Source organism: Nocardia sienata NBRC 100364, from assembly GCF_001613205.1.
Taxonomy (GTDB): Bacteria; Actinomycetota; Actinomycetes; order Mycobacteriales; family Mycobacteriaceae; genus Nocardia; species Nocardia sienata.
This window is the reverse complement of record NZ_BDBX01000029.1, coordinates 112829-170499: the sequence shown is the minus strand read 5'-3', so window position 1 is coordinate 170499 and position 57671 is coordinate 112829. Positions and strand designations below refer to the sequence as shown.

Here is a 57671-nt window from a genome sequence, read left to right as displayed (position 1 = left end):
TGAGCATGCGCTGGGTGATGGTGGGCATGGCGCGGCGGAGTTCGCCGAAGCGCAGGGTTCCGTCGAAGAGATGGTTGACGATCGCCATCTTCCATTTGCCGCCGACCACTTCCATCGCGGCTTCGACGGTGCAGTATTCCGGTACGTCCTCGCGCATGTGACCTCCATAGGTATACGAAATGTGCCTACCGCACAGAAAAGACCGTACTTGTACCAAGGGCGGGTAGCGCGGAATCTGTTCCCGAAGCGGTTTCCGGCTAGTGCGAGGAGTTCCAGTGACCATCCATCCCGTTCTGTCCGAGGTGCGGATCGGCGCGCTGAGGTTGCGTAATCGGGCGGCCGTGGCGCCCATGTCGCGGGTGAGTACCGCGGGTGACGGCGTGCCCACGGACACCATGGCCGAGTACTACACGGAGTTCGCCGCGGGTGGGTTCGGGCTGATCACCACGGAGGGAACCTATATCGACGCGGAGTTCAGCCAGACCTACCCCGACCAGCCGGGAATCGTGACCGAGCGCCAGATCGAAGCGTGGCGGGTGGTCACCGACGCGGTACACGCGGCGGGTGGGGTGATCGCCCTGCAGTTGATGCACGCCGGTGCGCTCATGCAGGGCAATCGTCACAGTGACCGCAGTATCGCGCCATCGGCGGTGCAGCCGTTGGGAGCCAAGATGGCGGCGTACGGCGGTGAAGGTCCGTTCGCGATGCCCGAGGCGGCGACCCACGCGGATATCCGCCGGATCGTGGGTGGGTTCGGCGCGGCGGCCGGGCGTGCCCGGGAGGCCGGGTTCGACGCGGTGGAAATCCACGGCGCGAACGGGTATCTCATCGACCAGTTCCTCACTGCCTACGCCAATCAGCGGGATGACGAGTACGGCGGCGACGCGGCGGGCCGGGTGCGGTTCGCGGTGGAGGTGGTCCAGGCGGTACGGGCGGCGGTGGGACCGGAGTTCCCGGTGGGGCTGCGGCTCTCCCAGACCAAGGTCAACGATTTCGGCTACCGGTGGTCCGGGGCAGGGGAGGCCGAGACGATCTTCCGCGCGGTCGGTACGGCGGGGATCGACTATCTGCACCTCGCGAGTGAGGGCCGGGACTGGTACGACACCGCAGTCCTGGACTCCGGCGAGACCATTACCCGGCTGGCCCGGGCGATCACGGGGCTGCCCGTGATCGCCAACGGCGGTATGCACGGTCCCGAACTCGCGCGGACGGTACTCGAGGAAGGGCACGCGGATCTGGTGGCGCTCGGGCGCGGCGCGCTCGCGAACCCGGATTGGCCGCGGGTGATCGAGGCGGGGGACCGGCCGGCCGAGTTCGACCGCGCAATGCTCGATCCCGTGGTGACGCTCGCTGGTCAGCGCTCCTGGGCTCGAGCGCGGCGCGGACAGGTTTCTGTGGTCCGATAGCACAGTGGCGACGACCGACGGGACGGACACGTGGACGCAGGCCCGGCTGGCGGCCGGTGCGCTGTTCGTGCGCGCCGGCACCGGGAGCGACGAGGTGCTGCTGGTGCACAAGACGTACGGCATCGGCTGGGATATTCCGGGCGGTTATGTAGAACCGGGCGAGTCTCCGGCACAGGCCTGCCGGCGGGAGGTCGCCGAGGAACTCGGGATCGACCGAGCGCCCGGCCGGTTACTGGTGCACGATTGGGCGCCGAACCCCGGGGAGGGGGACAAGGTCCTCTATGTGTTCGACGGCGGCCGACTCGACGATCGAGACATCGTGTTGCAGACGGCGGAGCTCGACAGCTGGGAGTGGGTCCGGGCGGACCTGCTGGAAGAGCGTGTAGTGGCGCGGCTGAGCCGTCGGCTACGGTGTGCCCTCGTCGCTCGGGCGCGCGAAGTGAGCCTGTATCTGGAGCGGGGCGCGGTCGCGCCGGAGGCAGCCTTGCCGTCGAGGTGAGCGCTGTTCACCATGTGTGTTCCGACACCCGAAATGTGATATAGGGGAGGGCGGTTGACGTACCCGGGACCCCCAGCGCTACGGTGTACGAGCTATGAGGGACGCTGCGACAACGATTTCGGGGGCCTGGCGGATCGACGACGGTACAGCGGTGACCTTCCGCGATGCCGCGGTGGCCTGGGCGATGGCCGCGCACGAGGTGCTGGCCGAGACGGCGACGGAGTACGGATACTTCGTCACCGTGCAGGAACTCGCCGAGCGGGTGCAGGAGATGTCGGGGGTGCACACCGATGCGCCGACCCGCACCTGGATGGACGCGATCCTGCGCAAAGTCGCCCGCCGCTGCCACAACGCGGGCGAGCCGCCGCTCACGGCCCTGTGTGTGAAACGCAATCTGAAGGTCAGCGACAGTTACAAGTACGTGCTGGAGCTGGCGGCGCTACCGGTGCCGGCCGATATCGAGACCCACGCCGCGTACGCGCGCTGGGCCTGCTACGCGGCCCACGGTGCCGATGTGCCCGCCGACGGCGGTACCCCGCCGCTCATCCCGCGCGGTGGTAGCGCGCGGCGGACGGTGGCCACCACCACCCGGACCGCCACGGCCGCGCACAAACCGGAAACCGGGGCCCGCGCGGTGGTCTGCTCCAGCTGTTTCATCCAGCTTCCGGCCACCGGTATCTGCGAACACTGCTGACGGCGCGGCGGACTCACGCCAGGGTCGTATGCCAGAGGAGCGCGGCGGTCAGTGCGCCGGCGCCGTTGACCGCCCAGTGCAGGGCGATCGGTGCCAGCAGGCTGCCGCTGCGGTGCCGCAGCCAGGTGAACACCACCGCTGCGGCAGCGGTCGCGGCGACGGCGATCAGCACGCCGGCGATCTGGCCGAGCGGCCCGCCGCCGACCAGTTCGGCCAGGCCGCGGTTCCCGGCGGTCAGACCCAGGGACGAGGCGATATGCCAGAGCCCGAAGAGCAGCGACCCGGCCGCGAAGACGCCGCGGGCGCCCCACGCCCGATCGAGGGTGCCGTGCAGGACACCGCGGAAGGCGAGTTCCTCGGGGATGACGGTCTGCAACGGGATCACGATCATCGAGGCGATGAGCGCGCCGGAGATGGTGGCGTAGCGATCGGCCAGGAAGAACGGACGGGTCAGCGGAAGTGCGGCCCCGATGACCACCGCCGCCAGTACCACCCCGACCGCACCGAGCGCGTATTTGGTTCCCGTCCGCCAGTACCGGGGAGACAGACCCAGCTCCGACCAGTGCAGCCCGCGCCGGCGCATGAGTCCCAGCAGCACCAGGGCGGCGACCGGCACGCTCACGATGTTCGCCCACGCGGTGGTGAAATGGGCGATCAGATTGGTGCCGGTGAGCACCACCACGACGACCGCCACATCGGCATAGGCGTGGACTCTGGGGCGCGGAGCAGCTGTTTCCTCGGTAACCGGGTGGAGCATTCGGCCCAGTGTACGGACGGGCCTGCAGCACGCGACGCGGGCTCGAACACGGCGAGGCGGGGCCGGGCGAGATCGGGCGGTCGATGCCGTTCGGAGCGAGTGGGTGCCCCCGGTATGCCCGGATGTTCAGGATCCGGGGTAGGTCTGCGCGCCCTCGGCCCAGCCCTGTGGATCGGTCCAGGCCTGGAGGCCGCGTCCGCTGTCGAAGCGCCTGTTCTCGCCGGTCACCGGGTCGGTGAATGCGAGGGTGGCGGCCAGTAGCTGGAGTGGGCGGGTGAAGTCGTCGACGGATTTGTCGGTGATCGCCGGATAGAAATCGTCGCCGAGAATGGGGATACCCAGTGAGTTCATGTGCAGGCGCAACTGGTGGGTGCGTCCGGTCGCGGGGTGCAGCCGGTAGCGGGCGATATCGTCGCGCCGCTCGATGAGCTCGATCCGGGTGCGCGCGTTGGGCGGGCCGGCCACCTCCTGGGCGGCCAGGACGTGCTTCTCCTTGACGATGCGGCTTTCCAGGGACAGTGGGAAGGTCAGGTCGCTTCGGTATCCGGCCACGGCCTCGTACTCTTTGCGTACCCGCTGCCGCTGGAACAGCGTCTGGTAGGCGCCGCGGCGGGCGGGGTCCACGACGAACAGCACCAGACCGGCCGTGGCGCGGTCCAGACGATGCGCGGGGATCAGGTCGGGCAGGTCGAGTTCACGGCGCAAACGGACCAGGGCGGTCTGCAGGATATGACTGCCACGCGGAATGGTCGCCAGGAAATGCGGTTTGTCGGCGACCAGGATGGTGTCGTCGCGGTAGACGACCGGCAGGTCGAAGGGCACCGGTTTCTCGTCGGGCAGATCGCGATGGAACCAGACCGCGCCCCCGGGCACGTAGGGCGCGTCGGGCATGAGCGGCCCCGCCAGATCGACGATCTCACCGGCATGCAGCATTTCGTCGATGCGCCCGGGATCGACTCGGGGCAGCCGATGGACCAGATGGTCGCGCACGGTCGCCCAGTCGCCCTCCTCGGGCAGCCGCAACCGGGCAGGGTCCAGCCCGAATCGCTTGGGTAGCGGCGGCTGCTGCCTTCTTCTCACCGGTCGCAGCATAGTCCGCGTGGCCGGGGCGCCGGCCGGACCGCCCGCGGTGGGTGACGGCGGTTACTTCCAGTAGCCCTGGGCTTTGATCTGCGCTTTCGGCAGTGAGTGGGTGGTCCGCAGGCTCTTCACGATGGCGCGGGTGCTGGCCGTATCGCACGCGACCCAGGCGAAGGCGTCCCGGCCGACGGTGAGCTGTTCGGCCTGTTCGCGCATGGCGCGGCCGTCGTCGATGCGCTGCACCCAGGTGACCTCGTGATGGGGCTTGTTGCGGACCGGCAGGCCGGTATCCGATTCGTACTGCCATTCCAGCCAGACGCGGGCCGGTACGTCGCCGATCGATTCGAGCAGTGTGTTGATCGCCGGCAGGGAGGCGGAATCGCCGAAGATCACGTACTCGCCGGGCGCGGTCGCGGGCAGTTCGAATCTGGAACCGAGGACAGAGGTTTCGATGACATCGCCGACCTGCGCGCGTTCGGCCCACTGGCTGGCCGGTCCGCTGTGCACGGCGAACTCGATGTGGAAGTGGTCGTTGTCCGGGTCCTGGTCGATGAGGGTGTAACCGCGGTGGTGCAGTTTGTCGGTCTCGGCGTCGGGAATCCACAGCCGGATGAACTGCGTGGGATGCACGGGGTGATCGGCCAGTAGCCCCCCGGCGGTGAAACCGATGCGGATGTAGTTGTCGGTGATCCGCTCCGTGGAGGTGACGGTCAGCCGGTAGTCGTCGGCCCGCCAGACCTTCAGTATTACGCCATTACTGCCTCTTCCCATGGAGGTTAGCTTAACCTAAGTTTTCGGCGTGATCAGCGCTTCACGCAGCGTGCCGGGATGGGCGGTGGCCTACCGGCCGGCCGTCATCGCGCATGTCGATCGGATCCGCTGCCGGGGCGACGGCGGTCGCATTGGCGAAAACCGGTACCGATGTCGAACAGCTGGGGCTCGGCGCCGCTTACGCCCACTTCTGGAGTGGGCGATCCCGGGCCGGAGACCGGTGGCCGAAATGGACTGCCGGATAGGCGATTCGGGTGCGGGGGCGCGGGGCGGGCTCCTGGGCGTGTCCGTGCGAGCCGGCCCGGAATAGTGTGTTAGCTTAGCCTAAACAATTCTTTTTCCAATTACGGCAGTGCGTGGTCTGGAGAATCGCACTCTCGCACTGTAAGGTAACCCTAAGCTTATGCGTGACAGTGGTTCGGCCGAGGCCGTACCGAGCAGTACAGGAGGCCAGGTGACCGGACCGTTCGCAGTCGCCGCCTTCGCTGCCCGTAGCAGGAGGTGACTGATGACCGTCGTCGACGATATCAGGAGTGTCGTATCGCCGGCAGTGACCGGCCCGACGGGCGTCGAGCGCGAGCGAATTCTCGGGGAGTGGGCCGCGGGCGTCGAACCCTATGACGTATCCGCGCTGGTCACCGTGATCCGGCACGGTCATATGGTCCCCTCGGCCCGATCGGCGGCCCGCTGTGCGGACGAGCAGCTCACCTACGGCGATCTCTTCGACGGCCTCGATCGGTTCCGCGGTGTGCACCGCTGCTCTGCGGTACCCACCGCAACCGGCGTCGCCGCGCTACTGACCGAATTCGTCACCGCCGCCCGGGTCGGCGTCGGTCGCTTCGGCCGAGCCGGCCTGTTGCTGGGGGCCGATGCTCTCGCGGTAGCCGTCGCCGACCGTCGTTGTGTGGCCGCGGACCGACGGCTGCGCCGATTCGATCCGGCGGCCCGGCCCGCGGATGTGCGCCTGCTCGCGCTGCCGTGGGGCGATCCGCAGAACGCGGTGGACCTGCTGGCGGCATGGTCGGCCGGGGCGTCGGTGGTGGTGCCGACCGAGACCCAGCGTCGGGACCCGGCCCTGCTGGCCGGGCTGATCGAAACCCACGGGGTCACCCAGGTCGTCGCCGACGCCGAACTGCCGGTGCTGCTGATGGCCGAAGGGGTGGACCGGTTGCCGACCGTGGCCCGCTGGGATCTCGTCGGTACCTACGGCGGCTCGGCACTGGCCGAAGCGGTGCGCTGTCTGTCGCCGGAGGCCGTGGCCACCGTCGCGTTCCATTCGGTCGCCTATCTCGGGGCGGTCTCGCGAGGGCCGCTCGCGCCGACCGGCTGGACCCGGCCCGTACCGGGGGCGAAGGTGCTGCCGCTCGACGAGGGCCGGTTGGTGCCGCCCGGTGTGGTGGGCGATATCCATGTGGGTGGGCGCGCGCTCGCGGCCGAGCTGGCCGACGGCCGCGACCGCGAATGTTTCGTGGCCGATCCCTTCGATCCCGGGGCCCGGTTGTTCCGGACATCGCACCGCGGTTGGTGGACCCCGGAGGGTCGGCTGATCATCGAATCGTGATCGGTTCGGCTACTGCCGGATCGACTGCGCCACCGCGGGTGTCGCAGAGTGCGGGCCGATCGCGCCGGGTTGCGGCACAGAGTGTTTCGCCGGACCGGTCGGTTCCGCTCCTGGGCCGGCGGCGGTCCGGACTCTTCCGTTGCCTGTCGGACCGGATACGGTGCCAGGGAATGGGCGGTGCGCCGTGCCGGAGCCGTCCCGGTATTGCCCGGTGGAGCGCCTTTCTCGCGATTCCGGACGTGTTCCCGCTCGGTCGCAATGGTCCGATGCATGCGCCGATCTGCTCGGTGCCGGGTGCGGGATGGGCTTGACGCGATCACGGCGCGAGCCGGCGGCGTGAGCCCGGGTCGATCGGCGTGCACGGCAGGGGTGCCGGTCGGATACATGTGCCCGGACCTGCGGGTTCGCGAATTCCTGGACTTACCCGGCCGTTTCGCGGGCTGATCCATGTAAGGTAAGCCTATGCGAAGTCGGGTGGATCGGATCGTGTCCGCGCGCGATCGCCACCACGCCGGATGAGGCGCGACGCCATTGGGTTGTCGGGATAGTTGGGAGAACCAGTGGACAGACTTCTGGTCGTCGGTGCGGGTCCGAAAGCCATGGCGGTGGCAGCCAAAGCGTATGTGCTGCGGGAGCTGGGGTTGCCCGCGCCGCGGGTCACCGTCGTGGAACCGCATGCGGTGGGCGGGAACTGGCTGGCCGCGGGTGGCTGGACCGACGGCAGGCACCGATTGGGTACCAGTCCGGAGAAGGATATCGGTTTCCCCTACCACTCGACCTGGGCGCGCGGGCACAACCACGCGGTCAACGAGGCCATGATGGCGTTCGGGTGGACGGCTTTCCTGGTCGAGCGCGGGACCTATGCCGAATGGGTGGACCGGGGCCGGCCCAGCCCGGAACACAATCTGTGGGCGAAATATCTGCAGTGGGTGGCGCGCCGGTCCGGCGTCGAGATCGTGCGCGGCCGGGTGCGGACCGTTCGCGCCGACGGCGCGGTCTGGCGGGTCACGGTGTCCGATGCCGAGGGTGCCGCGGTGGAGACCGAAGCCGACCGGCTGATGATCACCGGCCCGGGTGACAGCCGGCGCGCACTGGCGCAGCATCCGAAAGTGCTGAGTATCGCCGATTTCTGGGATCTGGCCGGGCGGCGGCAGCTGCCGGTGTCCTCGCGGGCCGCGGTGATCGGCGGCGGCGAGACCGCCGGATCGGCCATGGACGAACTCGTCCGCCACGATGTACTGACCGTTTCGGTGATCTCGCCCGGGGCGACCATCTACACACGTGGCGAGAGTTATTTCGAGAATTCCTTGTTCAGCGACCCCGCGAAATGGCGGGCACTGAGTATCGCCGAACGCCGGGATGTGGTGCGGCGTACCGACCGCGGGGTGTTCTCGGTGCGGGTACAGGAATCGCTGCTCGCGGACAATCGGGTGCATCACCTGCAGGGCCGGGTGGTGCGGGTGGCCGATCAGGGTGACGGCGTCGCGCTGACGCTGCGCAACGAGTCCCGGCCCGATCAGCTGCACGCCTTCGATCTGGTCGTGGACGCGACGGGTGGGCAACCGCTGTGGTTCCTGGACCTTTTCGACGAGGAAGCCGCCGATCTGCTGGAGCTCGCCGTCGGGGGCCCGCTCACGCAGGCCAGGATCGAGGCGGCGATCGATCACGATCTGTCGGTGAACGGATTGCCGGCGAAGTTGTACCTGCCGAATCTGGCCGGTCTGGCGCAGGGGCCGGGCTTTCCGAATCTCAGCTGCCTGGGCGAGCTTTCGGACCGGATCCTGGCGAACTCGCCCGCGACGGTGTCCGTATCCGGTGTGCCGGGCGTGCGGGCGGGTAGCCAACCGGCGAGTCTCTGAAACTAGGCTAGGCTTGCCTTACTTTTTCGGCTATATGAGGATGAGGTTGGTTCATGCGTATCGTCTCGTTCGGGTTCCAGACCTGGGGGCGAAAGACTCTGCAGGCGCTGATCGACTCCGAGCACGAGGTCGTGCTCGCGGTCACCCACCCCGCCAGTGAAGACTCCTACAAGGGGATCTGGTCGGATTCGGTGGAAGAACTCGCCCGCGAACACGGTATCCCCGTACATCTGACCGAACGGGCCGACGCCGAGACCATCGACCTGGTCAAACGCGCCGAACCGGATGTCATCGTGGTGAACAGCTGGTACACCTGGATGCCGCCGGAGCTGTACAACATGCCCACCCACGGCACCCTCAACCTGCACGATTCGCTGCTACCGGAATTCACCGGTTTCTCGCCGGTGCTGTGGGCGCTGATCAGCGGCGCCTCCGAATTCGGTCTGACGGTGCACCGGATGGACGAGCAACTCGACACCGGCGATATCCTCGTGCAGCATTCGCTGCCCATCGGTCCCCGCGCCACGGGTACCGAGTTGGTGCTGGCCGGTATGGAACTCATCCCCGGCGCGGTGCACGAGGCGCTGGAAGCGCTCGCCTCCGGCACCGCGCAGTGGCGGCCGCAGGACAAAGCCGCGCGCACCTACTTCCACAAGCGCTCCGACCGCGACAGCCGTATCGATTGGGCTTGGTCCGCGGTGGATCTGGAGCGATTCGTCCGGGCCCTGTCGGCGCCGTATCCGCGGGCGTTCAGCCACTACCGGGGCGAGCGGATCGAGGTACTGGCGGCCGAGGTGTCCGCGGCCCGCTACGGCGGTACCCCGGGCCGGGTCATCGTGCAGGAGAACGGCGGTGTCGTGGTGTGCGGACCCGAGGCCCATCGCGGTGGCAACCACGGCCTGCTGATCACCCGGGTCCGTACCGCTGACGGAACCGAACACCGCGGCGCCGAATTCTTCCGGCGCGGTGGCTATCTGACCGACACACCGGAATGACCCGGTCCCGTCGGCGCACCCGCGCCGGCCGCACGGAAGCAAACCAGTTCACGGGCCGAAGGGAATCATGTCGATCATCACAGGCGACGCCGATCACGAGGCCCGTCAGGTCGAATCCGTCCCCGCCGGACCGGCGGCGCCGCGGCGGCCGCTGTCGGCCGGGCAACGCCGCGCCTGGTACCTGCAGGCTCGCGATCCCGAGGACAGCACGCTGAACGTCCCGGTGGTGTACCGGATGCGCGGCGCCCTCGACATCGAACGACTCTGCGCGGCACTGGAATCGATCGTCGAACGTCAGGACGTGCTGCGCACCACCTACGGGCTGGGCGCCGACGGTGAGCCTTACGGGGTGGTGCGCGCGGATCTGCCCTTCCAGTGGCAGGAACACGATCTGACCGTACTGGCCGAGGAAGCCGCCCGCCGCCGGGTCGAGGTGCTGACGCGGCGCGCGCTGGCCCGGCCCTTCGACCTGGCCGGTGAGGCGCCGCTGCGGATAACGCTGATCCGCAGGGGCGGACAGGATCACCTACTGCTGCTGGTGGCGCACACCATCGCCTGGGACGATGTGTCGGCATCCGTTTTCGCCGCCGAGCTGACCGCGGAGTACAACGGTGGCGCGCCGCCGGCCCGGCCCGCGCAGCGACCGGCCGGGACGGACGTGGACGGCGACGGTATGCAGTACTGGCGCCGGACGTTGCACCCGCTGCCCGAACCGCTGGAACTACCGGGTAAACCCGCCGTGCGGGCCACGGGTACGGATACCGTCGCGCACATCTCGGTTCCGCTGCCCCCCGACCTCATCGGCCGGGTACGGGCGACCGCGGCCGCACACGAGGTCGACGACAACGCGGTGCTGCTCGCCGCGTTCGCCGCACTGATCCATCGCTATACGGCCACCGACGATTTCCTGATCGCCGTCCCCGCCGATCTGCGCGGTCCGCGCGACACCGGCTCGATCGGATACTTCGGCAACACCGTGCTCGTCCGGGCCGTGCCGCGACCGGCGGATACCTTCGCCGAGTTCCTGCGCCGGATCGCCGGCACGGTGGCAGCGGGCCACGATCATCGGCATATCGGTATCGACCGAGTGGTCCACGCGCTCAACCCCGACCGCACCGGCGCACGGGACGGCTTGGAGCAGATGGCCCGGGTCGGTTTCGGGGTGCGCCCGCCGATCGCGCTCCCGGACCTCGACAGTGTCACCACCACACTGGAAACCTTCGGCTCGCCGGTCGCGCCGGTTCCGCTGCGAGTGACGGCGGTGCTCGATCCGCGGCAGCCGCGAGTGCAAGCCGATCACCGGGTCGCCCATCTGGACGGGCGACTGGCCGGACAGATGCTCGCGCACTACATCCAGTTGCTCGGCAGCGTCACGGAGAATCCGCGGGTCCGGCTGGGCGAGGTCGACATCTTCGGCCCGGAGGGCCGGACCCGGTTGCTCGCGCGATCACACGGTGAACTGGTCCCGGCCGCGGCCGCGACTCTGGTATCGCTGTTCGAGGACCGGGCCGCGCGCGCCGATACCGCCACCGCGGTGGTGGCGCCCGGCACGGACGGCGTCCCCGACCTCGAGCTGACCTATGCCGAGCTGAACATCCGCGCGAACCGCCTGGCCCGCTGGTTCGCCGGGCGGGGGATCGGGACCGAGGATCTGGTCGCCCTGCGTATCGCCAACTCCGCCGAATTCGTGGTGGCGGTGCTGGCGGTGCTGAAGGCGGGCGCCGCCTATCTCCCCATCGACCCGTCCTACCCGGACAAGCGCATCGACTTCCTCGATGCCGACGCCCGGCCGCGGCTGGTGCTCGGCCGGGAAGAGCTGGCGGCCGCGGAGGAGGATGCCGGGGAGCTGGCGGGCCACGACCTCGGCGACGCCGAACGCGTGCGGCCGTTGCGCCCCGGCAACCTGGCCTATGTCATCTACACCTCGGGTTCGACCGGGAACCCGAAGGGTGTCGAGGTCTCGCACGCCGCGATCGCCGACCATCTGATCGGGTTCGCCGCCGAATGGGATATGACCGCGGCCGACCGGCTGTTGCAGACCTCGTCGGTGAGTTTCGACGCCTCCCTGCTCGATATCTTCGTGACCCTGTCGCTCGGCGCCTGTCTGGTGGTGCCCGAACCCGACGCGCTACGCGATATCCCCTATGTGTCGGACCTGATCACCCGGCACGGGGTAACCGTCCTGCACATGGTGCCGTCGTTGCTGAGCACCTTCCTGATGTTGCCGGAGGTGACCGAATGGCGTGCGCTGCGCCGTGTCCCGGTCGGCGGTGAGGCGCTGCTCGGGGAGGTGGCCGACCGGTTCGCCGGCGTCTTCGACGCCGAACTGCGCAACCACTACGGGCCGACCGAGGGCGTGGTCTCGGCCACTCACCTCACGGTGCGGGGGCCGCAGGGCACCCGGATCGTGCCGGTCGGGGTGCCCAACCGCAATGTGTACGTCTACCTGCTCGACCACCGGCTGCAGCTGGTTCCCGACGGGGTCATCGGCGAGATCTACCTCGGCGGCGGGCAGCTGGCCCGCGGCTATCTGCACCGCTGCGCGCTGACCGCCGAGCGGTTCGTGGCCGATCCCTTCCTGCCCGGACAGCGGCTGTACCGGACCGGCGACCTGGCGCGGCGCAATACCGCCGGTGAGCTCGAATTCGTCGGTCGCGCCGACGAACAGGTCAAGGTGCGCGGCTACCGTATCGAATCGGGCGAGGTGCAGGCGGCATTGTCCGCGCATCCCGGTGTCGGCGCCTGCGCTGTGGTGGCCTACCAGGACCCGGCGACGGGTACCGCGTTGGCCGCCTACCTGGTACCCGCCGTGGGTGAACTGGACGTGTCCGAGGTCCGGGCGTACGCGGCGCGCTCGCTGCCCGACTACATGCTGCCCACCGCCTGGTCGGTGCTCGACGAGATCCCGTTGACCGAACACGGCAAACTCGACAAACGGGCCCTGCCCGCGCCGCGGCGTATCGGGACCGCGGAGGTACGGCCGCCGGGTACGCCCACCGAGGCCCGGCTGGCCGCCCTGTTCGAAGAGCTCTTCGGGTGCGAGGGGGTCGGCGCGCACGATTCGTTCTTCGAGCTGGGTGGGCATTCGCTGCTGGCGAACCGCCTGGTGCTGTGGCTGCGGCAGGAATTCGGTGTCGCGGTCGATGTCCGGGCGCTGTTCGACGCGCCGACCGTGGCCGGCCTGGCGGCTCTCGTGGATGCCACCCCGGTGCGCGGGACCGGCCGTCCCGGATTGGACCGCAGGCCCCGGCCCGAGCGGATCCCGCTGTCCTACAACCAGCGCGCGGCCGCCGGGCCCGGTGTGGTCCGGTGTGTGGTGCGCTTGGAGGGCCCACTGGACACTGCCGCGCTGACCGAGGCATTCGGTGATGTGTACGCCCGGTACGAGATCCTGCGCACTGTGGTCGCCGGTGCCGGTGCCGCGGGTTACCAGGTGGTGCTGCCGGAGCTGCCGGCCGAACTACCCGTCGCCGAACTCACCGAGACCGGCTTGGCCGATGTTCTCGCCGCACCGGTGGTATTCGATCGGGCGGTGGGTCCGCTGGTGCGGCCGCAGCTGTTCGCGCTCGGCGCCGACCGGCGGGTACTCGTGCTCACCGCCGACCGTCTGGTGGCCGACGACCGGTCGCTGCGCATCGTGCTGACCGATCTGGCCACGGCGTATCGCAGCCGGGTCGGAGCCGGGACGGCACCGCGATGGCAGGGGCCGGCGATCGATTACGCCGACTACACCCTGTGGCAGCTGGCCGTCGCCGAATCGGCCGGGCCGCAGCTGGAACAGTGGCGCGCCGCGCTCGCCGGGTTGCCCGCCGTGGTGGCTTCCGGCGCGCCGGAAGAGGTCCGGTCGGCCGAGTTCGAGGTACCCGCGGGGCTGCGCCGCCGTTTACGGGCCCACGCCGAAACGGTGGGGGCCTCGGAATACATGCTCTATCAGGCCGTGGTGGCCGCCCTGCTGTACGGCCAGGGCGCGGGAGTGGATATCGCACTGGGCGCGCCGCTGTCGGGCCGGGCCGACAGTACGGTGGCCGAAGTGGTCGGGCCGCTGTCCGCGGCGGTGGTGCTGCGTCACGATCTGTCGGGTGATCCGACCCTGCGCACGGTGCTCGACCGGGCGCGGGTGACCGCGCTCGGGATATACGGCAGTCACGACATGGTGGTCGACGGGATCGCCGCCGCCGTCCATCCGGGCCGATCCCCGTACGACCTGTGCCGGGCTGTGGTCGATTTCGGCGAGCAGTCGTGGCCGGACCGGGTCTGGCTGGGTGACGAGGTGGAAGGCCGGATATCGGACACCGGTGCCGAACCCGTGCATCGGCTGGTTTTCGCGTTCGATGCCACGGTCACGGGTGATCTGCGGGTGACCGTGCGAACCGTCGCGCGGTGGTACGACGCGGACGGGGTGGAATCGCTCGCGCTCAGGCTTCGGCACCTGCTCACGGCCTTCGTCGACGCGCCGGATGTCCCGCTGTCGGAGACGCTTGCGGGGCACCACGACCCCCGGATGAATGCCGGCGCCGTCTGACTCCGATGTGTTCCGGATTATGACGTGAAGTCTCCACAACGCTTCCGGCATCGTTTAGGATAGGCTAACTTACCTCGGCGGGGCGCCGACACCGCTGTTCGTGCCCCTCGGGGTTTCGATCAGTGAGTTCGAGGATCGCAATGCCAGATTCGCTTGTGCAGCAACCGGTTACGCGGGAAGCCACCGGGCCCGGCCCGGGGTCCGGGCGGGCCGGAGGGCGCACGGTGCCGTTGTCGCTGTCGCAACAGGCGGCGCTGCTACCCGAACGCCTGCACGGTCCGGCCGGTCGGGGCGGGTCGCCGGTGCCGAATCTGTTCCTCGCGGTCGAGATCACCGGCGCACTGGATGCCGATGCGCTCGAGCGCGCGGCGGCGGCCCTGCTCGACGACCACGAGATCCTGCGCAGCGTGTTCCCCGACGACCGGCGCATGCCCTATCAAAAGCTGTTGCCCGCTGCGGAATCGGTGCTGGAGATCGTGCCGGGTACGATCGACGAGGCCGCGCTGGTCACGGCCCTCGCCGGAGACGCCGGGCACCGTTTCGATCCGGTACGGCGGATCCCGCTGCGGATGCGGCTGTACCGGCTCGCGGCACGCGATGTCCTCACTGTCGCCGTGCATCCGGTCGCGGCGGACGACCGCGCGCTGGATCTGATCGTCGCCGGTCTGTTCGCGCGCTGTACCGGTGAACCCGTGCCGGTCGCCGGGCAGTACCGCGATTTCGCCGCCGCCCAGCTGCGTAATCTCGCCGCGACCGCGGCGGACGACCCGGCGCTGGCCTATTGGAGCGAGCGGCTCTCCGATGCTCCCGGGCGGACACCCGTCATCACCGTCGGGGCGGGCGGCGGTCTCGCGCATCGCACGGTGGAGCTGCCCGCGGAGACAGTCGCGGCGCTGGCCGTTCCCGGTGCACCGAGCGCGCCGCTGCTCGCGCTGGCGGCCGCCGCCCTGCGTGGTGCCGGGCTCGGCGACGATATCGTCGTCGGACTCGCCGATCCGGCGCGCACCGCGGAATCGGTGCGGGTGATCGGTAATTTCACCAACTATCTGGCGATACGGCTGGACGCCGCGAGCGGGACCGCGCGCGAATCGATCGACCGGGCGGCCGCGGCCGTCGCGGCGGCATACGAATACGCGGGTCCGCGAATAGAACGGCTGACCCATCTGCTGCGCGGCCACGCGGTTCCGGCCGAGGGCGGCCTGTTCCAGGCTCTGGTCCGATTCCGCACCGAAGGAGCGCTGGCGCTGGAGGGGCACGGGTTGTCCGTCCGTGAGATCGGGCGGCAGGTGGCGCGCCCCTACGGTGTGGACATCGTCTTCGATATCGTCCCGGCGGCCGACGGTTCCGCCGCGGTGCACATCGTCTTCCCGCCGCAGCTGGCCGGGCGGCCCGAGATCGATGGATTCGCCGCCGGATTCGCGCAGCGGGCCGCCGTCTGGGCCGCGGATCCCGAGACCCAGATCGGTGTCGACGACGCGGCGTCCGCCCTGTTCGCCGCGGCGACTACGGGGTTGGTATTCATGACCTCCGGCCTGGGTGGCCCGCCGCAGTCGGACGCCGAACGGGTGATCGCCGAGGCGATCCGCACAGTGCTCGACCTGGACGAAGAAGACGAGATCGGCCGGGAGGACACCTTCTTCTCGCTCGGCGGCGACAGTATCGCGGCACTGCGTATGGTGACCGATCTGGCCGAGCGGGGGTACGCGCTGGATGTGCAGACCGTATTCGCCCACCCGGCGGTCCACGATCTGGCGCGGCAGCTCGAGTGGGACGAGACCCGCGCCGGCGCCGGTGCGGACGTGGAACAGGCGCCGGCTGTGGCGCCGATGGGCGCGTCGGGTCTGGACGCGGCGACCTTGAGCGCGCTGGGAAAGAAGTTCGGCGCCAGGTGAGTGATCCCGGGTGATCACGCCCGGGGGCTCGCGGTAGTTCGGGTGCCGGTTCTAGACCGGTGTCCTGCCAGGTGAATCGGCCTTCCGGGTCGATGGCCGGGGCGGTGATCCGGAGGTTTCCCAGTATCGGGCATCTCCGCTATTGTTAGGCAAGGCTTGCCTACATTCTGTGCGCAGGTTCTTGTGGTTGAGGAGTGGGATGCTCGACAAATCCGAAGTACGCGATGTGGTGGCGGCAGCCATCGGCGTACCGCCCGAGTCCGTGGGCTACGACGACGATCTCGTCGGCCTGGGCATGCATTCGATGCAGCTCATGAAACTCGCGGCGGCCTGGCGCAAGCGGGGTTCGGACGTCCGGAGTTCGCAGCTGGCGCTGGAGCCGACGATCACCGCGTGGACCCGCCTGCTGGCGGCGGCCGAGGACACCGAACCCGCGGCACCCGCCGAACCGGCACCCGCCGAACCCGTCGAGCCGGCCGGTGAATTCGAGCTGGCGACCATGCAGCACGCCTATTGGATGGGCCGGCGCGGTGACCAGCGGCTCGGTGGAGTCGCCGCGCATCTCTACGCCGAATTCGACGGTCACGGCGTACAGGCGGACCGTCTCGAACGCGCGGTGGCCCGGCTGATCGCCCGCCACCCGCAGCTGCGCGCGCAGTTCCTCGACAGCGGCACCCAGCGGGTACTACCTGCCCCGCCGCCGGTCTTCGGTACGGCCGACCTGACCGGCCACGCCGACCCGGCCGCCGAACTGGAGCGGTTGCGCCGGTCCAAGAGTCACCAGCGGATGGAAGTCGACAAGGGGCAGGTGATCGATATAGCCCTGAGCCTGCTGCCGGGCGGGCGGCACCGGCTGCATCTGGACGTGGACATGCTCGCGGCGGATGCCCAGAGCTATCGGCGCATCCTCGACGACCTGGCATATCTCTACGAAACCGATTCCGACAGCCTCACGCCGCTCGGGTACACCTTCCGCGAATACCTCGCCGACACCGAACGCACCGCGCCGGACAACAGCGCCGATCGGCAGTGGTGGGCCGAGCGCCTGGACGATCTGCCGGATATCCCGGCACTGCCGGTGGTCCCGGAAACCGAGCGCGCCGACCCGACCCGTAGCATCCGGCTGCACCACTGGTTCGACGCCGGTACCAAGGCGCGGCTGCAGCGACACGCCTACGGCAACGGGGTCACCCCGGCGGTAGCGTTGGCGACCGTTTTCGCCGAGGTGATCGCGCGCTGGTCGGCCCGGCAGCGGTTCCTGCTCAACGTCCCGCTGTTCGCGCGCGAACCCCTGCACGACGAGATCGACTCCGTGGTGGGTGATTTCACCAACTCGGTGCTGGTGGACGTCGACGCCACCCGGCTCGAATCCATGGCCGCCCGGGCCGCCCGGCTGCAGCGGGCGCTGCACACCGGTGCCGCGCACGCCCGGTACGAGGGCCTGGACGTACTGCGCGACCTCGGCCGGCTGCGCGGAGCGCCGGTCACTCCTTCGGTGGTCTTCACCTCGGGCCTGGACCTCGGGGAACTGTTCTCCGAGCGGGTCACCCGGATCTTCGGGGAACCGGTGTGGATCCTGTCGCAGGGGCCCCAGGTCGATCTGGACGCGCAGGTCGCCGAGGTCGGCGGTGGCCTGCTGGTGAACTGGGACATCCGCCGCGACGCACTGCCCGAGGGGGTCGCGACCTCGATGTTCGAGCAGTTCCGGTCGATCCTCGAGACCCTGGTCGAACCGGTTGCCGACTGGTCGGCGCCGCTGGCGATCGCATTGCCGGAGGCACAGCGGGCGGTCCGGGCCGCGGCAAACGACACCGCTGTCGATTTCGGCGCGCGCACCCTGCACGGATCGTTCTTCGAACAGGCGGCGCGGGAGCCGGGGCGTCTCGCGCTCGCCTGGCGGGCGGACTCACTCACCTACGGAGAGCTGGCCGGACAGGCCTTGTCGGTGGCCGGCGCGCTGGACGCCGCCGGAGTACGGGCGGGCGATACCGTCGCGGTGCTCGTGCCCAAAGGGCCACGGCAGATCCCGGCAGTGCTGGGGGTGCTGGCGATCGGCGCGGCCTATCTTCCGATCGGAACCGGGCAACCGGCGGCGCGGCGCGACCGTATCCTGCGGCGCGGTGGAGCGCGAGTGGCGCTGGTGGACGGCGCCACCGACTTCCCGGACGAGGTGACCGCGCTTCCCCTGGATCGAGCGCTGTCCGGTGACCCGCTCGCGCGGCCCCGCGACTGCGACCCGGCCACGGTCGCCTATGTGCTGTTCACCTCCGGTTCCACCGGCGAGCCGAAGGGAGTGGAGGTCGGCCATCGAGCGGCGGCCAATACCGTCGATGCTATCGTCGCGCATTTCGGCCTCGGTCCCGGCGACCGGACGATCGCGCTGTCCTCGCTCGAATTCGACCTGTCCGTTTTCGATATCTTCGCCCCGCTCGCCCTCGGCGGTGCCGTGGTCTGTGTCGACGACGCCACCGAACGCGACGCCCAGGCGTGGAGCGCGCTGATCGAGCAGTACGCGGTCACTGTGGTGAACTGCGCGCCCGGTCTGGTCGCGATGCTGGCCGATACCGCCACCGCCGCTCAGCTGGCCGCGGTACGGCTGGTGATCACCGGCGGCGACCGGGTGCCGGCCGAACTCGGGCACCGGCTGCGTGCCCGGGTGCCGGGGCTGCGTTTCGCCGGGCTCGGCGGTACCACCGAAACCGCCATCCACTCCACCGTCTACGAGGTCACCGACGAATTCCCGGCCGGTCGGTCCACTGTGCCCTACGGTGCGCCACTGGCGAATGTCGTGCTGCGCGTGGTGAACGAGCGCGGTGAGGACTGTCCGGACTGGGTGCCGGGCGAGCTGTGGATCGGTGGAGTGAGCGTGGCCGAAGGCTACCGCGGCGACCCCGCCCGCACGGCCGACCGCTTCGTCGAACTGGACGCAACCCGCTGGTACCGCACCGGCGACCTGGCTCGCTACCTGCCCGACGGCACCGTGGAGTTTCTCGGCCGGGCCGACCATCAGGTCAAGATCCGTGGCTACCGGGTCGAACTCGGCGAAGTGGAAGCGGCGCTGGGTGCGCTGCCCGATATCCGCGCGGCCGTCGCGCTGGTCACCGATTCGGGGCGACTGGTCGCCGCCGCGGTCGCCGCCCCCGGCGCGGATCCCGTCGACCCGGTCGCCCGGCTCCGGGAGCTGCTGCCCGCGCAGATGATCCCCGAATCGGTCCGCCTGCTCGACGAGATGCCGCTGACCTCGAACGGGAAATCCGACCGCGCCGCGATTCGCGCGCTGTTCGCCGATGCCGATACCGGCCGCGGTGCCGCCTACGTCGAACCCGAGGGCGATATCGAGACGGCGGTGGCCTATATCGCGGCGAAGGTGCTCGGCCTGCCGCGGCTCGGGGCGGAAACCGATTTCTTCGACGCCGGCGGCAATTCGATTATGGCGACAACTCTCACCGCCAAGATCCGCGGTCTGCTCGCGGTCGCCGATTTCGGGGTCACGGTGGTGCTCCAGGCGCGGACGGTGCGCGGGATCAGCGCGGCGTTGCGCGCCGCCGACACCTCGGGCCGGCTGGAGCGGGTGGCGCGCATTCTGCTGGAAGTCGCCGCGGTCGGTGCCGCCGGCGATATGGAGGTCGCCTGATATGCCGACACTGGATGAACTCGCCGAACTCATGCGGGTCCGGCTGGCCGCGGAAGGACTGGACGCCGCACCCGAGGTCCCGGCGCGGCGCGATCCGCAGCGGGCCCCGCTCTCGTTCGGCCAGCGGTTCGTCTGGGCGCATCAGCAGATCGCGCCGGACAGCACCGCCTACAACGTCTGCCAGGTCCTGACCTTCCGCGGGGAGGTGCACGACAACGCCCTGAGGCAGGCCTTCCTGGCATTGGCCCACCGCCACGAGGTACTGCGGACCACGTATCACGTCGACGAATCCGGTAACCCCTACCAGCGGATACATACCGAGCTCGCGCCCCGGGTCACCGAGGCGGACCTCACCGGCACCGACACCGCGACCGCGTGCCTGCGCGTCGAGGAACTCGTCGCCGCGGCCGCGCGCGAGAAATTCGATCTCTCCGCCGAATCGTCCCTGCGGCTCACCTTCGTCCGCCTGGATGCCGAGACGGTGGTCGTGGCGTTGGTCATCCAGCACATCGCCTGGGACGGAATGTCGCTGGCGGCGTTGTCACAGGATGTGCAGCGGTTCTACCGGGAGGCGCTGACCGGCGAGATCCGGGTCGAACAGCTGCCCCGGCAGATCGCCGACTACGCGGAATGGGAACAGGACCGGTACGCGAAGGCCGACCACACCGCCGACGACGAATTCTGGGCCGGGCAATTCGACGGGGATCTACCCGAACTGCCGCTGCCCTACGACCGGCACCCGAGCGTGGTCACCGAACGGGGCATGCGGTCGGACCGGCTGCTCGGTGCCGCCGCGGAAGCGAAATTGCGTTCGGTCGGCGAGCAGTTGCGTGCCACACCGCTGCAGGTGTTCCTCGCCGCCTGCTATCTCTCGCTGCGGCAGCTCACCGGAACCCGGGACATGGTGGTCGGGACCGCGGTTGCCAACCGCGAGGAATCCGGGACCGAACAGCTGATCGGCAACCTGATCAATATGTTGCCGCTGCGGCTCACCGGCGGGTCGGCCGGGACGTTCGCGGACCTGGTCCGCCATATCGGCGAGGTGACCAACGCGGCGTTCGCGCACAAGCACTACCCGCAGGAGGCGATCGTGCGGGCCGTCAATCGCGCTACCGGAAATATCGGCTCGCAGTTGTTCGACGTGCTGGTGCTCTTCGTCCAGCAGCAGTTCCAGGGGCCCCGGCTACCCGGTGCCGCCACCACCTGGCGGCTGGCCGATCACGGCGCGTCCCTGCTGCCGCTGGCGGTGGAGGCGTTCATGCACGCCGACCGGGTGGAAGTGCAGATCACCTATCGCACCGACCTCTTCGACGCCGCCACCGTCGACCGGCTGCACGACTACCTCGACCGGACCCTGGCGCACGCGGCCCCGGAAACACCGCTGGACCGGCTGCTGGTGCTCAGCGATACCGACCGCGACAGGCTCGACGCCTGGTCGGCCGGGCCGCGCGTACCGATCCAGCGCGACACTCTGGACGGCATGATCCAGGCCGCGACGGCAGATCACCCGGACCGGGTCGCGGTGGTGTTCGGCGATATCGAGCTGACCTATGCCGAATTCGGTATCCGGGTGGCGGCGTTGGCGCGGCTGCTGGCCGAGCGCGGGGTGCGCCCTGGGGACAGGGTCGGTGTATTCGCCGAACGCAGTGAACAGCTTCCGGTGATCTTCGCCGCGGTGTTGCGGGCCGGAGCGGTCTACACGCCGATCGATCCCGGCTATCCGGCCGACCGGATAGCCTTCCTGGTCGCCGATGCCGCGCCGGCGCTGCTGGTGCGTTCGGTCGGCGCCGATCGCTTGCTGCCCGCGGCCGACGGTATACCGGTCGTGGACCTGGCCGACGGCGAGATCGCCCGTGCGTTGCGGCGTGCCCGCGGACTGCCGGCCGAACCGGTCCGCCCGGTTCATCCGCTGGATGCCGCCTACCTGCTCTACACTTCCGGCACCACCGGCCGCCCCAAGGGCGTTGTCGTCGGTCACCGGGCCGCCGCCAATCATGTGCAGTGGATGCGCGACCATTTCGGTTTCGGTGCCGAACGAATTCTGCAGAAGGCGCCGATCGGGTTCGACGTCTCGGTGTTCGAGCTGGTCAACGCCCTGTGTACCGGATCGGCGACGGTGCTGCCGCCACCGGACTGGTGGCAGGCCGATGTGGAGGCGCTCACCGAGATCATCGACCGGCACCGGATCACCCAGATCTCGCTGGTACCCAGTGTGGTTCGCGCCCTGCTGGACTCCGGCCCCGATCCGGCGAAATTGCGCTCGATGCGGTTCGTCTACCTGGGTGGTGAGGCGGTGCCGCCGGCCCTGGTCGCGGAGTCGAGCCTCGTCTTCGGCGGAACGGTGCTGGGTCTGTACGGCCCCACCGAGGCCGCCATGGACATCACCCACGAGGATTTCGCCGGGGCACCGGAACAGGGCCCGGCGCTCATCGGGGTGCCGGAGGCCAATTCCTCGGTATTCGTGCTGGACGAGCAACTGCGGCGGGTGCCCGCCGGGGTCACCGGTGAGCTGTACCTCGCGGGAGTCCAGCTGGCACAGGGCTACCACAATCGCCCCGGTACCACTGCGGCGACCTTCGTGGCCTGTCCGTTCCTGGGCGAGGCCGGGGCACGGATGTACCGCACCGGCGATATCGCGCGGTGGAACTCCCGCGGCCGCCTGGAATACCTCGGGCGCGCCGACGACCAGGTGAAGATCCGCGGGCACCGGATCGAACTCGGTGAGGTCGGTTCGGTACTGCGGCGGGTGTCCGGGGTCGCGGACGCGGCGGCGATCGCGGTGGCCCACGGCGCGGATACGGCGTTGGCCGCCTACTACGTACCCGAGATCGATTCGCCGCTCGCGACCGACGGCGAAGCCGAGAACGCCACATTCCTCCGGGCCCGGCTGGCCGAACGGCTACCCGACTACATGATTCCGGCGGCGCTGATCCGGCTGGGCCGGCTCCCGCTGACCGTCAACGGCAAACTCGACCGCTCGGCGCTGCCGCTGCCCGATCTGGGTAACGACGCCGGGCGGGGCCGTGCGCTGCGCGACGCCGCCGAACACACGGTGGCCGAGGCCGTCCGGTCGGTGCTGGCGCTCCCCGCCGCGACGGTGCTGGCCGCGGACGACGATTTCCTCGCCCTGGGTGGTGACTCCATCAGCGCGATCCGGTTGGTGTCGGCGCTGAAGAAGAGCGGTCTGGCGATCACCACCAGCGCGCTGTTCGAGGCACGCACCGTCGCCGCGATCGCGGCGGCCGCCACACCGATCACCGGTACCGCAACCCCCGTCCTGCTCGACGCGGGGAGCACCGGCTGGATTCCGTTCGGTCCCGCCGCGTCCGAACTGTCCGACACCTATCGCGGGTACAGCCGGGCGGCCGCGCTGGTGACCCCCGCCGGCACCACGGCGCGGCAGCTCACCACCGCACTCGGCACCCTGGTCGATCGACACCCGCTGCTGCGGGCCCGGATCGGCACCGGCCCGGACGGCCGCAGCGCCTACTACGTGCCGGGGCCGGACGAGGAGACCGTGCGCCCCGTGGTCACCGAGGTGGAACTCCCCGCCGGGCAATGGGACCGCGCCGGGGAGGTACTGGCCGAACAGGCGCGGGCCACGGCGGCGACGCTCGATCCCGCGGCCGGGACCGTGATGGGTGCGGTCTGGGTCCGAACCCCGGACCGGACGGCCGGACGACTGCTGCTGGTGATCCACCAGTTGGTGGCCGATCGGTTCTCCTGGTCGATCGTGGCCGACGATCTGCGCCGGCTGTGGTCGGATGAACCGATCGGGACCGCCGCGGGCACCTCGGTGCGGACCTGGAACACGAACCTGCTCCGATACGCGGCAACCGAGGCGGTGGCCGGTGAGCTCGGCTACTGGCGGGCCGTCGTCGCGGGTGCGGATCGACTGGTGCAAGCAGCCGACTTCGACCCGGCCGACGCCACTGTGCAGGTCATCGCCGAACTCGGCGGCGAGGATACGGCCTTCCTGACCGAGACCGTGACCGCCGCCTTCGGCTGCGATTTCGAAACTGTCCAGATCGCCGCGCTGACTGTGGCCGTGCACAAGTTCCGACGCGCGCGTGACCGTGACACCGCCACCGTATCGCTCACCGTCGACGGGCGCGGCCGGCCAGAGAACCTCTTCCCCGGAGCCGATCCGGCGCAGACGGTCGGCTGGTTGGCGAGTCCGTATCCCGTGGTACTCGATATCGGCAGTGGGGCCGGGGAGCCGGATACGGTCGCCGCGGTCAAGGCGGTCAAAGAGCAACTGCGCGCGGTTCCCGGTGCCGGCATCGGCTACGGCCTGCTGTGCGCGCACGCCGACGCCACATTGCGGCCGGCGCCCGCGCGGCAGCCGAGATTCGGCTATCTGGGCAGTTTCACCGTGGGCTCGGCCGCCGCGGTGGGCGGGATCGCGCCGGAGTTCGGTCTCCCGGGCGACTTCACCGGACCGGACCAGCCGGTGGAGGCATTGCTCGATATCACCACGGCGACACTGACCGACGACGGCGATCAGGTGCTGCGCGCCACGGTGCGCTGCCCGGCGAAGGCGCTCACCGTGGCCGAGGTCCGCGAACTCGCCGACCACTGGCTCGAAGCCCTGCGCGAACTGGCGAAGACAGTGCGGGAGAACCCGGGCCGCCGGCTCACGCCCAGTGATGTACTCGCCGCCGAGGTGACCCAGCTCGATCTGGACCGCTGGTACGGCACCTACGGCGCCTACGAGGACGTATATCCGCTGGCACCCATGCAGGCGGGCCTGTTCTTCACCGCCCTGAGTGCCGGATCCGCGGACCTCTACAACGTGCAGACCCTGATCGGCGTCCGGGGCGATCTCGATATCGAGCGGTTGGCCGCGGCCTACGACACGGTGCTCAACCGTTACCCGAATCTGCGGATCACGGTCTCGGTTTCCCATGCGGGCACCCCGTACGGCATCGTGGCCCCGCACGTGGACATCCCCGTGCGCGAACTGGATTTCACGGCCGACCCGGACCCGGCGGCGCGGCTGGCGGAGTTGTTCCGGACCGACCAGGCCGAACAGTTCGACCTCGGCCGGGGCCCGATGTTCCGGGTCACGGTGGCGCGGTTGCCCGAATCCCGCCACATGATCGTGCTGACCATGCACCACCTGCTGCTGGACGGGTGGTCCGGACAGCTGCTGACCCAGGAGATATTCGCCGAGTTCGCAGTACCCGGGGCCGAGCCGCTCGCCGATCCGGCGACTTTCGCGCGGTTTCTGGACTCGGTCCGTCGTGGCGCACCGGCCACCGAAACGGCGTGGGGCACGGTGCTCGACGGTGTCGAACCGTGTCTGGCCGCGCCCGGGCGGGCCCCGGGCGGTTCGGCGCAACCGGTCGCGTGTGAGTTCGCGATCGAGGACGAACTGGTGCGGCGGCTCACCGCGCTGGCGGCCGAGACAGGGACCACCTTCGGGGTGGTGTGCCAACTGGCCTGGGCCAACGCGCTGCGTTACGTCACCGGAACCGAAACCCCGGTATTCGGGGAGTCGGTATCGGGCCGCCCCGCCGATCTCGACGGTGTGCACGAGGCCATCGGCTGCTTCGCCAATATCGTTCCCGCCGTGGTGCCGTTGCGTCGAGAACGTTCCTGGCGCGAGCACCTCGCCGACATCCAGTCGCGGCGGGTGGAACTCATGGAGCACCACCAGTACCCGCTCACCGCCGCCCTCCGGGCGACCGGGACGCGCAAACTCTTCGACAGCATGTTCGTGCTGGAGTCGTATCCGGCGCGCCGGCGGGAGCTGGCGGGCCTACTCGGTGACGCGGGGCTGGAACTGGTCTCCTTCGATGCCGGCGGCGCCACCGACAACGCGCTGCTGCTCATGATCTTCCCGGCGAACTCGCTGCTGCTCAGCGATCAGGTGCAGGCCGTCATCTTCTACGCCGAGGACGCCTTCGACGCCGATGACGCGCGGATCGTGGAAGCCTCCTTCCGCAACACCCTGCGCGATATCGCCGACCATCCCGACCGCCCGATCGAGGCGGCCCGGATCCTCACCGACGAAGACGAAGGGCTGCTGGTGATGCGGAGGATGTGGCAGTGAACGCCGAGATCGAGGACGTCCTGGCGCTGAGCCCGCTGCAGGAGGGGCTGTTCACCCTGGCGCAGCTGACCGCCGCGGGACACGATGTGTATTCAATCCCGTTCGCGGTCGATATCACCGGGCCGCTCGACACCGGGGTGCTGCGCCGCAGCCTGGAGGCGCTGCTCGTCCGGCATCCGAATCTGCGGGCGGTGTTCTGGGACGAGGACCTGCCCAAACCGGTGCAGATCATCCCGGCCGCGGTCGAACTGCCGTGGACCGAGCTCACGGCAACCGACGACGATGTGGACGCGGTCACCGAGGCGGAGACCAGGCGGCCGTTCGATCTGCGGAAGGGCCCGGCGCTGCGCGCGGCACTGGTGACCCTGCCTCCGGCCGCGGACGGTGCGCAACGCCGCCGCCTGATCGTCACCGCGCACCACATCCTGCTCGACGGCTGGTCGCTCGGCCTGTTCTTCGCCGAATTGCGCGTGTTGTACGCGGCCGGCGGCGTGCCGGGGGTACTGCCGCCGGTACGGCCCTACCGGGATTACATCGGCTGGCTGGCGGGGCGCGACACCGACGAGGTGCGACAGCTCTGGGTGCGGTATCTGGAACCGGTGAGCGGGCCCCTCATGGTGGCCGAAGGCGGGGCCGCGCCGGGCCTCGGCGGTCCCGCCGAGGCGGTACCGCCCGAGGTCACCCGGGTCGGGCTGACCGTGGACGAGACGCAGACATTGCGGAACTGGGCGCGCGAGCGCGGTCTCACGCTGAACACCGCGGTCCAGTTCGCCTGGACGGTGGTGCTGTCCCGGCTCACCGACCGCGCCGATACCGTGTACGGCACGGTGGTGACCGGGCGTCCCGACCAGATCTCGGGCGTGGACCGGATGATCGGCCTGTTCATCAACACCGTCCCGGTCGCGTTCCGGCTGGATCCGGCCGAAACCGTGGCCGCGAGTTGCCTGCGCCTGCAGCGCGAATCCAGCACGATGCGCGAGATCGGCTATCTGAGCCTGTCGTCGGTGCAGCTCGCCGCCGGGCACAGTGCGCTGTTCGACACGATGTTCGTGTTCCAGAACGCGCCGCTGGACGGGCTCACCGATGTTTCCGGCGACAGTGGCGTCCACTTCGAACCCGTGCTGTCGAAGAACCTCACGCACTATCCGCTGACGGTGGTCGCCCACGTCTACCGGGACGAACTGCTGGTCGCGGTGGAGGCCGTACCCGGCGCACTGCCGTACCGGCCCGCCGATATCGGGTCGATGATGCTCACCGTGCTGCGCCGGTTGCCCGGCGCCGCCGAGACCCCGACCGGCGCGGTGGAGGTCCACTCCGCCGCGGCGGCCGCCGGATTGCTGCGCGGCGCCGCGACACCGGAACTACCCGATACGGACGCCGCGGCCACGGTCTTCGAGCTGTTCGAACGCCAGGTCGCGGCCACCCCGGACGCGGTAGCGCTCGCCGACGCCACCCCTGATGATGCCGCGTTCGCCGGCGTCACCCCGGGTGATGCCGCGTTCGCCGATGTCACCCCGGACGGCACCACCGTCGGCCTCACATACCGGCAGCTGTACGACCGGGCGACCCGGCTGGCCCGTGAACTCGCCGTCGCGGGGGTCGGACCGGAAGACGTGGTGGCACTGTGCCTCCCACGCGGTGCGCGTTCGATCGTGGCGGTCTTCGCGGTCTTCGCGGCGGGCGCCGCCTATGTGCCCGTCGACGTCACGCTGCCGCCGGCGCGAATCGAATCGATTCTGCGGCAGTCCCGGCCGCGACTGCTGCTGACCGCGGCGGGATTCACGGCCGCTCCGGACGGGCCGCCGGCGCTCGACCTCGACGACCGGGCGGTCGCCGGCCGTATCGCGCGCCACCCGGCGGGTGCGCTGCCGGTGAACCGCCGACCCGACCACTGCGCGTACATCATCTTCACCTCCGGTTCGACCGGGGAGCCGAAAGGGGTCGCGAACACGCACCGGGCGCTGGTGAGCTATTTCGCCGACCACCGGGCCCGGGTGTACCGGCCCGCCGTGCGCCGGCTCGGACGGCCGTTGCGGATCGCGCATGCCTGGTCGCTGAGTTTCGACGCGTCCTGGCAGCCGATGATCGGGTTGCTCGACGGGCACAGCGTCCACGTGTTCGGTGAGCAGACCATGCGCGACGCCGCGGGCCTGGTGTCGGGGCTGACCCGGTTCGGAATCGACATGATCGATACGACTCCGTCGATGTTCCGTCAGCTGGAGGCCGCCGGGTTGCCGGGTGATCGGCTCACGGTCCTGGCGCTCGGCGGCGAAGCCATCGACGGGCAGCTGTGGGCTCGGCTGCGCGCGCTGCCCGATATCGCGATACACAACTGCTACGGCCCGACCGAGACGACTGTCGAAGCGGTGGTCGCGGACGTGACCGCGCCCGGCGGTCCGGCGTCGGCCACCATCGGCCTGCCGACCGCCGGAATGTCGGCCTACGTCCTGGATTCGCGGTTGCGTCCGGTGCCGGCCGGGGTGGTGGGGGAGCTGTACCTGTCCGGACCGCAGGTGGCGCGCGGCTATGTGGGGCGGGCCGCGGCCACGGCCGGGCGCTTCGTCGCCGACCCGATACACCCCGGGCAACGGATGTACCGGACCGGCGATCTGGTGCGGCACCGGCCGGAGGGCGGTCTGGAATATCTCGGACGCGCCGACGACCAGGTCAAGATTCGCGGCTACCGGGTCGAGATCGGTGAGGTGGAGACCGCGCTGCGCGATCTGCCCGGGATCTCGGCCGCCGCCGCGATCGTGCAGCGCCACGGTGAAAGCGCCGGGCTGGTGGGTTTCGTGGTACCCGAATCCGGTACACCGGTGGACCCGGCGCGGATGCGTGCCGCACTGGCCGAGGTGCTGCCCGCCTATATGGTGCCCGGGCGGCTCGTGACGCTGCGCGAACTGCCGGTCAACGCCAACGGCAAGCTCGACGTCCGGGCGCTGTCGGGTCTGGCCGAAGAACTGCGCGCGCGGCACGGCGAGGGCGGGTCGGCGACGCCGGCCACGGCGACCGAGCACACGCTGAGCGCGGTACTCGCCGAGGTGTTCGACGGCGGCGCACCCGGCGTCGAGGACGACTTCTTCGCGCTCGGGATGGACAGTATCGTCGCGATCTCGCTGGTCAACCGGGCCCGGCGGCACGGGCTGCCGGTGACCCCGCGCATGGTTGTCACGGCGCCGACGATTCGCGATCTGGCCGCCGCCATCGACGCGGGGGCGGCGGTGCCGGCGCAGCCGGAGGGTCCCGACTACGGATCGGTTCCGCCGCTGCCGATCGTGTCCTGGATGTACGCGCAACCCGCCTTCCGGCGGCTGGCACAGGGTGTATTGCTCACTCTTCCGGAGGGGATCACACGCCCCGAACTGGAAACTGTCCTACAGGCCGTGCTGGACGGGCACGACATGCTGCGGGCCGTACTGACCGACACTGCGGATGGTCCGCGGATACTCACTCGGGAACCCGGGGTCGTCTCGGCGGCGGCTGTGCTGACCGACCACCACACCGGCCCCGGCGGGACCGGAGCCGAACTCGCGGCCGCTGTCGGGGCGGCGGCTCGGTCGGCGATCGAGGAACTCGATCCGTACCGCGCACAGTTGCTGCGCGCGGTGCGTTTCGGCGGTACGTCCCGCGGGGACCTGCTGTTGCTGGCCGTCCACCACCTGGCGGTGGACGTGGTGTCCTGGCATATCCTCATCGCCGATCTGGCGCATGCCTGGGCGCAGGTCGCGGCCGGCGCGGCGCCGCGGGTCGCCGCGGAACACACCTCGTACCGGCGGTGGTCGCGGCTGCTGTGGGAGCGCGCACGGCAGCCGGATGTGCTCGCGCAACGCGACTACTGGGCCGCCCAGGTGCAGGCCCCCGATCCGATACTGGGCGGGCGTGCCCTGCGCTCCACCGATACCTGGGCGTCCCTGCGGTTCATCGGAGTGCCGGCCACACCGGCCACCACCGCGCGCATCCTGCGGTCCGCGCCGGGGCAGGACGGCGTTCGTGATCTGCTGCTGGCCGCGCTGACCGCGACATTGGCGTCCTGGCGGCGTGCGCGGGGTCAGGACCACCGGGCCGGCGCACTGGTCGCGTTGGAGAGCCACGGGCGGCCGGATATCGCACCCGACTGCGATACCTCCGCCACGGTCGGCTGGTTCACCAGTGTCTTCCCGGTCCGGCTCGGTACCGGCGAGCACGCCGTGGATGTCGGCCGGGCCGAGTCCGAACCGGAGGCGGCGCGGGCGCTGCTGGATTCGGTGAGCGCGCAGATGCGCCGGATACCCGAGCAGGGATTGGATTTCGGGCTGCTGCGCGATATCGCCGGTGTTCCCGAGCTGGTGGAGGCCGCGTACCCGCAGATCGAGCTCAACTATCTCGGCCGCATGGACCTCGGCGGACACAGCGAAGGCGCCTGGTCCATGATCACCGATCCGGAACTGGCAGAGGCCCTGCCCGTGGACACCGAACCGGATCTGCCGGTGCGGGCCGCCACGAGCCTTGTCGCCACCGTCGAGTCCACTGCGGAAGGCCCACAGCTGATCACCCGATGGGGGTTCAGCGAAGGGGTGTTCACCGCGGCCGAGGTCGAGCGGCTGACCGAGTTGTGGTCCCGGGCCGTCGCGGCACTGGCGGCGGCTGTGGATCCGTCCGGTCATGCCGCCGGGGAGCCGTGAGAACGCGTGGCCTCGAACACCATCCGGCCCCGAGGCAGTGCCCGGCGAAAGCCGCCGGAAGCACCGGGGCCGGTCCGGGCGGCCGGGTCCGGCAGCGTAACGCGCCGGTCGCCTCGACATCGAACCAGAGCGGAGTGAAGACATGCAGACACCAGGGTGGATCCGGAAGTTCCACAGATCGAGAGCGGCCGACCCGCTACCGCTGCTGATCTTCCCGCACGCGGGATCGGGGGCCTCGGCCTACCGGGCGCTGTCCAAGGCGTTCAGCGCGGATTTCGACGTTTTCGTCTTCCAATACCCCGGCCGCCAGGATCGGGCGAACGAGCCGGCGCTCACCGCACTGCCCGATATCGCGGCCGGTGCCTTCGCCGAATTCCAGGCGTCGGGGCTGCACCGCGGGCTGCCGTTCGTCACTTTCGGGCACAGTATGGGCTCGCTGGTGTCCTTCGAGTTCGTGCAGCTCGCCGAGGCGGCCGGGATGCCGGTGAACCAGGCCGTGATCTCGGCTGCCGTCGCGCCCTGTCGCGGCGAGCACCGCAAACCCGCCCCGACCGACGATGACGAGTTGCTCGACCATCTCGCGAAACTCGAGGGCACCGGTTCCGATGTGCTGGCCAGCCGCGAACTGATGCGGATGGCGCTGCCTGCCATCAAGGCCGACCACCGGGCTTCCGACGCCTACCGCTGCGATCCCGCGGTGAAGATCGCCACCCGGATCCACGCGGTCGGCGGTGACCGCGACCCGATCGTCGGTATCGCCGACCTCAACGGCTGGCGGCAACACAGCGGCGAGGTCGAGGTCACGGTGTTCGAGGGCGGGCATTTCTACCTGAACGACCACATCGCCGCCCTCGCCGACCTGGTGGCCGAGAGCGCGCGTTCGGGATCGAACGCATGACACGAGGATCGGCAATGGCTCAGGAATCCGATATCGACCACGTCGTCATCGCCGGTATGGCGGTCGAGGCGCCCGGCGGAATCGAAGAACCCCGCGCGCTGTGGGACGCGCTCGTACACTCCCGCGAACTCATCGGCCCGTTTCCGCGCGACCGCGGCTGGAACATAGACGAATTGCTCTCGCTGGACCGGCACGAGGGCTGGAGCCGGATCGAGGATGCCGGTGGGTTCGTCGACGCGGCCGCCGAATTCGATCCCGCTGTCTTCGGCATCGGCAAACGCGACGCGCTCGCGGCGGACCCGCAGCAGCGGGTCATCCTGCGCGCGGTGTGGCGCGCGCTCGAGAACGCCGGAATCAACCCTGGTGATCTCGCCGGGGCGGAAGTCGGTTGTTTCATGGGCGCCTCGCCGATGGAATACGGTCCACGCGGCTCGGCGGTCAACGAGTACTCCGGTCACCGGACGATCGGCTTCAGCACCTTCGGTATGGCGGGGCGGGTTTCGCACAGTCTCGGGCTGGTCGGTCCCTCGGTGAACATCGATTCGGCGTGCGCTTCGTCGCTGACCGCACTGCATCTGGCCGCCGCGTCCATCCGCGCCGGAGAATGCGACTGGGCCGTGGCGGGCGCGGTGAGTGTGATGGGGTCGCCGGGTGCGTTCTACGAGTTCTCCAGGTTGAACGCGCTCTCGGCCGACGGGCACTGCCGCTCCTACGCCGACAACGCCTCCGGCACGCTGTGGGGTGAGGGCGCGGGTGCCGTGGTGCTGGAACCGGAATCCCGTGCCCGCCGCCTCGGGCATCGGATCTACGGTCGCGTCCTGGCCTCCCATCACAACCACAACGGCGCGGGTAAACCGATTCTGGTGCCGCGGACCGACGCACAGGAACGGGTGATCCGCAGGACGATCGCCTCGGCGGGTATCGATCCCGCTGTGGTCGGCATGATCGAGGGCCACGGCACCGCCACCCGCGCCGGCGATCCGGTCGAGATCCGGGCGCTGCAGAACACCTACGGCGAGGCGGGCTCGACCGCCCTGCTCGGCTCGGTGAAGGCCAATACCGGGCACGCCCAGGCCGCGGCCGGAATGCTCGGCCTGACCAAACTCCTGCTGTCCGGGCTGCACGGCCGGATTCCCCCGACCCTGTACGCCGACACCCCGACCACCCGCGTCGACTGGGACCGCACCGGCCTGCGGCTGGCCGGCGAACTCACCGAGTGGAAACCGGTGGACGGCTACCGCTACGGCGCCATCTCGTCGTTCGGAGCCGCGGGAGCCAATGCCCACGCGATCATCGCGATGCCTGCCTGTGAGGAGAACGGCGATGTCTAGCCATCGGATGCCCGACGGGTCCGTTCCGGTCCTGCTGTCGGCGGATACGCCGGACCTGCTGCGCGAGGAGGCGGCGGCGATCGGGGCCTACGCGCGCGAACACACCGCGGTCACCGCGGGCGAGATCGCCGATATGCTCTTCCGGACCCGGGTGGCCCGCCGGCACCGGGCCCTGGTGCTCGTGGACGACGGGCAGACCCTGGCCGCGGCGTCGGCGGCGGTCGCGGCCGGACGGGAACACCCCGCGGTGATCCGCGGCAGTGCGGTGATCGCCCGTAAGCACACCTTCGTCTTCCCGGGGCAGGGTGGGCAGCGACCGGGCATGGGCGCGGTGTTCTACGACCGGGCCCCGGCCTATCGCGACGAAGTGGACCGCTGCGCCGCCGAGTTCGCCGAACTGTTCGGGGACGCGCCGCTGGAATACCTGCTCGACGATTCGGTGGCCGCCGATGATTCGGCGCGGACCGTGCAGCCCGCGCTGTTCCTGCAGATGGCGGGCCTGGCGGCACTCTGGCGGTCGGCCGGTGTGGAACCCGCCGCGGTGGTCGGGCACAGCCAGGGCGAGATCGCCGCGGCCTATGTGTCCGGGAAGATGACGCGCCGCGACGCGCTGCTGGTCGTCGGGGCGCGGGCCGAAGCGGTGGACCGGATCGCGCCCGAGGACTACGCCATGGCGGTCGTCGAGGCCGACCGCGAAGAGGCCGAGGCCCTGCTCGCCCGGCGGTCCGGCCGGGCCGAGGTGTCGGTGGTCAACTCGCCGCGCATGGTGGGTATTTCCGGCGATCGCGCGGTGGTCTGCGAGGTGGTCGACACGCTCGCCGAGGCCGGTCGGTTCAGCCGGGTCATCCGGGTCCGGTACCCGGCGCACACCGGTATGGTCAACAGTCTGCGGGCCGATCTGCGCGCGGGTCTGGCCGACCGGTTGACCGAGCGGTCCTTCCGGGACAGCCCGATCGCGGCGTTCGGTGCCACGCTGGGCGAGGCGTTCCCGGCCGAGACGACGCTGGACGACTACTGGTTCTGGAATCTGCGCAATATCGTCCGGTTCGACCGGGCGATCGCGGCCGCGGTGGCGGCCGGGGCCGATTCGTTCGTGGAGCTGGCCGAACATCCCACCCTGCAGCTCCCGCTACGAGAGAACCTGGAAACTCTGGCCGCTCCGGCCGAGACCACGGTCACCGGCACCTCGAGCCGGACCGCCACCGATCTCGCGCTGTTCACCCGCAACCTGGCGACGCTGGCGGTGAACGACCAGCACTACCGGTGGTCGGCACTGGCCACGGACACCGGCGACACCCCCCGCCCGCCGCTCCTGGATTTCCCGAATATGCGGATGAGCCGGCAGCGGCTGTGGTTGACGCTCGGATCCGATCCCGCACCGGCGCCCCGACCGGCCGTCGCCGTGCCGGCGCCGGTGACTCCGGTCGCGGTCGCGGCCCCGGAGCGGGTGGTACCCGCTCAGCTGCTCGTCGAGGAGTGGACCCGGCTGTCCCGCCGGAAATTGCTGGCGCCGCGCGCCATCGGGCTGGTGGACGCCTCCGGTGCCTGCGCCGAACTGGCCGAAGCGCTCTGCGCGCAGGCCGAGAACCACGGGGCGACCGCCCGGCTCGTCACCACCGAGGCCGGCGGCGACCTGGTGGGTATCGACGCCGTGGTCGTCCTGTTGCCCGCGGCCGCGGACGAGGATATGAGCGAAGCGGTCGCGGAATTCTTCGGCACCCGCGCCTGGTGGTCGAAACCGGACGCCGGGGTGGCCGACTTCTGGCTGGTCACGGTAGGCGGCGAAGCGGTGGTACCCGGTGACGAACCGCATCCGGTACCGGCTGCGGCCGCGGCCGGTTTCCGGTCGGCCGGTGCCGAGTATCCGGGCATCGCATTCCGGCATCTGGACCTCGCCGCCGCGACCGCGCAGACGGCCCCGGCGGTGCTCGCGGCACTGCACACCGCCGACGAGGCCGAACTGGCGATACGCGAGGGGAATATCTACGCCAAGCGGTTGACCGAGACCGAGCCCGGCGCCGATCCACTCGCCGTACCGCGGAATGCGCTGATCACCGGCGGCACCGGCAAGGTCGGGCTCGAGTTCTGCGCGCATTTCGCGCGGGCCGGTGCCCGGCGGATCACACTCGTCGGCCGCTCGGGCGAAACGGCGGAGGTGACCCGCAAACTGGCGCCGATCCGGGCGACCGGTGCCACTGTGCGGGTGCTGTCCGCCGATATCGGTGACCCCGCCGCGGTGCGTGCCCTGGCGGCCGAGTTCGGTGATGCCCCGGCCGATCTGGTCCTGCACGCCGCCGCCGATTACGCGGGCATCGAGGGCATCGAACTGACCGAGATCACCTACGCGAGGGTGGTCGAGCTGCTGCGCGCCAAAGTCGGTGGTCTCACCACTGTGCTCGACGCGCTCCCGCTCGCCGCGGACGCCCGGGTGCTGCTGTGCTCCTCGCTGGCCGCGACCCTGGGTGGCCGCGGCACCGTCGTCTACTCGGCGGCCAACCGGATGCTGGACGCTCTCGCGTACCGGTTACGTGCCGCGGGCGTGAACTGTGTATCGGTGCAGTGGGGTCAGTGGGCGGTCCACGAAGGGGTCGGCGCCGCCGCTATCTCCAAACTCGCCGAGGTCGGGTACCTGCCGATGCGTTCGGCCGATGCCATCGCGCTGGGACTGAGCGGACTCACCGGCAACGCGGTGATCACCGCCTTCGATTGGGACCGCGGCCGCGCGGTGTTCGGGGCGTTCGGTCACGGTCCGCTGCTGTCCGGATTGGTCACCCCGGCGGCCACCGCGGCCGTCCTGGAACCGGCCCCGCTCCCCGCCGGTCCGGCCGTCTCTCCGGTCCGCCGGATCGTGGAACTGTTCGCCGAGGTCCTCGGCGAGGACGATCTCGATTCCATCGATACGACCAAACCGCTGGTCGCGCTCGGCCTGGACTCTCTGCAGGCCCTGGAACTGCGCCGCCGCGTCCATCAGGAATACGGGTACGAACTGCCGGTCGGCGACCTCGTCGGCGGTGCCACACTCGACGACGTGGTCCGGCTGGTGGGGGAGCGGCCGGCGCTGCGGCAGCCCGCGACCGCGCTCCCGGCGACCTCGGCCCCCGCCACGCCGCCGCCCGGCACGCCGCCGCCCGCCGCGTCGCATCCGGTGGCCGCCGCACCCCTGGGTATGGACGACCTCGTCGCCCGGGCCCGGCGGGCGGCCGAACAGGTCGTCCCCGCGGATCTGGATGCCGAGCGGCTCCGCTCCGCCCGGCGCGACCTCGACCTGTTCGGGGCGCGCGCCATGCTCCGCGCCCTGGAACCGGTACTGCGGGACCGGGCCGTGCACAGCGTCGAGGACATCACCGAACGGCTGCAGGTCGCGGCCCGGCATCGCTGGCTGCTGCGGCAGTGGTTACAGGAACTCGCCCGCCACGGCACCCTGACCGGTGACCCGGACAGCGGTTACCGCTACGAACGGGAGCTGCCGCCCACGACGAGGAACGAACTCGTGCAGGCGTGCACCGATCTCGGCTACGCACCGGAACTGGCCACCTTCGTGAGCGGTACGAACGGACACCTCACCGAACTGATCCAGGACCGGATGCGGGTACAGGAGTTGCTGTTCCCGGGCGGGGATATGGTCACCGCGGAAGCGACCTATCGCGAGAACGCGATCAGCCGCTACCTCAACCACGCCGCGCGCGAGCTCGTCGCCGGGGTGGTCGACCGCCTGCGTGCGGACCGGTCGCCGGTGCGGATCCTGGAGCTGGGCGCGGGTGTCGGTGGAACCACCGACGATGTGGTGGCCGGGCTCAACGGTCTGCCCGTGGAATACCACTTCACCGATGTGTCGAATTTCTTCCTCGACGCGGCGCGCAGGCGGTTCGCCGACCGTCCGTGGATGCGGTTCGCCCTCGTGGACATGAACGCCGATCTCGCGCAGCAGCCGCGCTACGACCTCGTGATCGCCTCCAATGTGCTGCACAACGCGCATCACATCGGCCGTACGCTGCGCGAACTGCGCGAGTTGCTGAACCCCGCGGGCGCGGTGGTGTTCATCGAGACCGTGGTGGCACACAGCCAGTTGCTGACCTCGGTGCACTTCCTGATGTCGCCCGCGCCCGGGCAGCCGCACGCCGGGGCGACCGATGTGCGGGCGGGAACCGACCGGATCTTCCTGACCGAGGACGAATGGGTGGGGCAGCTCGCGGCATCGGGCCTGCGCCCGGTGGTGGTGCTGCCGGAGGCCGATCATCCGTTGGCGCTGCTGGATCAGCGCGTTTTCGCCGCCGTGCGCGACGCCTAGGCAGCCGGCGGATGTGCACGGGAACTCGCCGGACCGGCGGGGAACATCGAATGGAGAACACGATGTCAGAGAAACGGGCGGACTCCGGCGACGCGATAGTCGTCGAGTCCGTCGTGAAGTCGTTCGGCGAGGTGAAAGCCTTGCGCGGAATAGACTTCCGCGTACCGGCCGGAAGCGTGCTCGGTGTACTCGGGCCCAACGGCGCCGGGAAGACCACCACGGTCTCGGTGTTGTCCACTCTGATCCGCCCGGATTCGGGCCGGGCGGTGGTGGCCGGGTACGACGTCGTCCACGATGCCGCCGAGGTGCGGAAATCGATCATGCTGACGGGCCAGTACGCGGCGCTGGACGAAATGCTCTCGGGCCGGGAGAACCTGGTGTTGTTCGGGCGACTGCTCGGCCTGCGCCGCCGGGCCGCCCGGCAGCGCGCCGACGAACTGCTGGAACGGTTCTCGCTCACCGAAGCGGCCGACCGGCGGGTCGGGCAGTACTCCGGCGGTATGCGCCGGCGTATCGATATCGCGTGCGGGCTGGTGCGTTCGCCGCGCGTGGTGTTCCTCGACGAACCCACCACCGGCCTGGACCCGGTGAGCCGGCAGCAGCTGTGGGCACTCGTGCGCGAGCTCAAGGCCCAGGGGGTGACCATCCTGCTCACCACCCAGTACCTGGAGGAAGCGGATGCGCTGAGCGACAACATCATCGTGGTCGACAAGGGCACGGTGATCGCGGAGGGCACCGCCGATGTGCTCAAGGCGCGTTCGGGTTCGAGCTATTGCGAGGTCGTGCCGGTGGATCCCGGCGATGTGCCCGCCGTGGTGGCCGCGCTGTCGCCGCTGTCGGAGTGCACCGTCGCCGATTCCGCCGACCGGGTGTCGCTGCCCGCCCCCGACGGCGCCGCCACCCTGACCGCCGCGCTGGCCCGGCTCACCGAGGCCGATATCGAGCTGATCGATATCGCGCTGCGCCGGCCTTCTCTGGATGAGGTGTTCATCCGCCTCACCACGGGCGACGAGCAGCCCGACGCGGTAGAGGTCACGGCATGAGCGGTTCGGGCCCGGAGGCGGTAGCGAAGCGTGACCACGCAGGGCCTTCGCTCGTGCCCGATGAAGGCAGCATGAGCGGTTCGGGCCCGGAGGCGGTAGCGAAGCGTGACCACGCAGGGCCTTCGCTCGTGCCCGATGAGAACAGCATGGGCGAGTCGGGCCCGGCGGAGGGCCTGCGTTTTCCGCCCGGTTCGCAGTGGGCCGCGCTCAGCGAGCGGTCGATCCGGGCGGCCGTGCGGGAGGGCGATCTGATCCTCGCTTTCGCCGCGCCGCTGACCTTCTTCGTCTGTTTCTATGTGCCGCTGCGGAAATCGGTGGAGGCCGGCGGTGTCGACTACGCGCAGTATCTGCTGCCGCTGATCGTCGTGCACGCCATGTTCTTCAGCTCCATGTTCGCCGGCGACCGCGCGGCACGGGAGGTGGCCGGCGGTATGGGTACCCGGCTGCGGGCCATGCCGGTGGCGTCCTGGGTGCCGCCCGCCGCCCGGGTTTCGGCGAACCTGGCCCGGGCGATCACCGCGATCTGCGGCGCGCTGGTGATCGGTGCCCTGTTCGGCTTCCGCTTCCACGGTCTCGTCCCCGCCCTGGTGTTCCTGGCGCTGGTGCTCGGCTTCGGGGTGGCGATGATGCTGGCCACCGACGCGCTCGGTACCGCGACGGCCAATCCGCAGGTGGGCGCCACGGTGCTGTTCGTACCGCAGCTGCTGCTGGTCATGATCTCCACCGGTTTCGTCCCGGCCGAGGGCTTTCCGGGCTGGGTCCAGCCGTTTGTCCGCAACCAGCCCGTCTCCCAGGTGGCCGACGCGCTGCGTGGGCTCGCCGACGGGCGGTATCCGGAAGGACTGCCGGTGGCCGTGGCCTGGGTCGCTGGTCTGCTGTTGGTGGGCGCGGCCCTGGCGGTATGGACGGAAAGGAAGCGGCGGTGACAACATTCTTGGATCAGGCGCTGGTGGAGAGCGGTCGGCTGCTGCGGCGCTGGAGTCGCCAGCAGGAGGTGCTGTCGTCCACGCTGGTACTGCCGATTCTGCTGCTGCTCATGTTCGAACTGGTGCTCAGCCGTACGCTCGGCGTCCCCGGTGACGCGGAACCGCTGTACGGTTTCGTCCCGCTGATCGCCGTCGCGGGCGCGATGTACGGCGCCATGGGCACCGGGGAGTCTTTGTTCGGCGAGCGGCGCAGCGGTTTGCTGCGTCGCTTCTGGGTGTTGCCGGTACACCGGGCCAGTGCGCTGCTGGGCCGATTGATCGCCGAATGCGCGCGGGCCGCGGTCGCGACCCTGCTGGTGGTCGTGGTCGGGGTGCTGCTGGGTCTGCGGTTCGACAACGGCTGGGCCGGGGTGCTGGGCGTGCTCGCGGTCCCGGTGATCGTGGTCGCCGGCTTCACCCCGCTGGTGGTCGCGGTCGGCGTGAGCCGGGCCGGTGGTCAGGCCGTGCAGGTATTCGCGATCGTGGTGCTGGTCGGCATGTTCTTCAATTCCGGCTTCGTGCCGCTGGAGAACTATCCGGACTGGCTGCAGCCCATCGTGCGGGGGCAGCCGATGAGCTGTGCCATCGAGGCCATGCGCGGTTTCCTGCTGGGCGGGCCGATCGCCACACCCTTGGCGCAGACCGTGGCCTGGGCGGTGGGCTCGGTCGCGGTGTTCGGGGCGCTGGCCGTGCGCGGCTACCGCAAGGCGGCCGAGAGCTGAGTCCGGAACGGGAGAAAGGACCGCGGGCGGGCTGCTCCCGCCCCCCCACAGTCGGTTTGCGGCCGGGCTACAGACGGGCTCTGGGCTCCGTGCCGGTAATTCTCGGGTCTCCCGCCGGCGGGCGGCCGCACGTAGCGTGCGAGTATGCGTCGAATTACCCTGCCTCTCAGCATTATCGGCGCCGTCGTGGCCGGTTTGATCGGTCTGGCGGCGCCAGCGCACGCGGAATCGGTACAGACCACGCCACTGCGGACGCTGTCCAGCGGTCTGTGCGTCGGTGAAGTGCAGGTAACCGCGTGGAACGGGTCCGAACCCGGAACCGTCGGCATCTCGGTGCCTCCGGTATCCAGTTTGTTCGGTATCTCCGGTCTGTCCGGTGCGTGCTCGTTCGACCTCATCGTCCGCTGGCGCAACCTGGACACCGGAGCCACCGGAACCCACCAGATCCGGGAAACCGTAGGCAGTCCCGGCTGCGACATCTGGGTCTGCTCCGCCTGGCAGATCCGCCCCGGCTTCGGTCGCGTCGCTATCGAGGTCGCTTCGAATCTGCCGCACGTGCCCGGCTCGGCCGAAATCTTCGTTCCCTGAGCCGCGGGCCGTGGCGCCGGGGAGCGGCCGGACCGCTCCCCGCCGTGCTCACAGCTCGATGCGCTGGTCCTCGGGCAGGAAGAGTTTGTCCGTTTCCACCACTCCGAAGGTTCGGTAGAACTCCGCGATATTGCGGACCACCTGGTTCACCCGGAACTCGTCGGGAGAATGGGTGTCACCGGCGAGCAGCCGTTCGGTGACCTCGGGGGTCGACTTGGAGCGCCAGATCCGCGCATACGAATTGAACATGGTGTGGTAGTCGGGATTCGTGACGCCCTGGCGCTGCTCGGCGATCCGGTAGGCGGCCAGCGCGATCTGCAGCCCGCGCAGGTCGGCCAGGTTCTCGCCGACAGTCAGCGCGCCGTTCACATGCTGTTCTGGGGACAGCCCCTCGGGGACCAGGGTGTTGTACTGCTCGATGAGCGCCTGGGACTTGGCGTCGAAGGCGTCCCGGTCGGCGGGGGTCCACCAGTCGCGCTGGTTACCGTCCCCGTCGAACTTGGAACCCTGGTCGTCGAAACCGTGCCCGATCTCGTGCCCGATCACCGCGCCGACCCCGCCGTAATTGACCGCGATCTCGGCGTCGGAGTCGAAGAACGGCGGCTGCAGGAACGCAGCGGGAAATACGATTTCGTTGTTGGTGGCGGAATAGTAGGCGTTCACCGTCTGCGGTGAGGCACTCCACTCGGCTTTGTCCACCGGCTTCCCCAGCCGGTCGAAGGACCGCTTCACCTCGAAATCGTTGATGGCGCGCAAGGATTCGATCAGCTTGCCGCGGGTGACCTTCAACCCGGAGTAGTCCACCCACTTGTCGGGATAGCCGAGTTTGGTGCCTATCTTGTCCAATTTCTCGATCGAGGCCTTGCGGGTCTCCGGTGACATCCAGGTCGAGTTGGCGAAATTCTCCCGGTAGGCCGCCATCAGGTCGTCGACCATCGCAACGACCCGTTCCTTGGCCTCGGGCGGGAAATGCTTGTCCACGTACAGCTTGCCCAGCTGTTCGCTCAAATTACTGTCCACCGAGCCAACGGCGGACTTCCAGAGCTCGGGCCGCTGCTTCAGCCCGGACATCAGCCGCCCGTTGAAATCGAAGTTGGCGTCGGAGATCTCTTTCGGCAGCACGTTCGCGTAAGTCTTGAGCACCGCGAGTTTCAGATAATCGCGCCAGATCGCGCTATCGGTCGCCGCCCAGATCTTGCCCGCCTCGGTGACGAAGGAGGGCTGGTTCACCACGACCTTCGCGAACAGATCTCTGGGCCGGTCGGTGATACCGCGCAGCCACGGGTCCCAGTCGTATTCCGGGGCCAGAGCGGTGGCCTTGTCCCAATCGAAGACGTTGTAGGTGGCCTCCGCGTCGCGGTTGCGCACATTGTCCCAGTGGGCGGCGGCGATCCGGGTCTCCAGATCCAGCAGCCGGCCGGCCACCCCGGCGGGGTCGGGCATATCCGCGCCCTTGGCCAGGCGTTCCAGATAGGTCCGATAGCCGGCCAGTTCCTCGGCGAACTGCGGATCGCGATAGTACTGCTCGTTCAGGCCCAGCCCGGACTGGCCGATCGCGGGGATATAGGCCGAGGAATTCTTCTGATCGATACTCACCCCGATGCCGATCAGCCCGCCGATCGGCAGCCGGCCCATCACCTCGGCGAGAGCCGCTTTGTCCTTCGCGTCCTCGATCTCGGCGAACATCGAATCCAGTGGCGTCAGGCCCAGCCGCTCGATCTCGTCCAGATCCATCCGCGCGTCGTAGAGGTCGCGGATCTGCTGGGCCTCGGTCCCGTCCTCCGGGTCGCTGATGCTCTCGATGATCTCCCGCAACTGCTGCTGGGTGCGTTCCCCCGCCTCGCTGAACGCCCCGTAGGAGGTCTTGTCCGGCGGCAGCTGGTATTCGCGCAGCCATTTACCGTTGACGTGCCGGTAGAGATCGTCCTGGGGCCGGATCGCCGGATCGGAACCGCTCATATCGACGGTCACCAGCTTGATGGGTTGCGCCTCGGAGCAGGAGGCCAGCCACGCGGCCGCGGGCGCCAGCCCCAGCGCGACCAGGAACCCACGGCGATCGAGCATCGATCGACGATCCGATGATTTCAACGAAACCTCTCCCCGATGCGGGACCCGCACCTCTCTAGGCGAACCGGCCCCATGAGGCTACCGGCGCCCCACCCCGACGTCGCGCCGGGCGACACGGACCGACCCGGCCCCCGGGTCGTGGCCTTCGACCGTCGGGCTCCGCGTGTGCCGTCGACAGTCCAGAGAATGGCGACCATTGAGCACTTACAGTGATGTGAGCCTGCCCAGGCTGGTCGAGGCGCACGACAGCGTGCGCCTTCTGTCTACTCCGGACGGTCTACCTCGGTGGTCGGGGCCCGCCCCCGGTTCTGGAGCGACAGAGCGAAGGAGCGCAGCGACTGAGCGTGTGCCGTCGACAGTCCAGAGAATGGCGACCATTGAGCACTTACAGTGAAGTGAACCTCCCCAGGCTGGTCGAGGCGCACGACAGCATGGACCTTCCGTCTATTCCGGATGGTCTACCTCAGGGGTCGGGGCCCGCCCCCGATTCTGGACCGACGGAGCGAAGGAGCGCAGCGACTGAGCGGAGGAGGGAAGAATCGGGGTCACAGGGCCCCGACCCGCGCCGGAGGCGCGCAAATAAACACAGCCTCGATTTCGGTTTGAGCTGGGGGTTCGCTATCCTTGACCGGTTGCCTGTGGGCCCGGTGCCCGCGATTCGGCCGCGAACCCCCGGTGGTTGATCGTCGAGATCGTACAGAACCGCTGGTAGGCGCGCGTTCGGATGGTGACAGACCATGCCCGTCGGGTCGGCAATCCGGCGTGCTTATCGTCCAGGTCGAGGAGGCTGAAGTGATTCAGCAGGAGTCGCGGCTGCGCGTCGCCGACAACACGGGTGCCAAGGAGATCCTCTGCATCCGCGTTCTCGGTGGTTCGTCGCGCCGCTATGCCGGTATCGGCGATGTCATCGTCGCCACTGTGAAAGACGCCATCCCCGGCGGCAACGTCAAGCGGGGTGACGTCGTGAAGGCCGTCGTGGTGCGCACCACCAAGGAACGGCGCCGTCCGGATGGTTCCTACATCCGTTTCGACGAGAACGCCGCCGTGCTCATCAAGGCGGACAACGACCCGCGCGGCACCCGCATCTTCGGCCCGGTCGGGCGCGAGCTGCGCGACAAGAAGTTCATGAAGATCGTTTCGCTGGCCCCGGAGGTGCTCTGACATGAAGGTGCACAAGGGCGATACCGTGCTCGTCGTCTCGGGCAAGGACAAGGGCGCCAAGGGCAAGGTCATCCAGGCCTTCCCGAAGGAGAACCGGATCCTGGTCGAGGGCGTGAACCGGATCAAGAAGCACGTCGCGAACTCCGCGAACCTGCGTGGCGCCTCCTCGGGCGGAATCGTGACCCAGGAAGCGCCCATCCACGTGTCCAACGTGATGGTCGTCGACTCGGACGGTAATCCGACCCGGATCGGCTACCGCACCGACGAAGAAACCGGCAAGCGGGTTCGGATCTCCCGTAAGAACGGGAAGGACATCTGATATGACCACCACCGAGAAAGTGCAGCCCCGGCTCAAGCAGCGCTACCGCGAAGAGATCAAGGACGCGCTGAACAACGAGTTCAACTACGCCAACGTCATGCAGATCCCGGGCGTGGTCAAGGTCGTGGTGAACATGGGTGTCGGTGACGCTGCCCGCGACGCGAAGCTGATCAACGGCGCGGTCGACGACCTGGCCCTGATCACCGGCCAGAAGCCGCAGATCCGCAAGGCCACCAAGTCCATCGCGCAGTTCAAGCTGCGTGAGGGTATGCCGATCGGCGCCAAGGTCACCCTGCGCGGCGACCGGATGTGGGAGTTCCTGGACCGCCTGGTCTCGATCGCCCTGCCCCGTATCCGCGACTTCCGCGGCCTGTCGCCCAAGCAGTTCGACGGCAACGGCAACTACACGTTCGGCCTGAGCGAGCAGTCGATGTTCCACGAGATCGATGTGGACAAGATCGACCGTCCGCGCGGTATGGATATCACCGTTGTCACCACCGCGACCAACAACGAAGAAGGCCGTGCCCTGCTGAAGCACCTCGGCTTCCCGTTCAAGGAGAACTGAGACATGGCCAAGAAAGCACTGGTCAACAAGGCCAACCGCAAGCCGAAGTTCGCTGTCCGCGCCTACACCCGCTGCCAGCGCTGCGGCCGGCCGCACGCGGTGTACCGCAAGTTCGGCCTGTGCCGCGTGTGCCTGCGCGAAATGGCGCACCGCGGCGAGCTGCCGGGCGTGCACAAGAGCTCCTGGTGAGCAGATCCCGGACGGTTCGCCGATCCGGGATCCCATAACGCAGCGAAGGACCCGAGCCTCGGCTCGGGTCCTTCGCGCGTTTCCCGCCGGTCGTCGACGTTACCCGGCGGATGATGATCGGTCGCTGCGCAGCGTTGGGGAGCGCCGCCACCTACGGGCGGCTCCGGTTGTCCGCCGAGGTGTTCCTCGACGCCCCCGGTGCCGAGCATCGCCGGTGCCGTCTTGGGGGCTATACCGGCGGGTACCTGCACGCCGGATCTGTCCACTATGCGGAGATTTGAACAGTCTGGGACACTTGCTCGATGGACCACCGCTGGACTGTCGGGGCTGTGCGCCCCCGACGAAAGTGTGGTCACCTCCGGCCGGGCCCTGCCAGCTGGTCGCCGAGGTGAGTACATGGTCCACTTCCGCTCGAGGCCCAGCGAGATCGATGCTTTCTTACAGGCGAACCATCCCGGAATCCTTCAGGCGAGGCTGATCGCTCAGCGCCTGGACCGAGTCGTTCAGGAGATGGGCCGAGGGATTTCCGACAGTTTGTATCGCAGAACTCGCGATGCGGTGCTTCGGGGAAACGAGCAGTTCATTATCGCCGAACGGGACAACGACCGGTTGCTACGGGCACTTCTGGAGCAAGGGCCGCCGTCGGCGCCGTCCAGGGCGGCGGTGCCGGATATCGGCCTGCCGCGCGATCCGCGGCAACTCCGGGAGGCATGGAGCGGTCTGTCCAGATCCGACCGGGAGGAATTATTTCGCCGGGATCCTTTTCTCGGAAACCGGGACGGTATCCCTCATGCGGATCGAGATTTCTACAACCGGCGCAATCTCATCGATCTGAAGGCTCGATCCGGGAATCTGGACGAGGATGAGAATTATGCAGAAATAATGAAACTGCTGCGTGGCTCAGATCAGGAAGAGCCGCGCTTCTACCTCTCCTATCTGGACGACAGAGGGAGGATCGCGATATCACTGGACAACCCGGACCTCGCGGACAACACGGTGGTATTGCTGCAACCCGCAGGCCGCGGACTCAATCAGCTTCCCTATGCGGTACCCACTGCGCGGCAGTTCCGGGATCTGGCGGTACTCGCTGCGCCTCGTCAGCGAACCGCGGTGACCTACTGGGGAGACTACGATCAACCCCAATCGATGACCGAGGCGATGTTCCCGGCGTTCGCCCAGGACGGTGCTGTCCGGGTGCGTGAATATCACGAGGGTTTGCGGGCGACGCATGAAAGGGGCGGGGCGCACACCACCACGATCGGCCATTCCTACGCGAGCGTGCTGGCGGGCCACAGCGCCGGTCACGGCGCGACATTGAACACCGACAACATCCTGTTTCTCGGTAGTTGGGGAACCGGCGTGAACCACGTCGGTGATCTCAGGCTGACCGGTGTCGCGCCCGAACGCACCGCCGAGCGGGTTTTCGCGACGATAACCGACAGCGATTTCGTACAACTGATGCCGGGCACGCACGGACCGCAGCCCACCAGTTCGGATTTCCGCGCTACGGTGTTGCAGTCCACATCGATTCTGCCCGGCCATTTCAACCACTGGGATCATATGGCAGAAGCGTATATGCGCTCCGAAAATCCGGCTTCAGGAAATATTGCGCTTATCATAACCGGTCGTGGCCACCTCGTTTCGTGAGTGCCGCGGCCGGAGGGGACTGCAACAGGGAGTAGATGATGGACGTTCGAAACAGTTCCGGAGGGACTCAGGCCGAGGCGCGGAAGGTGTTGTACGGGTATTTGCAGCGAACGCTGCGGCTGCTCCCGGTCGGAGCGGCATTGTCACTGGTCCACCCGGATATTCCGCAGGCGCGGTTGCACGGCGGCGTTGTTCTTCCCCGCACCGATACCGAAACGGACGCCCCGGCGGAGGCATTCGACATCTCATATTGGGTCACCGGTATCGGCCCCGAAGCTGCCGGAGACTGTTTCGATCTGGTCGTGGCCTCCTGGACCCGGGCCGGTTGGCCGACACGAACCGACCGTGATTCGGCGCCGCGCGCGGGCTACACGCGCACTCCTGATCGATTCGGGCTTTCGATCCGGGAGAACGCGGACGGTGATATGAGCCTGTCCGGTACGACTCCGCCGTTCGCAGCCGGTTCGCCGGCCGGACCGCCGTTGCCGGAGTCGATCGGACACCCGCTCGACACGCAGGAGGAGGCCGATCCGGACCGGCGGTGGTAGCGGCCCGCCGGCTCGGATGGTTTCGTCCTGCGACCGCGGGGGTTGTTCCGATCTGGCACAATGAGCTCGTGACCGTGGTCGCGTCGATACCGCGGTGGCGGGGCGAGCGTCCCCGTTGTCGTGTGGTCGCCGGGCACGCAGGTCGCCTGCAGAGCAGGCATCGGTCTACCGGCGAGGAGTCGGGTTGAACAGATTCGGCCCGGACGGGGATTTTTCGAATATCTTTCCCTTGGGAATCGGTAGCGGAATTCGCGATGCACACTTGCTCGCCGAGCGGCTGAACAGAATTATCGGTGAGATGGGTGAGGGCATTTCCGAAACCCTTTACCGGAGGACCCGGGAGGTCTTGCTACGCGGAGAGCACAAGTTGATGATCGCCGACGCGGACAACAACAGTGTGCTGAAGCGTTTGATGAGTGTTACGCCTCCTGCCCCGAGTACCGCGTCCCGTCTCTCGGTCGGTGGCATACGCGAAAGTCCGGCAGCTGTGCACCGATGGTGGTCCGGACTGTCCGCAGCGGAGAAGCAAGAGCGGTTTCGTGCCGATTTCTTCATCGGAAACACGGACGGGATACCGCAGAAAGAACGCGATATCTACAACAGGCAGAATTTGGATCGGCTGCAGGTGGAGGCCCATCTCGCCGGAGATCGAAAGCGTGCCGAACTCTATGACGACCTGAAAAGCCTGCTGGGCGGCCGACCGTACCTGCTCTCCCATCTGGACGAAGACGGTCGGTTTGTGATATCCCGCGGTAACCCCGACCTAGCCGACCACTCGGTGGTTTTCCTACAGCCTGCCAATAATTTCAATGCCGTCGGATTCGCCGAGGATACGATTACGCAGATACGGCAGTCGGCCGCGCTGGCCGACCCCAAGGCCATGACGTCGGTGACTTTCTGGGGCAACTACGACAACCCCACTACGATCACCGAGACGATGTTTCCGCAGTTCGCCGCGGACGGTGCCGCCGCAGTACGCAGCTATCACGACGGGTTGCGGGTGACACATCAGGGACCGCCGGCGCACACCACCACGATCGGTTACTCCTACGGCAGTGTTCTGGCCGGCCACGCCGCAGGCCATGGACATACGCTGGACACCGACGACTTGATCTTCTTCGGTAGTTGGGGAACAGGTGTGGGTCATGTCAGCGATCTGAGACTTGCGGGTGTGGAGCCCGCGCGTACCGCCGATCATGTCTCCGCGGCCTTGGCTCCCAACGATCCGCTGCAGCACATGCCGGATACGCACGACAAGAGGCCCACCGATTCCGAGTACGGCGCCCCTAATTTCGCGGCCGGATCGGCGCGTGGCGTCAACTCGTTGAATCTGCTGGACCATGAGGTGGACAATTACCTGAGCTCTGCCAATCCTTCCTCGCGAAGTATCGGTCTCATAATGACCGGCCACAGGGATCAGGTTGCCTGGCTACAGTGACAGCGACGAGTTGCGAATCGTTCGAAGTGAGGATGCTTGTATGACTTCCGAACCGACCCAGTGGGCCGCGCGCGAACAGCTCTACCGATATTTCGTGCTCACATTGCGGACACTGCCGGTCGGGTCGGCGTTGGCGCTTTCTCACCCTGAGCTTCCGCACGCGCACCTGCATGCGGGTGTGACGCTTCCCGCAAAAGATTTCGCCGCCGAGTTCTTCGATATGGCGTATTGGGTGATCGAGGCGCCATCCGAGATCCGGAGCGATTACTTCGAACTGGTCGTGCAATCCTGGAACCGATTCGGATGGCCGACTCGAACCGATCGCGATAACCCGCCGCGCGCGGCGTATACGCGTACCCCGGGCCATGCCGGTCTTTCCGTCCGCGAGAGCGTGGGCGGTTATGTGAGTCTCTCCGGTTCGACTCCGCCGTTCGCGGTCGGCTCGCCTGCGGGCATGCCGCTTCCGGAAGTGATCGAACACCCGCTCACCGTGCGAGGGACTCGTTCGACAGCGGATTCGCCGGCCGGTGCCGAGGCGGATCCATTGCCGGGCCGGGCCGATTCTCGATGGATCTGCGATACGGGCGCCAACGGCGCGTCGCGGTAGTCGTTGCGGCATAGACGAATTCGTTCCAGGGGGAAGGGAACCGGATAAACCGGGCATGGCGCGGTCGGTTAGTATCGGCGACTGTGAGGCATATCGCGCGGGCGCCGGAGCTGCTGCTCGTGCTCGTGCTCGTCTTCGCCGCGGTGGTACTGACGCTCGAGGTTCGCGACGGTCGGATGGTGGATCCGCGTGAGACCACCTATGTGTCGCTCGTGTCTTCCTTTGTCGCGCTGAACAATTCGGCCGAGCCGGAGGTCGAGCGGCCCGATGGAACGGGTGGGCAATCCGTGCACTGCCGCTACGCCTGCGTGCGGGCCGCGGTGCCGCGCCCCCGGCTCGACGATCTATGGCCCGTCGCGCTGCTCTTTCTGGGCTTCGTTGTGGGCCTGTCGAATTCCACCTTACGGGTATCGCCGAGGGCGTTACCGGCATCCGGGGTAGCCCCGACCGGGGAAGAGATACTGCTCAGTCTCTGCGTCTGCCGGAGATGACAGTCCTCCGCAGGGCAGTTGGGCCGACACCCATCTGCCGGTGAGAGCTGCCCCGACGCCGGGTCGCCGGAGCCGGAGACAGGTGCGTTGAGGTGACGCCCGTACACAGGCGATCACAGGTGTCGGCTCGTGAGCTCTGCCGAGTTGGCGGCCGGAAGCCGGTTCCGGTCCGCACCGATGGCCGCGCCTGGCGTCCGCTCGCGAACGACTGTCCCCCCACTCCGTCGCTACGCGCTTCGTGCTCGGCGAAACCGGTCGATTGGACTTCGCGCACCCCAGAGGCGCCGACGGAGTCGTCCGGGAACGGGCGCACCCGCCCCGGCGTCGGGCCCCCGAGAAAGGAACGCGCCGAACGGAAAGCCTTCACACACCCGGCTCGGCCCTCGGTCGCAGAGCGGACAAGGACCCGGCCGGCTGCCGTCCACGGCGGCGAAATAGCACATCGGACACATCGGATCAGACGACTACACAGGAGATAACTCGTGAGATTCCACCTTCCACTGACCGTCCTCGCGGCCTCGGCCGGCTGTCTCTTTCTCGGGAGTGGACCGGCTTCGGCTCTGTCGATCGATCGATCCGAGGAAGCGGTCACCGTACACCTCACCGACACTGAGGCCCGCGCTATCGATGCCCTGAATCTCGGCCCTGCGCTCGGCGCACTGCCGCCCAATTTCACCCCGGAGGCGAAACAGCGTCTCGGGGAGAGCATCACCGAGTACGCGGGCCGGGCGGCGCACCAGCCGGGTTCGACCCTGTCGGTCATCATCGACCAGCCGATCGCGGCGCCGCCGGGGGTGAGCGTCACCGTGACCCGCTGATCCGGGGTTGATCACCGCCCGGCCGGCTCGACCCGATGCCGGCCGGGCGGTCCGGTGCGTACGGCCGGGGTGAGTTCGGTCAGATCCACACCGACGCCATGGTGAACGGATGTCCGCGCAGATGCGCCCACTTGGGCTTCGCGGCGATCCACACGTCGTCGATCGCGCTCTCGGTGAGTTCGGCGAGTTGCCATCCCGCCGCGATCCCGGCCGTCACATGATCGCCGACGGTGTGCAGGTGGGTGGAAATGGCCAGGGGTTCGCCGTCGGGGCCGGTGTAGTGGGTGGGCATACCGGTGACCATCATGAACTGCGGATGGTAGCTGACCAGGACGAATACGCCGCCGGGTGCGGCCAGCCTGCGTGCTTCGATGTAGAGGGGTGTGAGATCGGGCAGATGCTCGTCGATCAGCGAGGAGATCACGAGATCGTAGGCAGCGCCGGGGAATCCGGTATCGCGGACATCGCCGCGGGAGAGTGCGGTGTGGAGACCGCGCTGCCGGGCGCGGAGCAGCATCCCTTCGCTGAGGTCGATGCCGTCGATCTGTGCTGTACTGCGCTCACGCAGCCAGGCGGCGGTGCGGCCGGTTCCGCAACCCAGGTCGGCTGCCCGGCGCACCTGCGACCACGCCGGCCGGCGCAGGCGGTCGAGCAGCGCGAGATCCATATCGTCGAGCACGGTCTGCTCGTAGGTGGGGGCCCACCCGTCATATCCGGTGGCGACATCGACTGTTCGATAGTTGCGGCGGTCGAAATCGGCGAAGGACGGCATGACCACATCGTGTGGGTGCGCCGGACTCCGCGCAACGCAGTTTCGGCTGTTCGGGCCTGGACACCGCGACCAGCGGATCGCGGACGCTACATTCGGTGACATGCCGACCTCGAATCATCCGCTGCGCCGGATCGCGTGGTTCGTGCTCGGCCTGGTGTGCGTCACCGCGGTGGCGGCGCCGGGCGCGGCCGCGGAGCAGCCGACCCGGATGGACACCTATGTCACCGACTCGGCCGGCGCGCTCGACGCCGATGACATCCAGCGCGTGCGAGCGGCGGTCGACACCCTCTACGTCGAACACAAGGTGCGGCTCTGGGTCGCCTACGTGGGCGATTTCGCCGGTTACAGCCCACCGGAGTGGGCAGCGCAGACCGCGCGGCAATCCGGATTCGGTGACCGGGATCTGCTGCTGGCCGTGGCCACCCGGGATCGCGCCTACGCCTTCGACGGCGAGCGCCCGGCCGGGGTCAGCGAATCCGAGGTCGACCGGCTGCTCACCGACCAGGTCGAACCCGCGCTGCGCGACAACCGATGGGCCGACGCGGGCGTCGCCGCGGCGGCGGGGATCGGGGCGGCGATGAGCGGAGGCGGGGTGAGTACCGGGCCGGTGCTGCTCGTCGGCGCGCTGATCGTGCTCGCCCTGGCAGGTCTGCTGCTGTATCAGCGCTACCGGCGGCGGGCCCGGGACCGAGCCGAACTCGAACAGGCCCGGCGCACCGATCCCACCGACCCCGCCGCGCTGGCGGCGCTGCCGCTCGACGCGCTGCACGCGCGGTCGCGGGAGGTCCTCGTCGAACTCGACAACGCGGTCCGGACCAGTACCGAGGAACTGGAGCTGGCCGTCGGGGAATTCGGCGAGCCCGCGGTGCTGCCCTTCCGCACCGCGCTGGAGAACGCGCGCGCCGCCACGGCGAAAGCCTTCGCGATCCGGCAGCGGCTCGACGACGCCGTCCCGGAGACGCCGGACGAACAGCGCACACTGCTGATCGATCTGCTCACCACCGCCGGTCACGCCGACCGCGAACTCGATGCTCGTGTCGCCGAGTTCGACGCGATGCGCGATCTGCTCATCGACGCCGGGCCCCGCCTGGACGCGCTGACCCGCGATATCGTCGACCTCACCGGCCGTATCCCGGCATCGGAAGCCGAACTGGCCCGGCTGGCGGGCGCCTATCCGGCCAGTGCGCTCGCACCGATCGCCGACAACGTCACCATGGCCCGGGAACGGATCGCCTTCGCCGACGACTGCATCGGCGACGGCCGCCGGGAAATCGCCCGGCCCGTGGGTGAACAGGGCGGGGCGGTCGCCGATATCCGGGCGGCCGAGGCAGCGATCGGTCAGGCCCGCACCCTGCTCGATGCCGTGGACGGTGCGGCGGCTCATATCCAGCAGGCGCGGGCGGGCCTGCTCGCCGTCCTCGACGAGTTGCGCGGCGACCTCGGTGCTGCGGCCGAGCTGACCGAGCATGGTGGCCCGGAACTGGAGACGGCCGTCGTCGCCGCCCAGGCCGTGCTGGCGCGGGCGGACACTGCCGCGGCGGCCGACCCCCTGGGGGTCTACCACGACGCGGTCGCCGCGGACGGCGACCTGGATCGCGCGCTGGCCGCGGCCGGGAACCGGAAGCGGGCCGCCGCGGATCTGGCGCGCCGGCTGGATCGAGCGCTCGGCGACGCGGCCGCCCGGGTCCGGATGGCCACCGATTTCATCGCCACCCGCCGGGGCGCGGTGGACGCCATGCCGCGCACTCGGCTGTCGGAGGCCCAGCGGCACCTCGACGAGGCACAGCGGTTGCGCACGGCGGACCCGGCCGCCGCGCTCGATCATGCGCGTAGGGCCGCCGACCTCGGCGGTCGCGCACTGCAGGAAGCGCAGGCCGGGGTGCGGACCTGGGAGGTCCGGCGGCCGCCGTCGGGTGGGGCGCAGGCGGGCGCGATCCTGGGCGGCATCCTCATCGACAGCATGCTGCGTGGTGGGATGGGCGGTGGCCACGGTCAGCGTGGCGGGTACCGGGCGGGGTCGTTCGGCGGATCGGGCGGATCGCGGCGGATCAGCCGCGGCGGCCGTTTCTGACGGGCGGGAGTGCGGTAGCGGAGTGCGTGCCGAAGGCCCGCTTCACCAACTCCTGTCGAGCCGTGGGGTTCGCTCACCGCGACACGATGAGCGGCACCAGTTGTTCGTCCGGTGTGCGGGCGCCGTGGTGTCCGGTCATGGCCGACTCCAGCGGTTCGTGCTCCGCTCGTACCAGTACGGTCCGGCCCTCGGCGACGGCGAGCAGATCCCCGATTCGGTTCGCGATGACCGGGGTCGGCGGGGTCGGGCCGAACCACTGCTCGTCGAGTGCCTGTTCGCGGGTCACCACGTGGGCGTGCCCCCGCAACAGGTCCCGCCACGTCGCCAGCGTGTCGGCCGCCGCGGCGGCGCGTTCGACGTAGACGTGGCGGACCCGGGCCTCGCCGCCGATCAGGCGTACTTCGCGGTGCAACATCTCGTTCGCGTCCAGGTCGAGCATCTTGTCCGCGTGGATCATCCCGTGATCGCCGGTGATCAGCAGCGTGCAGGTGGCCGGTAGCTCGCCGAGCAACTCGGCCGCGAAGGCGTCGATATCGCGCAGTACGGCCAGGGCTTCGGGCGATTCGGGTCCGTGCAGGTGGCCGGTGGAATCGAGGCCGGGGAAATAGGCGTAGGCGAACCGTGACGCGAGACCCGGATGATCGGCGACCTCCAGGATCCCGGCTCGCACCTCGTCGAGATCGGCAGCGGGGTGCAGGACGCCCGGCGCCCGGAAAGCGGCCCGGGTCAGCCCGGAACGGATCTGGTATCGCGGGACCACGTAGTGCACCTCCACGCCGTGCGCGGCGAGGTCCTGTAGACGGCTGGTTGCCGGTTGCGCCGACTCGGGTGGGTAGGCCTCGCGTGCGTCGTCGCCGGTCGCGGAGTCGAATCGCCAGCGCAGCGAGTTGAACAGCCGGGCCCCGCCGGGGCCGGGTACGGCGAAGCTGTAGCCGATGATGCCGTGGGTCGCGCACGGCGCGCCCAGCGCCAGACTGGTGAGGCTGGTAGCGGTGGTCGCCGGGAATCCCGCGGTGAGGGTGGCGGTGCGATGTGCCGTCAGCGTGGGGGCGATATCGGGGTGCCGCGCGAGCAGTTCGGCACCCAGGCCATCGATCAGCAGCAGCACGACGTCCCGGTTGGGTACGAGACCGAGCGGGCCGGGCGAGTTCAGGCCGAAGGAAGCGGCGACGGAGGGCAGGATATCGGCGAGCGTGTACTGCACGGATCCCAATGGTGCAGTATCAGGGCGATCAGCGCGTTCACGGCGCTGGAACGTCGCCCGGCGAGCCCGGTCGGTGACACTCGCATCTCGCTGCCGCACCGGCCGGTGCCTGCCGCTACGCGCAGTGCGCAACAGCTATCCGGATCCTGACCGAGGGTCGCCGGTTGCCGTCGGTGTGGCCGCGGCGGCGCGAAATAGTGCACCGGCGAATTGGTTAGATTGCATCATGCATGTTATGTGTACTATGCACATCGGCTGACTTTCGAATATCGAGGAGCACGCTCGTGACCAAACCCGAAACCGTCGTCCGCCCCGCGGCGGTACTGGCGGTGCTCGCATACGCCGGGATCGTGGCGTCGTTGACGCAGACCCTGGTGATGCCGTTGCTCGGGCAGCTACCGGAGATCCTGGACACCGAACCCTCGAACGCCACCTGGGTGGTGACCGCGAGCCTGCTGGCCAGCGCGGTGACGACTCCGGTCGCGGGCCGGCTCGGTGATCTGCTCGGTAAGCGGCCCGTGCTGGTGGGATCGGTGGTCCCCCTCGTCATCGGCTCGGTGATCTGTGCGGTGTCCTCTTCGCTGTGGCCCATGCTGATCGGCCGTGGTCTGCAGGGAATGGGTGTGGGCCTGATTCCCGTCGGTATCGCCGCCCTGCGTGATCTGCTGCCGCCCGCCAAGCTCGGCTCGGGTATCGCGCTGATCAGTTCTTCGCTCGGCGTCGGTGGCGCGCTCGGGCTTCCGCTGGCCGCGGCGGTCGTGGAATACAGCAGCTGGCGATACCTGTTCTGGGGCGTCGCCGCGCTGGCGGCGGTGGCCGGTGTGTTGATCTTCGCGGTGGTGCCGTCGACACCGCCGCGGGCCGAACGCGGCCGGTTCGACGTGCTGGGCGCACTCGGTCTGGGAGCTGCCCTGGTCTGCCTGCTGCTGGCCGTGTCGAAGGGCGCGAGCTGGGGCTGGACCAGTGTCACGACGATCTCCCTGTTCGTCGCCGCCGTGGTCGTGCTGTTGCTCTGGGGCGCGTGGGAGCTGCGCTCGCGTGATCCGCTGGTCGATCTGCGCGTCACCGCCCGTCCCAGGGTCCTGCTGACCAACGCCGCGTCGATCGTCATCGGTATGTCGATGTTCGCGCAGGCGCTGATCTTCCCGCAGCTGCTGCAGCTGCCGGAGGCCACCGGCTACGGCCTGGGCCAGTCGATGGTCGCCATGGGTCTGTGGATGGCGCCGGGCGGCCTGATGATGATGCTGTCCTCGCCGCTCAGCGCGAAACTGTCCGCGCTGGCCGGGCCCAAGGTGACGCTCATCCTCGGGGCGATCATCATCGCGGCCGGTTACGGCGCCTCGGTGCCGCTCATGGGCGAGCCCTGGGGTCTGATGGTCGGCGCGATCATCATCAGCCTGGGCGTGGGCTTCGCCTACGGCGCCATGCCCGCCCTGATCATGAGCGCGGTGCCGATCACCGAGACCTCGGCCGCCAACAGCTTCAACACCCTCATGCGTTCGATCGGCACCTCGGTGGCCTCGGCCGCCATCGGCGCGGTGCTGGCCGAGATGAGCACCACCTTCGCCGGTGGGATCTCGGTGCCCACCGAGAACGGTTTCAAGGTCGGCATCCTGATCGGTTGCGGTGTCGCCGCGGCGGCCGCGGTCATCGCATTGACCATCCCGACCGCCAAACGCGCCGCGGCGGCCGCGGTCGCGGGTGCCCGGCCCGAAACCGAGAAGCCCGAAACCGTGCACGCGATGGCCCAGGCAGTACCCGCGGCTCCGGCCGGTCTCTCGGTGGAAGCCGAGCGGGTCGTCGACGATGCCGAAGCGGACCGGACCGAGACCAACGGTTCGGTGCCCACCGCGGCCCCGCGGCACGCGGCACCTGAACCGGAGACCTTCGCCGCCGCGGAAACCGACACGAACGCCTCGGCCGGAACTGCGCCGCAGCCGAGCGGAAGTGGCTCCATCCTGTTCGGCCGGGTGTACGACGCACGGGGTGTCGTCGTGATCGGCGCGACCCTCACCCTGATCTCGCCCTCGGGCCGGCAGCTGGGCCGGGCCCTGTCCGGGCAGGACGGTTTCTACGAGATCGCGGCTCCGGCCCCCGGTACGTATGTGTTGATCGCCTCGGCCGAGGGCCGCCGCCCCGACGCGTCCACCGCGATCCTGGGTAGCAACCCGGTTTCCTACGACGTCACCCTCACCACGCTGGCCGGCCTCACCGGCACGGTCGCGCGCACCGGCGACGGCGCCCCGGTGTCCGGTGCCACCGTCACCGCCCTGGATATGCGCGGTGAGGTGCTGGCGGCCGCGGAATCCGACGCCACCGGCGGATTCGACCTCGCGGGCCTGCCCGAAGGCGAGTTCACCGTGGCGGTGAGCGCGTTCGGTTACCACCCGACTGCGGTGTCGGCGCGGGTGAGCAGCCGGGACACCGCCCTGCTCGAGGTGCTGCTGCGCCCGGGTGTGCGGGTGGCGGGCGTGGTGCGCGGCGGCGGCCGGCCGCTGGCGCAGGCCCGGGTCACCCTGACCGATTCCCTCGGCAATGTGATCGAGACCGTGGCCACGGACGCGGACGGGGCCTATACATTCGGGAACCTGGACGAGGGCACCTACACGGTCGTGGCGACCGGATACGCGCCGTCCACGGCCCAGGTGCACATCGGCGAGCACGATGTGGACGGTCTCGATATGGACCTGCGCGCCGAGCCGCTGTCCGAGCCGGCCGCATCCGGCGATATGGAATCCGGGCAGTTCGGCGAACTGCCGGAGGTGCACAAGAGCTCCTGGTGAGCTTCGGTACGCAAGCAGAACCAGGGCCCCGGAACAACTGCTCCGGGGCCCTGGTTGCTTCGTTACCGCCGGATGTGCTCCGAGTGCCGGTCCTCGAAGTTCCCTTTCTCCGTCGCAGCGGCCGGATTGCCTGGTCGGGGCATTGTTCCGGGGCCCTGATTTTGTCCTGCTCGAGTCAGCTCCTACACTAGACCGGTTGCCAGGGCACCTTTGTGCCCGTGGGCGGCCCGACGCGGCTGCCCGGGCGATACGAACTCATCCGGCGGCGACTGCCGTCCGGACCAGCCGAATTGCTGTAGGCCCACGGCCCACGCCCACTGGCGTGGGTGTTGTATGGGAACCGCAGCGAGAAAGGTGTCGAGGTCGAACCATGACCATGACCGATCCGATCGCAGACTTTCTGACTCGTCTGCGCAACGCCAATTCGGCGTACCACGATCAGGTGAAGGCTCCGCATTCGAAGCTCAAGGCGAATATCGCCGAGATCCTGAAGCGCGAGGGTTACATCGCCGATTACCGCACCGAGGACGCGACCGTGGGTAAGAACCTCGTCGTCGACCTCAAGTACGGCCCCAGCCGCGAGCGCAGCCTGCAGGGTCTGCGCCGCGTATCGAAGCCGGGTCTGCGCGTGTACGCGAAATCCACCAACCTGCCCAAGGTCCTGGGCGGCCTCGGCGTGGCGATCATCTCCACGTCGACCGGCCTGCTCACCGACCGCCAGGCGGCCAAGCAGGGAGTGGGCGGGGAAGTCCTCGCCTACGTCTGGT

The 57671-nt window shown here is 69.1% G+C and carries 38 protein-coding genes and 2 pseudogenes (2 of these 40 running past the window's edge); 33 read left to right on the top strand and 7 right to left on the bottom strand.

Going from position 1 to position 57671, the window contains the following annotated elements; translation table 11 throughout:
• A protein-coding gene (locus NS4_RS17180; RefSeq protein WP_063060537.1) for a winged helix-turn-helix transcriptional regulator crosses the window boundary here: on the bottom strand, nt 1-157 show its beginning. Its footprint begins 194 nt before the window's first position; only the first 157 of its 351 coding nucleotides appear in the window; its start codon is at nt 155-157; its stop codon lies off the left edge, out of view.
• A 118-nt stretch (nt 158-275) separates the two neighbouring features.
• On the opposite strand from NS4_RS17180, the gene NS4_RS17175 reads away from it, so the two are divergent.
• The 3 genes from NS4_RS17175 to NS4_RS17165 all read left to right on the top strand — a co-directional run bounded on the left by NS4_RS17175 (nt 276) and on the right by NS4_RS17165 (nt 2599).
• A complete protein-coding gene (locus NS4_RS17175) occupies nt 276-1406 on the top strand; it encodes an oxidoreductase (RefSeq protein ID WP_063060536.1) in 1131 nt (376 codons plus the stop codon).
• A gap of 4 nt (nt 1407-1410) precedes the next feature.
• Complete coding sequence (locus NS4_RS17170; protein WP_063060535.1) at nt 1411-1905, top strand: NUDIX domain-containing protein; 495 nt, start codon at nt 1411-1413, stop codon at nt 1903-1905.
• A 94-nt stretch (nt 1906-1999) separates the two neighbouring features.
• On the top strand, nt 2000-2599 hold the full coding sequence (locus NS4_RS17165; RefSeq protein WP_245665466.1) for a hypothetical protein: 600 nt from the start codon (nt 2000-2002) through the stop codon (nt 2597-2599).
• A gap of 13 nt (nt 2600-2612) precedes the next feature.
• Here NS4_RS17165 and NS4_RS17160 read toward each other — a convergent pair whose 3' ends face one another.
• The 3 genes from NS4_RS17160 to NS4_RS17150 all read right to left on the bottom strand — a co-directional run bounded on the left by NS4_RS17160 (nt 2613) and on the right by NS4_RS17150 (nt 5207).
• A complete protein-coding gene (locus NS4_RS17160) occupies nt 2613-3356 on the bottom strand; it encodes a CPBP family intramembrane glutamic endopeptidase (RefSeq protein WP_063060534.1) in 744 nt (247 codons plus the stop codon).
• Between the two features lie 126 nt (nt 3357-3482).
• Complete coding sequence (locus NS4_RS17155; protein WP_063060554.1) at nt 3483-4436, bottom strand: RluA family pseudouridine synthase; 954 nt, start codon at nt 4434-4436, stop codon at nt 3483-3485.
• A 63-nt stretch (nt 4437-4499) separates the two neighbouring features.
• Nucleotides 4500-5207, bottom strand: a complete 708-nt coding sequence (locus NS4_RS17150; protein WP_063060533.1) for a siderophore-interacting protein — start codon at nt 5205-5207, stop codon at nt 4500-4502.
• A 508-nt stretch (nt 5208-5715) separates the two neighbouring features.
• Here NS4_RS17150 and NS4_RS17145 point away from each other — a divergent pair.
• The 16 genes and pseudogenes from NS4_RS17145 to NS4_RS17075 all read left to right on the top strand — a co-directional run bounded on the left by NS4_RS17145 (nt 5716) and on the right by NS4_RS17075 (nt 40224).
• Complete coding sequence (locus NS4_RS17145; RefSeq protein ID WP_063060532.1) at nt 5716-6768, top strand: AMP-binding protein; 1053 nt, start codon at nt 5716-5718, stop codon at nt 6766-6768.
• Between the two features lie 560 nt (nt 6769-7328).
• On the top strand, nt 7329-8627 hold the full coding sequence (locus NS4_RS17140; RefSeq protein ID WP_063060531.1) for a SidA/IucD/PvdA family monooxygenase: 1299 nt from the start codon (nt 7329-7331) through the stop codon (nt 8625-8627).
• Between the two features lie 53 nt (nt 8628-8680).
• A complete protein-coding gene (locus tag NS4_RS17135; protein WP_063060530.1) occupies nt 8681-9622 on the top strand; it encodes a methionyl-tRNA formyltransferase in 942 nt (313 codons plus the stop codon).
• 67 nt (nt 9623-9689) lie between these two features.
• Nucleotides 9690-14144, top strand: coding sequence for a non-ribosomal peptide synthetase (locus NS4_RS17130; RefSeq protein WP_063060529.1), 4455 nt, complete (start codon nt 9690-9692; stop codon nt 14142-14144).
• 140 nt (nt 14145-14284) lie between these two features.
• The gene (locus NS4_RS17125; RefSeq protein WP_063060528.1) at nt 14285-16036 is read left to right on the top strand and encodes a condensation domain-containing protein; all 1752 of its coding nucleotides are present in this window, start codon (nt 14285-14287) and stop codon (nt 16034-16036) included.
• A 199-nt stretch (nt 16037-16235) separates the two neighbouring features.
• Complete coding sequence (locus NS4_RS17120) at nt 16236-19670, top strand: non-ribosomal peptide synthetase (RefSeq protein WP_063060527.1); 3435 nt, start codon at nt 16236-16238, stop codon at nt 19668-19670.
• A 1-nt stretch (nt 19671) separates the two neighbouring features.
• Nucleotides 19672-25728, top strand: a complete 6057-nt coding sequence (locus NS4_RS17115) for a non-ribosomal peptide synthetase (protein WP_063060526.1) — start codon at nt 19672-19674, stop codon at nt 25726-25728.
• A complete protein-coding gene (locus tag NS4_RS17110) occupies nt 25725-30389 on the top strand; it encodes a non-ribosomal peptide synthetase (RefSeq protein ID WP_084487413.1) in 4665 nt (1554 codons plus the stop codon). The genes NS4_RS17115 and NS4_RS17110 overlap by 4 nt, the downstream gene beginning before the upstream one ends.
• Before the next feature lie 142 nt (nt 30390-30531).
• Nucleotides 30532-31287: a thioesterase II family protein gene (locus NS4_RS17105; protein WP_063060524.1), complete on the top strand. Its 756-nt coding sequence runs from the start codon at nt 30532-30534 to the stop codon at nt 31285-31287.
• A gap of 14 nt (nt 31288-31301) precedes the next feature.
• The gene (locus NS4_RS17100) at nt 31302-32618 is read left to right on the top strand and encodes a beta-ketoacyl [acyl carrier protein] synthase domain-containing protein (protein WP_169811772.1); all 1317 of its coding nucleotides are present in this window, start codon (nt 31302-31304) and stop codon (nt 32616-32618) included.
• A gap of 55 nt (nt 32619-32673) precedes the next feature.
• A pseudogene (gene nbtC / locus NS4_RS17095) lies at nt 32674-35652 on the top strand (nocobactin polyketide synthase NbtC); the annotation flags it as partial.
• Nucleotides 35653-35784: 132 nt separating this feature from the next.
• A complete protein-coding gene (locus tag NS4_RS33895) occupies nt 35785-36906 on the top strand; it encodes a class I SAM-dependent methyltransferase (protein WP_157106096.1) in 1122 nt (373 codons plus the stop codon).
• A 62-nt stretch (nt 36907-36968) separates the two neighbouring features.
• On the top strand, nt 36969-37949 hold the full coding sequence (locus NS4_RS17090) for a daunorubicin/doxorubicin resistance ABC transporter ATP-binding protein DrrA (RefSeq protein ID WP_063060553.1): 981 nt from the start codon (nt 36969-36971) through the stop codon (nt 37947-37949).
• Nucleotides 37950-38095: 146 nt separating this feature from the next.
• Complete coding sequence (locus NS4_RS17085; protein WP_063060521.1) at nt 38096-38875, top strand: ABC transporter permease; 780 nt, start codon at nt 38096-38098, stop codon at nt 38873-38875.
• Nucleotides 38872-39636, top strand: coding sequence for an ABC transporter permease (locus NS4_RS17080; protein ID WP_063060552.1), 765 nt, complete (start codon nt 38872-38874; stop codon nt 39634-39636). Before NS4_RS17085 ends, NS4_RS17080 begins: the two co-directional genes overlap by 4 nt.
• A 144-nt stretch (nt 39637-39780) precedes the next feature.
• Complete coding sequence (locus NS4_RS17075; RefSeq protein ID WP_157106094.1) at nt 39781-40224, top strand: hypothetical protein; 444 nt, start codon at nt 39781-39783, stop codon at nt 40222-40224.
• Between the two features lie 48 nt (nt 40225-40272).
• On the opposite strand, the gene NS4_RS17070 is transcribed toward NS4_RS17075, so the two are convergent.
• A complete protein-coding gene (locus tag NS4_RS17070) occupies nt 40273-42288 on the bottom strand; it encodes a M13 family metallopeptidase (protein WP_063060519.1) in 2016 nt (671 codons plus the stop codon).
• Nucleotides 42289-43083: 795 nt separating this feature from the next.
• On the opposite strand from NS4_RS17070, the gene rplN reads away from it, so the two are divergent.
• From rplN to NS4_RS17020, 10 genes are all read left to right on the top strand, one after another.
• Complete coding sequence (gene rplN / locus NS4_RS17065) at nt 43084-43452, top strand: 50S ribosomal protein L14 (protein ID WP_014349098.1); 369 nt, start codon at nt 43084-43086, stop codon at nt 43450-43452.
• 1 nt (nt 43453) lies between these two features.
• On the top strand, nt 43454-43771 hold the full coding sequence (rplX, locus tag NS4_RS17060; RefSeq protein ID WP_039822452.1) for a 50S ribosomal protein L24: 318 nt from the start codon (nt 43454-43456) through the stop codon (nt 43769-43771).
• Between the two features lies 1 nt (nt 43772).
• Entirely contained in the window at nt 43773-44336 is a 564-nt protein-coding gene (gene rplE / locus NS4_RS17055) for a 50S ribosomal protein L5 (protein ID WP_063060518.1), read from the top strand.
• 3 nt (nt 44337-44339) lie between these two features.
• Nucleotides 44340-44525 carry a type Z 30S ribosomal protein S14 gene (locus tag NS4_RS17050; protein ID WP_014349101.1) on the top strand — a complete coding sequence of 62 codons (186 nt, stop codon included), beginning with the start codon at nt 44340-44342 and terminating at the stop codon, nt 44523-44525.
• Nucleotides 44526-44921: 396 nt separating this feature from the next.
• Entirely contained in the window at nt 44922-46172 is a 1251-nt protein-coding gene (locus NS4_RS17045) for an alpha/beta hydrolase (RefSeq protein WP_169811771.1), read from the top strand.
• Nucleotides 46173-46207: 35 nt separating this feature from the next.
• Nucleotides 46208-46720 (top strand): hypothetical protein, encoded by a 513-nt coding sequence (locus tag NS4_RS17040; RefSeq protein WP_157106093.1) that lies wholly within the window; start codon nt 46208-46210, stop codon nt 46718-46720.
• A gap of 184 nt (nt 46721-46904) precedes the next feature.
• Nucleotides 46905-48158, top strand: a complete 1254-nt coding sequence (locus tag NS4_RS17035) for an alpha/beta hydrolase (RefSeq protein WP_157106092.1) — start codon at nt 46905-46907, stop codon at nt 48156-48158.
• A 40-nt stretch (nt 48159-48198) separates the two neighbouring features.
• Nucleotides 48199-48765, top strand: coding sequence for a hypothetical protein (locus NS4_RS17030; RefSeq protein ID WP_063060514.1), 567 nt, complete (start codon nt 48199-48201; stop codon nt 48763-48765).
• An 83-nt stretch (nt 48766-48848) separates the two neighbouring features.
• A complete protein-coding gene (locus tag NS4_RS17025; protein ID WP_063060513.1) occupies nt 48849-49256 on the top strand; it encodes a hypothetical protein in 408 nt (135 codons plus the stop codon).
• A 482-nt stretch (nt 49257-49738) separates the two neighbouring features.
• A complete protein-coding gene (locus tag NS4_RS17020; protein WP_063060512.1) occupies nt 49739-50074 on the top strand; it encodes a hypothetical protein in 336 nt (111 codons plus the stop codon).
• 79 nt (nt 50075-50153) lie between these two features.
• Here NS4_RS17020 and NS4_RS17015 read toward each other — a convergent pair whose 3' ends face one another.
• Nucleotides 50154-50846 carry a class I SAM-dependent DNA methyltransferase gene (locus tag NS4_RS17015; RefSeq protein ID WP_063060511.1) on the bottom strand — a complete coding sequence of 231 codons (693 nt, stop codon included), beginning with the start codon at nt 50844-50846 and terminating at the stop codon, nt 50154-50156.
• Between the two features lie 100 nt (nt 50847-50946).
• Between NS4_RS17015 and NS4_RS33655 the strand changes: the two genes are divergently transcribed.
• Complete coding sequence (locus NS4_RS33655; RefSeq protein ID WP_063060510.1) at nt 50947-52917, top strand: TPM domain-containing protein; 1971 nt, start codon at nt 50947-50949, stop codon at nt 52915-52917.
• Nucleotides 52918-52990: 73 nt separating this feature from the next.
• On the opposite strand, the gene NS4_RS17005 is transcribed toward NS4_RS33655, so the two are convergent.
• Nucleotides 52991-54121 carry an alkaline phosphatase family protein gene (locus tag NS4_RS17005; RefSeq protein WP_063060551.1) on the bottom strand — a complete coding sequence of 377 codons (1131 nt, stop codon included), beginning with the start codon at nt 54119-54121 and terminating at the stop codon, nt 52991-52993.
• Nucleotides 54122-54405: 284 nt separating this feature from the next.
• Between NS4_RS17005 and NS4_RS33425 the strand changes: the two are divergent.
• From NS4_RS33425 to rpsH, 3 genes and pseudogenes are all read left to right on the top strand, one after another.
• Nucleotides 54406-55857 (top strand): annotated as a pseudogene (locus NS4_RS33425) (MFS transporter); the annotation flags it as partial.
• A gap of 6 nt (nt 55858-55863) precedes the next feature.
• Nucleotides 55864-56904, top strand: coding sequence for an MSCRAMM family protein (locus tag NS4_RS33420; protein ID WP_245665472.1), 1041 nt, complete (start codon nt 55864-55866; stop codon nt 56902-56904).
• A gap of 370 nt (nt 56905-57274) precedes the next feature.
• Nucleotides 57275-57671, top strand: partial view of a 30S ribosomal protein S8 gene (gene rpsH / locus NS4_RS16995; RefSeq protein WP_039822465.1) — the 5' portion only. It continues 2 nt past the right edge of the window; only the first 397 of its 399 coding nucleotides appear in the window; it begins with the start codon at nt 57275-57277; the stop codon is cut by the window's right edge — 1 of its three bases falls inside, at nt 57671.

What these genes read in the sequence shown, in the direction of transcription:
- NS4_RS17075 (WP_157106094.1), top strand. Translation starts at nt 39,781, where the DNA reads ATGCGTCGAATTACCCTGCCTCTCAGCATTATCGGCGCCGTCGTGGCC.
- NS4_RS17150 (WP_063060533.1), bottom strand. Translation starts at nt 5,207, where the DNA reads ATGGGAAGAGGCAGTAATGGCGTAATACTGAAGGTCTGGCGGGCCGAC.
- NS4_RS17045 (WP_169811771.1), top strand. Translation starts at nt 44,922, where the DNA reads ATGGTCCACTTCCGCTCGAGGCCCAGCGAGATCGATGCTTTCTTACAG.
- NS4_RS17105 (WP_063060524.1), top strand. Translation starts at nt 30,532, where the DNA reads ATGCAGACACCAGGGTGGATCCGGAAGTTCCACAGATCGAGAGCGGCC.
- NS4_RS33420 (WP_245665472.1), top strand. Translation starts at nt 55,864, where the DNA reads ATGGCCCAGGCAGTACCCGCGGCTCCGGCCGGTCTCTCGGTGGAAGCC.
- NS4_RS17145 (WP_063060532.1), top strand. Translation starts at nt 5,716, where the DNA reads ATGACCGTCGTCGACGATATCAGGAGTGTCGTATCGCCGGCAGTGACC.
- NS4_RS17130 (WP_063060529.1), top strand. Translation starts at nt 9,690, where the DNA reads ATGTCGATCATCACAGGCGACGCCGATCACGAGGCCCGTCAGGTCGAA.
- NS4_RS17100 (WP_169811772.1), top strand. Translation starts at nt 31,302, where the DNA reads ATGGCTCAGGAATCCGATATCGACCACGTCGTCATCGCCGGTATGGCG.
- NS4_RS17030 (WP_063060514.1), top strand. Translation starts at nt 48,199, where the DNA reads ATGACTTCCGAACCGACCCAGTGGGCCGCGCGCGAACAGCTCTACCGA.
- rplX (WP_039822452.1), top strand. Translation starts at nt 43,454, where the DNA reads ATGAAGGTGCACAAGGGCGATACCGTGCTCGTCGTCTCGGGCAAGGAC.
- NS4_RS33655 (WP_063060510.1), top strand. Translation starts at nt 50,947, where the DNA reads ATGCCGACCTCGAATCATCCGCTGCGCCGGATCGCGTGGTTCGTGCTC.
- NS4_RS17050 (WP_014349101.1), top strand. Translation starts at nt 44,340, where the DNA reads ATGGCCAAGAAAGCACTGGTCAACAAGGCCAACCGCAAGCCGAAGTTC.
- NS4_RS17160 (WP_063060534.1), bottom strand. Translation starts at nt 3,356, where the DNA reads ATGCTCCACCCGGTTACCGAGGAAACAGCTGCTCCGCGCCCCAGAGTC.
- NS4_RS17070 (WP_063060519.1), bottom strand. Translation starts at nt 42,288, where the DNA reads ATGCTCGATCGCCGTGGGTTCCTGGTCGCGCTGGGGCTGGCGCCCGCG.
- NS4_RS17120 (WP_063060527.1), top strand. Translation starts at nt 16,236, where the DNA reads ATGCTCGACAAATCCGAAGTACGCGATGTGGTGGCGGCAGCCATCGGC.
- NS4_RS17015 (WP_063060511.1), bottom strand. Translation starts at nt 50,846, where the DNA reads ATGCCGTCCTTCGCCGATTTCGACCGCCGCAACTATCGAACAGTCGAT.
- NS4_RS17165 (WP_245665466.1), top strand. Translation starts at nt 2,000, where the DNA reads ATGAGGGACGCTGCGACAACGATTTCGGGGGCCTGGCGGATCGACGAC.
- NS4_RS17090 (WP_063060553.1), top strand. Translation starts at nt 36,969, where the DNA reads ATGTCAGAGAAACGGGCGGACTCCGGCGACGCGATAGTCGTCGAGTCC.
- NS4_RS17115 (WP_063060526.1), top strand. Translation starts at nt 19,672, where the DNA reads ATGCCGACACTGGATGAACTCGCCGAACTCATGCGGGTCCGGCTGGCC.
- NS4_RS17125 (WP_063060528.1), top strand. Translation starts at nt 14,285, where the DNA reads ATGCCAGATTCGCTTGTGCAGCAACCGGTTACGCGGGAAGCCACCGGG.
- NS4_RS33895 (WP_157106096.1), top strand. Translation starts at nt 35,785, where the DNA reads ATGGACGACCTCGTCGCCCGGGCCCGGCGGGCGGCCGAACAGGTCGTC.
- NS4_RS17135 (WP_063060530.1), top strand. Translation starts at nt 8,681, where the DNA reads ATGCGTATCGTCTCGTTCGGGTTCCAGACCTGGGGGCGAAAGACTCTG.
- rplE (WP_063060518.1), top strand. Translation starts at nt 43,773, where the DNA reads ATGACCACCACCGAGAAAGTGCAGCCCCGGCTCAAGCAGCGCTACCGC.
- NS4_RS17040 (WP_157106093.1), top strand. Translation starts at nt 46,208, where the DNA reads ATGATGGACGTTCGAAACAGTTCCGGAGGGACTCAGGCCGAGGCGCGG.
- NS4_RS17085 (WP_063060521.1), top strand. Translation starts at nt 38,096, where the DNA reads ATGGGCGAGTCGGGCCCGGCGGAGGGCCTGCGTTTTCCGCCCGGTTCG.